General features: G+C 58.0%; 60 protein-coding genes, 1 tRNA gene and 1 CRISPR repeat array (2 of these 62 cut by a window edge). Of the genes, 15 read left to right on the forward strand and 46 right to left on the reverse strand.

Translation table 11 applies throughout. The features are described from left to right. From IG629_RS07050 to IG629_RS07125, 16 genes are all read right to left on the reverse strand, one after another. On the reverse strand, positions 1–459 hold the 5' end (the start) of the coding sequence (locus tag IG629_RS07050) for a coiled-coil domain-containing protein (protein WP_193171251.1). Its footprint begins 3,759 nt before the window's first position; the window shows 459 of its 4,218 coding nt (coding positions 1–459); the start codon lies at positions 457–459; the stop codon falls past the left edge of the window. 55 nt (positions 460–514) lie between these two features. Continuing rightward, positions 515–673, reverse strand: coding sequence for a hypothetical protein (locus IG629_RS07055; RefSeq protein WP_193171252.1), 159 nt, complete (start codon positions 671–673; stop codon positions 515–517). Between the two features lie 107 nt (positions 674–780). Further along, on the reverse strand, positions 781–1,140 hold the full coding sequence (locus IG629_RS07060; RefSeq protein WP_193171253.1) for a hypothetical protein: 360 nt from the start codon (positions 1,138–1,140) through the stop codon (positions 781–783). Between the two features lie 94 nt (positions 1,141–1,234). Then, entirely contained in the window at positions 1,235–1,714 is a 480-nt protein-coding gene (locus IG629_RS07065; protein ID WP_193171254.1) for a hypothetical protein, read from the reverse strand. Between the two features lie 91 nt (positions 1,715–1,805). Next, positions 1,806–2,054: a hypothetical protein gene (locus tag IG629_RS07070; RefSeq protein WP_193171255.1), complete on the reverse strand. Its 249-nt coding sequence runs from the start codon at positions 2,052–2,054 to the stop codon at positions 1,806–1,808. After that, positions 2,036–2,419 carry a DUF3168 domain-containing protein gene (locus tag IG629_RS07075; RefSeq protein WP_193171256.1) on the reverse strand — a complete coding sequence of 128 codons (384 nt, stop codon included), beginning with the start codon at positions 2,417–2,419 and terminating at the stop codon, positions 2,036–2,038. The genes IG629_RS07070 and IG629_RS07075 overlap by 19 nt, the downstream gene beginning before the upstream one ends. A 2-nt stretch (positions 2,420–2,421) precedes the next feature. Beyond that, a complete protein-coding gene (locus IG629_RS07080) occupies positions 2,422–2,913 on the reverse strand; it encodes a hypothetical protein (RefSeq protein ID WP_193171257.1) in 492 nt (163 codons plus the stop codon). Continuing rightward, entirely contained in the window at positions 2,913–3,248 is a 336-nt protein-coding gene (locus tag IG629_RS07085; RefSeq protein ID WP_193171258.1) for a phage head closure protein, read from the reverse strand. Before IG629_RS07085 ends, IG629_RS07080 begins: the two co-directional genes overlap by 1 nt. A 5-nt stretch (positions 3,249–3,253) precedes the next feature. Next, positions 3,254–3,844: a head-tail connector protein gene (locus IG629_RS07090; RefSeq protein WP_193171259.1), complete on the reverse strand. Its 591-nt coding sequence runs from the start codon at positions 3,842–3,844 to the stop codon at positions 3,254–3,256. After that, positions 3,844–4,170 (reverse strand): hypothetical protein, encoded by a 327-nt coding sequence (locus IG629_RS07095; protein WP_193171260.1) that lies wholly within the window; start codon positions 4,168–4,170, stop codon positions 3,844–3,846. Before IG629_RS07095 ends, IG629_RS07090 begins: the two co-directional genes overlap by 1 nt. A 74-nt stretch (positions 4,171–4,244) precedes the next feature. Further along, positions 4,245–4,715 (reverse strand): hypothetical protein, encoded by a 471-nt coding sequence (locus IG629_RS07100; RefSeq protein ID WP_193171261.1) that lies wholly within the window; start codon positions 4,713–4,715, stop codon positions 4,245–4,247. Positions 4,716–4,787: 72 nt separating this feature from the next. After that, on the reverse strand, positions 4,788–6,128 hold the full coding sequence (locus tag IG629_RS07105; protein ID WP_193171262.1) for a phage major capsid protein: 1,341 nt from the start codon (positions 6,126–6,128) through the stop codon (positions 4,788–4,790). Positions 6,129–6,219: 91 nt separating this feature from the next. Next, positions 6,220–6,900 (reverse strand): HK97 family phage prohead protease, encoded by a 681-nt coding sequence (locus IG629_RS07110; RefSeq protein WP_193171263.1) that lies wholly within the window; start codon positions 6,898–6,900, stop codon positions 6,220–6,222. Beyond that, positions 6,884–8,218: a phage portal protein gene (locus tag IG629_RS07115; RefSeq protein ID WP_193171264.1), complete on the reverse strand. Its 1,335-nt coding sequence runs from the start codon at positions 8,216–8,218 to the stop codon at positions 6,884–6,886. The genes IG629_RS07110 and IG629_RS07115 overlap by 17 nt, the downstream gene beginning before the upstream one ends. A gap of 8 nt (positions 8,219–8,226) precedes the next feature. Further along, positions 8,227–9,969: a terminase large subunit gene (locus IG629_RS07120; protein ID WP_193171265.1), complete on the reverse strand. Its 1,743-nt coding sequence runs from the start codon at positions 9,967–9,969 to the stop codon at positions 8,227–8,229. A 15-nt stretch (positions 9,970–9,984) separates the two neighbouring features. After that, positions 9,985–10,455 carry a hypothetical protein gene (locus IG629_RS07125; protein ID WP_193171266.1) on the reverse strand — a complete coding sequence of 157 codons (471 nt, stop codon included), beginning with the start codon at positions 10,453–10,455 and terminating at the stop codon, positions 9,985–9,987. A 1,113-nt stretch (positions 10,456–11,568) separates the two neighbouring features. On the opposite strand from IG629_RS07125, the gene IG629_RS07130 reads away from it, so the two are divergent. After that, the gene (locus IG629_RS07130) at positions 11,569–11,865 is read left to right on the forward strand and encodes a hypothetical protein (RefSeq protein ID WP_193171267.1); all 297 of its coding nucleotides are present in this window, start codon (positions 11,569–11,571) and stop codon (positions 11,863–11,865) included. Between the two features lie 838 nt (positions 11,866–12,703). Here IG629_RS07130 and IG629_RS07135 read toward each other — a convergent pair. After that, entirely contained in the window at positions 12,704–13,636 is a 933-nt protein-coding gene (locus IG629_RS07135) for an IS110 family RNA-guided transposase (protein ID WP_193171268.1), read from the reverse strand. Between the two features lie 270 nt (positions 13,637–13,906). Between IG629_RS07135 and IG629_RS07140 the strand changes: the two genes are divergently transcribed. The 3 genes from IG629_RS07140 (at position 13,907) to IG629_RS07150 (ending at position 17,949) form a co-directional block, all read left to right on the forward strand. Beyond that, the gene (locus tag IG629_RS07140; protein ID WP_193171269.1) at positions 13,907–14,086 is read left to right on the forward strand and encodes a hypothetical protein; all 180 of its coding nucleotides are present in this window, start codon (positions 13,907–13,909) and stop codon (positions 14,084–14,086) included. Between the two features lie 122 nt (positions 14,087–14,208). Then, positions 14,209–15,219 carry an endonuclease/exonuclease/phosphatase family protein gene (locus IG629_RS07145; RefSeq protein ID WP_193171270.1) on the forward strand — a complete coding sequence of 337 codons (1,011 nt, stop codon included), beginning with the start codon at positions 14,209–14,211 and terminating at the stop codon, positions 15,217–15,219. A 378-nt stretch (positions 15,220–15,597) separates the two neighbouring features. Then, on the forward strand, positions 15,598–17,949 hold the full coding sequence (locus IG629_RS07150; RefSeq protein ID WP_193171271.1) for an SIR2 family protein: 2,352 nt from the start codon (positions 15,598–15,600) through the stop codon (positions 17,947–17,949). Between the two features lie 242 nt (positions 17,950–18,191). After that, a CRISPR array of direct repeats spans positions 18,192–19,152; the repeat unit is 32 nt; unit sequence GTTTCTATCCACGCCCCCGCGAAGGGGGCGAC. Between the two features lie 224 nt (positions 19,153–19,376). On the opposite strand, the gene cas2 is transcribed toward IG629_RS07150, so the two are convergent. The 11 genes from cas2 to IG629_RS07205 form a co-directional block, all read right to left on the reverse strand. Next, positions 19,377–19,667, reverse strand: coding sequence for a CRISPR-associated endonuclease Cas2 (gene cas2, locus IG629_RS07155; RefSeq protein ID WP_193171272.1), 291 nt, complete (start codon positions 19,665–19,667; stop codon positions 19,377–19,379). A gap of 31 nt (positions 19,668–19,698) precedes the next feature. After that, positions 19,699–20,733: a type I-C CRISPR-associated endonuclease Cas1c gene (gene cas1c / locus IG629_RS07160; RefSeq protein WP_193171273.1), complete on the reverse strand. Its 1,035-nt coding sequence runs from the start codon at positions 20,731–20,733 to the stop codon at positions 19,699–19,701. A gap of 12 nt (positions 20,734–20,745) precedes the next feature. After that, complete coding sequence (gene cas4, locus IG629_RS07165; protein WP_193171274.1) at positions 20,746–21,405, reverse strand: CRISPR-associated protein Cas4; 660 nt, start codon at positions 21,403–21,405, stop codon at positions 20,746–20,748. Positions 21,406–21,425: 20 nt separating this feature from the next. After that, a complete protein-coding gene (gene cas7c / locus IG629_RS07170; protein ID WP_193171275.1) occupies positions 21,426–22,388 on the reverse strand; it encodes a type I-C CRISPR-associated protein Cas7/Csd2 in 963 nt (320 codons plus the stop codon). Next, complete coding sequence (gene cas8c, locus IG629_RS07175; protein ID WP_193171276.1) at positions 22,385–24,172, reverse strand: type I-C CRISPR-associated protein Cas8c/Csd1; 1,788 nt, start codon at positions 24,170–24,172, stop codon at positions 22,385–22,387. Before cas8c ends, cas7c begins: the two co-directional genes overlap by 4 nt. Continuing rightward, positions 24,169–24,837 carry a type I-C CRISPR-associated protein Cas5c gene (gene cas5c / locus IG629_RS07180; RefSeq protein WP_193171277.1) on the reverse strand — a complete coding sequence of 223 codons (669 nt, stop codon included), beginning with the start codon at positions 24,835–24,837 and terminating at the stop codon, positions 24,169–24,171. Before cas5c ends, cas8c begins: the two co-directional genes overlap by 4 nt. After that, positions 24,837–27,194, reverse strand: a complete 2,358-nt coding sequence (gene cas3 / locus IG629_RS07185; RefSeq protein WP_226886515.1) for a CRISPR-associated helicase Cas3' — start codon at positions 27,192–27,194, stop codon at positions 24,837–24,839. Before cas3 ends, cas5c begins: the two co-directional genes overlap by 1 nt. 1,679 nt (positions 27,195–28,873) lie before the next feature. Continuing rightward, positions 28,874–29,077, reverse strand: a complete 204-nt coding sequence (locus tag IG629_RS07190) for a hypothetical protein (protein WP_193171278.1) — start codon at positions 29,075–29,077, stop codon at positions 28,874–28,876. A gap of 327 nt (positions 29,078–29,404) precedes the next feature. After that, the gene (locus tag IG629_RS07195) at positions 29,405–30,142 is read right to left on the reverse strand and encodes a hypothetical protein (RefSeq protein WP_193171279.1); all 738 of its coding nucleotides are present in this window, start codon (positions 30,140–30,142) and stop codon (positions 29,405–29,407) included. Between the two features lie 71 nt (positions 30,143–30,213). Further along, positions 30,214–31,224 carry a DUF1376 domain-containing protein gene (locus IG629_RS07200; RefSeq protein ID WP_226886516.1) on the reverse strand — a complete coding sequence of 337 codons (1,011 nt, stop codon included), beginning with the start codon at positions 31,222–31,224 and terminating at the stop codon, positions 30,214–30,216. 1 nt (position 31,225) lies between these two features. Further along, positions 31,226–31,624, reverse strand: coding sequence for a hypothetical protein (locus IG629_RS07205; protein WP_193171280.1), 399 nt, complete (start codon positions 31,622–31,624; stop codon positions 31,226–31,228). 35 nt (positions 31,625–31,659) lie between these two features. Between IG629_RS07205 and IG629_RS07210 the strand changes: the two genes are divergently transcribed. Continuing rightward, positions 31,660–32,394 (forward strand): protein kinase family protein, encoded by a 735-nt coding sequence (locus IG629_RS07210; RefSeq protein ID WP_193171281.1) that lies wholly within the window; start codon positions 31,660–31,662, stop codon positions 32,392–32,394. 358 nt (positions 32,395–32,752) lie between these two features. Here the strand turns inward: IG629_RS07210 and IG629_RS07215 are convergent, their stop codons facing one another. Further along, positions 32,753–32,932 (reverse strand): hypothetical protein, encoded by a 180-nt coding sequence (locus IG629_RS07215; protein WP_193171282.1) that lies wholly within the window; start codon positions 32,930–32,932, stop codon positions 32,753–32,755. A 265-nt stretch (positions 32,933–33,197) separates the two neighbouring features. Between IG629_RS07215 and IG629_RS07220 the strand changes: the two genes are divergently transcribed. Continuing rightward, a complete protein-coding gene (locus IG629_RS07220; RefSeq protein ID WP_193171283.1) occupies positions 33,198–33,575 on the forward strand; it encodes a hypothetical protein in 378 nt (125 codons plus the stop codon). Between the two features lie 301 nt (positions 33,576–33,876). Here IG629_RS07220 and IG629_RS07225 read toward each other — a convergent pair whose 3' ends face one another. Together IG629_RS07225 and IG629_RS07230 are read right to left on the reverse strand one after the other, a co-directional pair. Then, a complete protein-coding gene (locus IG629_RS07225) occupies positions 33,877–34,137 on the reverse strand; it encodes a hypothetical protein (RefSeq protein WP_193171284.1) in 261 nt (86 codons plus the stop codon). A gap of 9 nt (positions 34,138–34,146) precedes the next feature. Then, positions 34,147–34,518: a hypothetical protein gene (locus tag IG629_RS07230; protein ID WP_193171285.1), complete on the reverse strand. Its 372-nt coding sequence runs from the start codon at positions 34,516–34,518 to the stop codon at positions 34,147–34,149. 298 nt (positions 34,519–34,816) lie between these two features. Between IG629_RS07230 and IG629_RS07235 the strand changes: the two genes are divergently transcribed. From IG629_RS07235 to IG629_RS07270, 8 genes are all read left to right on the forward strand, one after another. Beyond that, a complete protein-coding gene (locus IG629_RS07235; protein ID WP_193171286.1) occupies positions 34,817–35,098 on the forward strand; it encodes a helix-turn-helix transcriptional regulator in 282 nt (93 codons plus the stop codon). A gap of 47 nt (positions 35,099–35,145) precedes the next feature. Next, entirely contained in the window at positions 35,146–35,871 is a 726-nt protein-coding gene (locus IG629_RS07240; RefSeq protein WP_193171287.1) for a hypothetical protein, read from the forward strand. An 803-nt stretch (positions 35,872–36,674) separates the two neighbouring features. Continuing rightward, positions 36,675–36,857 (forward strand): hypothetical protein, encoded by a 183-nt coding sequence (locus IG629_RS07245; protein ID WP_193171288.1) that lies wholly within the window; start codon positions 36,675–36,677, stop codon positions 36,855–36,857. 180 nt (positions 36,858–37,037) lie between these two features. Further along, on the forward strand, positions 37,038–37,325 hold the full coding sequence (locus IG629_RS07250) for a hypothetical protein (protein ID WP_193171289.1): 288 nt from the start codon (positions 37,038–37,040) through the stop codon (positions 37,323–37,325). After that, on the forward strand, positions 37,318–37,545 hold the full coding sequence (locus tag IG629_RS07255; protein WP_193171290.1) for a ClpX C4-type zinc finger protein: 228 nt from the start codon (positions 37,318–37,320) through the stop codon (positions 37,543–37,545). The genes IG629_RS07250 and IG629_RS07255 overlap by 8 nt, the downstream gene beginning before the upstream one ends. After that, positions 37,542–38,045: a winged-helix domain-containing protein gene (locus IG629_RS07260; RefSeq protein ID WP_193171291.1), complete on the forward strand. Its 504-nt coding sequence runs from the start codon at positions 37,542–37,544 to the stop codon at positions 38,043–38,045. Before IG629_RS07255 ends, IG629_RS07260 begins: the two co-directional genes overlap by 4 nt. Then, positions 38,042–38,335, forward strand: coding sequence for a helix-turn-helix transcriptional regulator (locus IG629_RS07265; protein WP_193171292.1), 294 nt, complete (start codon positions 38,042–38,044; stop codon positions 38,333–38,335). The genes IG629_RS07260 and IG629_RS07265 overlap by 4 nt, the downstream gene beginning before the upstream one ends. Beyond that, positions 38,325–39,608, forward strand: coding sequence for a tyrosine-type recombinase/integrase (locus IG629_RS07270; protein WP_193171293.1), 1,284 nt, complete (start codon positions 38,325–38,327; stop codon positions 39,606–39,608). The genes IG629_RS07265 and IG629_RS07270 overlap by 11 nt, the downstream gene beginning before the upstream one ends. A 78-nt stretch (positions 39,609–39,686) precedes the next feature. Here the strand turns inward: IG629_RS07270 and IG629_RS07275 are convergent. The 11 genes from IG629_RS07275 to miaA form a co-directional block, all read right to left on the reverse strand. Further along, a tRNA-Lys gene (locus tag IG629_RS07275) sits at positions 39,687–39,762 on the reverse strand. Between the two features lie 59 nt (positions 39,763–39,821). Then, a complete protein-coding gene (locus tag IG629_RS07280) occupies positions 39,822–40,382 on the reverse strand; it encodes a hypothetical protein (protein WP_193171294.1) in 561 nt (186 codons plus the stop codon). A 175-nt stretch (positions 40,383–40,557) separates the two neighbouring features. Then, a complete protein-coding gene (gene rodA, locus IG629_RS07285) occupies positions 40,558–41,706 on the reverse strand; it encodes a rod shape-determining protein RodA (RefSeq protein WP_193171295.1) in 1,149 nt (382 codons plus the stop codon). A 14-nt stretch (positions 41,707–41,720) separates the two neighbouring features. Further along, complete coding sequence (gene mrdA / locus IG629_RS07290) at positions 41,721–43,727, reverse strand: penicillin-binding protein 2 (RefSeq protein WP_193171296.1); 2,007 nt, start codon at positions 43,725–43,727, stop codon at positions 41,721–41,723. Between the two features lie 7 nt (positions 43,728–43,734). Next, positions 43,735–44,244, reverse strand: coding sequence for a rod shape-determining protein MreD (mreD, locus tag IG629_RS07295; RefSeq protein WP_193171297.1), 510 nt, complete (start codon positions 44,242–44,244; stop codon positions 43,735–43,737). Next, a complete protein-coding gene (mreC, locus tag IG629_RS07300; RefSeq protein WP_193171298.1) occupies positions 44,241–45,182 on the reverse strand; it encodes a rod shape-determining protein MreC in 942 nt (313 codons plus the stop codon). The genes mreD and mreC overlap by 4 nt, the downstream gene beginning before the upstream one ends. 49 nt (positions 45,183–45,231) lie before the next feature. Beyond that, positions 45,232–46,275, reverse strand: coding sequence for a rod shape-determining protein (locus tag IG629_RS07305; protein WP_193171299.1), 1,044 nt, complete (start codon positions 46,273–46,275; stop codon positions 45,232–45,234). 301 nt (positions 46,276–46,576) lie between these two features. Further along, complete coding sequence (gene ilvC / locus IG629_RS07310; RefSeq protein WP_193171300.1) at positions 46,577–47,596, reverse strand: ketol-acid reductoisomerase; 1,020 nt, start codon at positions 47,594–47,596, stop codon at positions 46,577–46,579. Positions 47,597–47,733: 137 nt separating this feature from the next. Continuing rightward, positions 47,734–48,330 carry an acetolactate synthase small subunit gene (ilvN, locus tag IG629_RS07315; protein WP_319025032.1) on the reverse strand — a complete coding sequence of 199 codons (597 nt, stop codon included), beginning with the start codon at positions 48,328–48,330 and terminating at the stop codon, positions 47,734–47,736. A 114-nt stretch (positions 48,331–48,444) separates the two neighbouring features. Further along, positions 48,445–50,235, reverse strand: a complete 1,791-nt coding sequence (locus tag IG629_RS07320) for an acetolactate synthase 3 large subunit (protein WP_226886517.1) — start codon at positions 50,233–50,235, stop codon at positions 48,445–48,447. A gap of 163 nt (positions 50,236–50,398) precedes the next feature. Continuing rightward, positions 50,399–51,424 (reverse strand): tRNA (adenosine(37)-N6)-dimethylallyltransferase MiaA, encoded by a 1,026-nt coding sequence (gene miaA / locus IG629_RS07325; protein ID WP_193171301.1) that lies wholly within the window; start codon positions 51,422–51,424, stop codon positions 50,399–50,401. Here miaA and serB point away from each other — a divergent pair. Next, entirely contained in the window at positions 51,423–52,319 is an 897-nt protein-coding gene (gene serB, locus IG629_RS07330; protein WP_193171302.1) for a phosphoserine phosphatase SerB, read from the forward strand. The genes miaA and serB overlap by 2 nt on opposite strands. A gap of 104 nt (positions 52,320–52,423) precedes the next feature. Here serB and IG629_RS07335 read toward each other — a convergent pair whose 3' ends face one another. The 4 genes from IG629_RS07335 to hflK form a co-directional block, all read right to left on the reverse strand. Further along, a complete protein-coding gene (locus tag IG629_RS07335; RefSeq protein ID WP_193171303.1) occupies positions 52,424–53,923 on the reverse strand; it encodes a DegQ family serine endoprotease in 1,500 nt (499 codons plus the stop codon). A 277-nt stretch (positions 53,924–54,200) separates the two neighbouring features. Beyond that, positions 54,201–54,389, reverse strand: coding sequence for a DUF2065 domain-containing protein (locus IG629_RS07340; protein WP_193171304.1), 189 nt, complete (start codon positions 54,387–54,389; stop codon positions 54,201–54,203). 39 nt (positions 54,390–54,428) lie between these two features. Next, positions 54,429–55,304 carry a protease modulator HflC gene (gene hflC, locus IG629_RS07345; protein ID WP_193171305.1) on the reverse strand — a complete coding sequence of 292 codons (876 nt, stop codon included), beginning with the start codon at positions 55,302–55,304 and terminating at the stop codon, positions 54,429–54,431. Next, positions 55,301–56,192 carry the 3' portion of an FtsH protease activity modulator HflK gene (gene hflK, locus IG629_RS07350; protein WP_193171306.1) on the reverse strand. The gene runs 284 nt beyond the window's last position, so only the last 892 of its 1,176 coding nucleotides appear in the window; the start codon falls outside the window, past its right edge; its stop codon occupies positions 55,301–55,303. Before hflK ends, hflC begins: the two co-directional genes overlap by 4 nt.

Consider the following 56,192-nt stretch of genomic DNA (forward strand, 5'->3'; position numbering starts at 1 on the left):
GCTCGCCGCCCTCACGGCATTCATGTTGCGGATTTGGTCCGCAAACTGTGCCTTGGTTCTCGCCAATGCCGCGCCGTACTCGCCCTGGTTAAGCGCTCCGACCTTCAGAGCGCGGCTCAGCTCATCTAATTGCGCCTTATACTGCTGTTGCGCCGCGAAAAGCGGATTGTGCTTGGCTCGGAGCCGATCCATTTCGGCGCCGTAGGCCGCAATGTTCTGGGCTTGCCGTTGGGTGTTGGCCGCATGCTCGTTTCCGATCTTGTTTGCTCGATCGATGTTCTGCTGGAGAGATGAAAACGCGCGGCCCGTCTTGGCCAACTCGCGCTCTATCTGATCCACAGCCCGCTCCGTCGTGCGACTGAAACCAGAAACAGATTCGTCAGCGCGCTTTAACTCGCGGCGGAGATTTTCCGTCGATGCGTCGATCTGGATCAGCAGGTCTTCGAGCGATTGAGCCACACGGATACCTCAAATGAAAAAGCCCCGACCGGAAATGGTCAGGGCTTCATGGTTCTTAGCCACCGAGCACGGCCCGGAGACGGTTCGCGACGTTGTCGCGATTTTCCTTGGATAGACACTGCGGATCGAACTGCGGGGGCGGCTTATCTTTGCCGCCCTTGCTTTTCGACCCTAGAGGATTGGTCTTGATGATGAAGTCGCACTTGCCGTCCATGGCCAACTCGATGCGACACCAAGGCGTTCGCATCGCATCCCGGTCAGACCATCCGAGCCACCCCGTCGCGAACTTGTAGAGCCTTTCGGCGTATTCATCGAGCGTGACTAATGAACCTGCTTTTTCTCGTTTCCCGCTTTCGACGGTGACTTATCAGCAGGGGTCCGCGCTTTACCGGCATTCATCAGCAGAAGGCAGAAACGGACAGCATCCGCGCAAATCTGCTCCAGTTGCCCGGATTCAAAAATCTTATCCGGCAGATCTTTAGCCGCCGCACTGTCGAGTTCAGCACCAGCCGCAATAACATTACTCACTGCCAGAACATCCATGCCCTGCAGCCGCCGCAGCGCCCCAAGCGGACCTTCAAGTGTCTGACTGATGCCGATCAGCGCTCCGGTGCACGGAGTCAGCTCGAACTTCTCTTGGCCAATATCAATAATCACGATTTCCGGTTTCAGTCCGGTCATGTCAGGTCTCCAATTGTCAGGATGCCAGGGAGCGAAATGGAAAGCGGGCGACCGACCACCCTGACAAACGCCCGGCCGCCCATCCCGGCCAGGATCAGTCGCCCGTCGCCGCCGGAACCTTGAGGATTTCTGAATTGATAGCGACGACACAGCGGGCGGTAACGGCACTGTCCACATCGGACACACTCGTCCGAAAGGTCGTGACCAGGCCGCGGAAATAGTACGTCGTCGGAGTCGGTGCCGCCCCGGCTGTAGGCGCATCGTTCAGCGTGATTTTGAAGTTGTAGTTGTCGTCCGTATCCAGCGCCGCCAGCGCTGCAGTCTGACCTGCATCGTCTGGGTCCAGATAAAGCTCCAGCTCAAGCGTGCCGTTGTCATATGACCCTTTGATCTTCCGAACCCGGCGCTGCTTCAGCGCTTTGGTCTCGATAATCTGATACTCCTTGCCGAAATCGCCGATATTGGTGATTTCACCCATCTCCGCGAAGGTATCAGCCTCGAAACCGGCCTGATTGTCCGCCGCGAGCGTCGTGCCGATCTCGAATCCACTTCCCGCTGCCGTTTGTTGGGCCATCGGGTCTCTCCTTTATTGATATGGCCTTGCCCAAGGGCCTCCCGGGGCGCCGGCGCGATGCCGGAAATGAAAAGGACCGCTTATGCGGCCCTTATTCTTCGTCGGTTCCATTATCCGGTTCAGGATCCTTGAGGGTCGGCTCCCGTTTTCCGCCAGGCCTAGCCCGCCGCGCCGCAGGCACCGGCGTTTCCGCATCGCTTGCATCTTTCGCATGCCCGCGAGCGATCAGTGTTTTCGCAACCTCGGCCGGAGCCTGGAACCCCCCGCCGAGAGGAATCGCCTTGCCGCCGCACCTAAGCCCGGCAACAAGGGCCGTCAGTTTCAGTGTTCCGCTATGCATCGGATTGTCACCTGTCCTTGATATGTCCGGCCGTCCGGTTCCGAGACGGCGTTTTTACGAGTCACGCGGCAACTGACCGCCCGGCCCGTCGCCAATTGCGGCCGTGTTGCGTGAACCGCCGCGTCGATCTGACCTACCAGGTCAAGAACCTCGAACTGCCCCGCCGCACTCGACCAGACCGACAGGTAGAGGAAATACTCGTCCCGTCGCGTGCGGTGACTGTCAGCGTCTGACGCATCAAGCCTGTTCATCACCACGTAGGGCAGCGCAGCGCCTTCCGGGACCGCGTCATAGACATCACAGGCCAGCCCGGCCTTCAGCAGCCCATAGACCGCGTCCCAGACCGCCAGAGAAGGTTCTGCCATCGTCAGCCCTTTGTGATGCTCGCCAGCGCCGCGTCGATTGCGTCACGAACCAATGCAATTCCGAATGATCGGTTCATGTCCCAGGCCGGCGCCATGAACGGATAGGCCGGATGCGGCGCAATTCCCTTGCTCGGGGAGCCCTTTGTTCCAAACTCAATCCACGCGCCCTTGTGCGCCTGAAACAACAGATCCTGATTTGCTCCGGAGAGGTTCAGTTGCTTGCCTCGTGCCCGCGCACGCCCGACGCGCCGTTCAGCTTTCACCCCCTTCGCGCCTGGCCCCACAAGAGCGGACAACCCGTCACGCGAAAAGTTCGGCTCAATCGACGCAGCCAGGTCTCCATAGTTCTTGCGGACGATCGAAGCCGCATCGACCGCCGTTGCCGTCGCCACCGCGACCACCGCAGGCTTCACATATTTCTCTATCTCGTCGGGCATGCGCCTCAACTTGCGGCGGAGCTTGGTGACATTGCGCAGCCCGCTCCGGCGGGACATCAGTCCAACTCCCCGCGCTCTGCATCGATCGTCATGAACTGCTCCGTCCGGGCCGTCAGGCCGATGAATCGAATGTTGTAAATCTCGTCGTTCCAGCGTATCCGCATGTCTGCCGTCAAATCGGTGCGGCGGCGGACCGTGAAACGGTAAAGCGCCCGATCCTGAACCTGGTCCGCTTCGAAGCGCTCCTGGCCCGATGCCGGATGCACCTTGGCGGCGAGCCGACCCCATTCAGTCCATGACTCCGTGTAACCCGGCCCCGTGGCACGCGGCGTTTGCGCCTTCTGCTCAATGATAATCCGGGACGTCAGGTCTCCGGCCGCGATCCGCTGCATGGGCCCTATCCGACGCGAAAACTTGCGAGCAATGCACCAACACCGAGCGGAAGTTCATTGACCGGCTGGCCAACCGTCGCTTCGCGCTTCGAATACCACTCACCGACCATCAACTTAATCGCCTGCTTGATTGGCGCGGGAATATCCGCTGCGTCGCCATACCCGCATGTGAAAACAACCGTGACCGCCTGCAGGGTGCTCAATACTGAAGGCCATGACGCGCCATATGCCGGAACAACTTCCGCCGGCATCTCTCCATTCTCAATCACCCTGTAGTCAACCGGCGGCAACGTCTGTTCCGCGCCGGCCGTGTCGATATATCTGATCTCATCCACGCTTTGCAGCGGCGGCAGGGGAATTTCAATACAGGGCCCGAACCGATCGAGGCGCAGTTCCCATTTCTGGGTCAGCAGAGCACGGTTCAGGATCCCGCTGGCACCGTCCAGATATCCAACCGCCGAGTCCTGGAGTGCCGCAATGTCATTGGCGTCGTCCGGCGCAGTCGCCCCGCCGATCAGGTCCACGCGCAAATGCGCATAGAGGTCAGTCGCAGCAACGACATCACCCGACGGCTCTTCTGTCCGGACGAGAGCCATTATTTACCGGCCTTGCGCTGGGTCGGTTTACGGGCGGCCGGCTTGGAAGCACCCTCGTTCTGGGCTGCATCATCGTCGCCGGATTTCTCGGCTTCGCTGACTTTGGCGGCATCACCTTCACCACCTTCGGCGCCCTCGTTTGTGGCCGCACCATCGTCATCAGCCGCTTTCTGATCGGGCTTGTCCTGATCAGGCTTGTTCGCTTCAGCGCCGGCTGACTCGACCAGAACCGCATAACCCTTGTCGCAGATGGATTTGGCTTTTGCAGGAGAAAACCCCGCCGTCTCACCGGCCATGTAAGGCGTCATGGACCGGACGAATTTCACAAGAACGTTTTCCATGGAATAACAGGCGGGGCATATGCCCCGCCTCCTCTCTCAACTGTCAGGATCAGGAAAGCTCAGACCGGTGAAGAAGACACCGGGTTATCGGTCGCGCCCGCCAGGACATAGACCGCGGCAAGATCAGCCGTGTCCGTGTTGGCCGCCGACAGATCCGGAATGACCTGAACTCGGACGAACGGCCCACAGCCGCTCAGATCGTAGTCCAGCTCGAGCACGCCGGTTTCGGTCGAACCGCCGCCGCCGCCTGTTGCTTGCACCGCCGACGCCAGAGCCTCGCCGTAATCCGTTGCACCGGTTCCGGCGGCATCCGCAGCGCTCTGCACGTTCGCGGCCAGGGAAAGTGTATCCGCATCGCCCAACGTCGCCGTGTAGGGCACCAGCACTTTCAGGCTGTTGTAACCACGGCGGTCGATGAAAGCACCGTTCGCCTCGACATTGTCACCAGCACCGCCGGCAACGACCGCAAGCCCGGCAAGGCCGAAACGGCCAGCAATGAGCGCGCCCGCATTGTTCATGCTTGCATGCATTTCTGTTCTCCATATTCAGAAGATTTGAGGGGGAGCAACGGACCCGGTCGGTCCGTTGCGCAAGGGCAAGCCCTAGTAAGTGACGCCAGTCAGCACCGAAAAGGCCGTGGGGCGCTCAAGCTTGATGTCGCCCTCCATCTCCATGTGGATCATCATTTCGTTCCGCTGATTCAGCGAATGATGATTACCGCCGGACTGGTATGAGCCCTCAGTCGACAGCCGCACTTCCGCATCGCTGCCATTGGCGATGATCGCCGACGGGCCATTGCCGAACATGATTTCGGTTTCCGCGCCGCCGCCCAGGTTGGTCGGAATCTGGTTGGTCCGCTGGATCGGGTATCCGAGCAGCGTGTTCTTCGCGTCGATGCTCGGATAAATCTTGTTTCCGTTTGCATCCCGAAGGTCCGCCAGAAAACCGCGCGTGCGCGGGGCCATGACCCAGTGCCCATCCGTAATCATGATGTTCGCGACTTCGAGCATCGTGACCAGACTGCGAAGGTCGGCTTCGATTTCAGCCGGGGTTGCCCCCGTCATAACCTTGACGTGCGCTTCGATGATCTGGCGCCGAATACCGAGCGGGACATGCTCCGTTCCAGCACCACGCAGGAAACCGGCATCCTCGTTGACGGCTGTCTTTTCACGGAGACGCCGTACCACATATCCCTCAAGATTGCGGACCGCCGACTGACTGGAGTTCGCCGCGTTCAGGAGTTTCCGAGAAATGACCGCTTCGATCGGCAGGCGCTTCGGATCCAGACGGATATCGCCGAATTTGAACTGACCCGGCTCGACAGCATCATTCTCTCCGGTCCAACCGCCGTTCGGGGAATCCACCTCAGTCGGAAGGATAAGCGTGCCCGGTACGTTCAGAACCTGCGGGTTCATCCGGCGGACGACTGTCATATTCTCGAGGCCCGAAATGATCGTGCCCGCAAAATCCGGCATGACCACAGCGCCGCCGGTACTGTAGTCGGTCAGCTGCTGTCCCGCCTTCACCACAGCGGCGGCGGTTTCGCCATAACTGCGCTCGAGCCAGGCTTCCGGATCAAACCCGGCCCCGTGATGCTTCACCATCATGTCGGAAAGAAGTCGGCGGACCGGCGCGGCCTTGATTGCTTCGTTGTCGGCATCCGTCCGGATCTGCACGGGCGCCTTCGCAACGGTGCCTTCCGGAACTGCGCGAACGACGGCAGTTTCGGCGGATTTCCGCTCTGCGTCTTCCATCCGGGCGATTTTGCCTTTCAAGTCATCGACGGCTTTCTTTTGCTCATCGAAAGCTTCATTCGCGGCAACATGGTCTTCGTCCTTATCGGATTCGGCTTCAGCGGCCGCTTTAACCAGCGTCTCACCGAGACCCTTCAGTTTTTCTTCCGCATCAGCCAGAGCCTGGCGGAGTTCAAGAATGGTCGGCATTGGAAATCTCCTTTCAACGCCATTAAAAAAAGCCGCCTGAAAAGGCGGCTTGGTTGCCCTCCGCCATCCGGAGGGGACTCGATTGTCAGGATCAGAGAGCGGACTTCACCTTCGCCGCGGCCCGGCGCATGCGGGCTTGTGTCGCGGCCTTGATCGCAGCCGCGTCCGGCACCTGCTCATCCGCATCGGATTCGTCGTTCTCCGGCTCCGCCGGGGGGGCGGGCACTGGGGCAACCGGCGCCGTTTCCCGTTTTTCCGTCATCAGTGCGATATTCTTGAGCGCCAACGCCAACTGATCGACCGACGACAACTGGCCGCGCTCCACAATCAGCGCTTCGGAGTTGGCGGGAACAGAAACAACGCTGAATTCGATCATCTCGGATTTGTTGTAACGCTTGCCGCGCCAGGGTTCCTTGTCATCCATGTTCGACCATTCGAGCGGAATGATGCCGATCGAAACCGCGTTCAGAATTTCCGCCTTGATCAGCCCGTAGACCTCGTCGCTTTTGGGGGACACCCCTTCGTCCGGGAACTGCACCGTGGCCTCGATCGTGTCCCCCTTGATGCGGATATCAGTACAGCGCGCAATCGGTTCGGCGCGGCGATGCTGATTCAGGACAATCGGGTTCAGCCGGTAGGCCGCCAGATCGATACCTTTGACCTCGATGATATCGCCGTCACGATCCAGCGAAGACGTGGAGACCACAACCCGCACCTGCCGCTCACCAACGGCCTTGGCTATACCGCCAACATATTCACGACTGATCGACATTTTCCGCACCTTCCTCCGCGTTCCCCGCGGGCTCGTCGTCATCGTTTACAACCGGATCCTTGCCGCCTGCAGGCGTCGTCATGACGTGATTGCCTTCTGCATCAACAAAGGCCGTATTGAGCGGCCGGGCATAGACGTCGCCGCCTGGCGTCGGGTTGCGGCCCTCCTCGAGACGCCACTCATTCGGCGTCATCGAACCGCCCATGACCTGCATCCGATTACCTTCCTGTCGCGCCTTGAAATTGGCCCGCAGCAAACGGCTCACCTCAAATTCTACAAAGTGATCTTCTGGAAGATCGAAGGCTCGGCTGTATTCAGCCTCGAACGCCTCCAGAACCGGCATTAGACTCTGGTCATAGTAGGACCGCGTTGATTCCGAGGCGTTGTTGTTCGTCATCCGGTCCAGCATGCCAATCATGCTCAATGGAACACGGAACGCCCGGGCTATTTCCTCAATGCTGAACTTCCGTTGTTCCAGGAACTGCGCGTCGACACTGCTCATGCCAACAGCTTTCCACTCCATGCCCTCCTCGAGCACTGGCGTCTTGCCTGCGTTCTCCAGGCCCGACTGACGTTCCGCCCATGATTTCTCAAGGCGCCGCGCCGCTGGGTCGGATAGCTGTTTAGGATGCACCAGGACTCCAGACGGAGACGCACCGTTCGCCATCATGTAGCCGCTCAATTTCTCCCCGGCGATTGCGTTGCCAATGGTGGCGCGCATTTGGGCCAGCGGCGACAGCCCTACCATCCCGTCGAAGGTCAAGCCCTTGACGTGCATGACGTCATAGGCCGGAACCATCATCGGCTTGCTTCCGAGCATCGCCGTTTCCAGCGTGCCCGACCGCGCTATCGAATAGAACAAGCTCCCATCCGTTGCCTCGTAGAGCGTGACCGATCCGGGATGGACCGGCCAAAGTCCGGTCGGGCGGCCATATTGGTCCCGCAAAATCACCGAAATAGCATTGCCGCGAAACCCAAGCGCCGCTGCCTGGGCCATGTTGAATGACTGCATCGTCATATGCTGGTTCGGGCGCTTCAGTATCCCATACAGCGGATGATCCGTTGCAGGATCCCGGCCCCCGTCCTTCCGCCGGCGCCACAAATTCAACGGCAGTTTGCCGACATCTTCAGCGATCACCCGTACACAGGCATAGACCGCAGACACACACATAGCCGTGCTGTCTGTTACCCGCTCGCCCGATGGCGTTCTCCTGCCGCCCACCAATTCGAGGAATGGTTCTGTGGGGTTCTGGAGCGTTCCCAGACTGGATTTCTCGACCGGCCGAAACAGCGATCGCAGACGATCTGCAACAGACATCCGAACTCCTATATCGACCTAATTCCGCGATCCTCATAGACAGACACGCTGTCCTCGATTTCGCCCTGTATGACCGGAGCAATGGCATTCACAATCGCATCAATGCCGTCGATCTTATTTGGCGACATAGGCGACTCTTTCTTCGGAATGATCGAACCATTCACGTGGCGCGTGACCACTGCGTTTGATGCCATCCAGGTCATAATCGGGTTGCCGTCATGGATCAGACGGGACTTCGGTATTCTGGCCTTTACCCGCCGCTCCAGATCCTTTGCCGGATCCGTCACATTCGGCGCTGACTTGTGCAGGATCGACGCAATCGGGTTGTCAGGCGATGCCATCTCCCGGTTCAGACGAGACGCCATGGCCTGCGCCGCGGCGAACTGGTCAAACGTCACGTGCCGAACCGAAAAGGTTTCGATCCACTCCACGATTTGCTGCTCGATAACGTCATGGTCGACCCAGTCACCTGGCGTCAGGTTCAGGAAACCCTGATCACGCCACGCCCGATAAGGCGCGATCCCGGTCCCCTGCGAATTTTCGGCATCTTCCAGAACCGCTTCCGGCAGATAAAACACCGGCTTGATAAGCAGGCAGTCATCGGGCGTGATCGCGGAAAGAAGGATCGCCGTTATGTCATCCTTGTCGGCAAGGTCGCCGCCAATGAAACACTCGAGCCCTTCGAAGTCAGACCAGTCCAGATCCGTATCCGCGCATTTCTTCCAGGCGGTCATGTTCAACCAGGCCGATGCGGCGTTCAGCCACATGTTCAGCCGCTTGGTCTTGAACTCCCCTTCCGATGCCGGCGACGCCATAGCGTCCCGGGCGTAGTCGCGCATGGTCGAGAGTTTAGGCGTCACCCCGATCATGGGGTTCGCCTTGATCCACTTCGTCTCGTCGTAAGGATCATCGCCCTCATCGAGGGTGAAGATGATCCCGAAATAATGGTCCGCCTCGAGGATGCCCTCGAGCACTTTGGTCACATACTGGCGTTGCTCGTAACAGACACCCGCCGTGTTGTAGCCAGCCGTCGTAATGATCCAGAGCAGCGGTTGTTCCCGCGCTCCGAAAGCCGACTTGATAACATCGAAAAGCCCGCGATCCTTGTGTGCGTGCAGCTCGTCCAGGATTCCGACATGCGGGTTCCAGCCATCCTGCGTCGAACTCTTCGAGTTGATCGGCTGCACAATGCCGTCATTCGCACCGCAACTGATCGAATTGGCCCAGGCCTTGACCGCAAAGTGTTCCTGCAGCGCCGGCGTCCGCTCCACCATCTTCTTGGCCGGGCCGAAAACCTTCTTGGCCTGCGCGCCCGTGGTCGCCCCGATGATGATTTCCGGGCCGGGCTCGTCCTCACAGCACAGGCAGTACAGCGCAACGCCTGCAGTCAGCGTCGATTTGGCTCCCTTCCTCGCCATCTCGATATAGACACTCTTGAAGCGCCGCAGCCCGGTCTTCTTCTCCCGCCAGCCAAACACAACGCACAGGATGAAAACCTGTGCTGGCTCAAGCTGGATCGTTGCCGTCTCCCAGACACCCTGAATGTGCGGCAACTTTTCGATGAAATCGCAGACATCGACCGCGTGCCATTCATCGAACTCATACGGCCAGCGCTTTTTTTTCAGATCGTCCAGGTGTCGCTTCGCAGCCTGCCGAACGAATTTGCAGTGCTTCTTGCCGCTGCGATCGCGCGCCGCTTCATGCGCGAATGCGTTTGCAATCGCGACATAGTCCCGCTTCTCGTCAGCCATCAAATGAGTTGGTAACTATCGCTTACCGTTGCGCGCGAAGGGATTGGCGGATGACTGAGCACCCCCGCACTCGTCTCCCGCTGGCTTACCGCCAGAAACAACGCGCGACTTCAATCCAACAAGCCCGAACATTTCGCCAAGCGTCCGCCACTGCTGAATGTAAGAGGATGGTATGGGAACGCTTCCGTCCTCACCGTTTTCACCCCGAATGGACCAGGCCGCCTGTAAATGCGCGGTCATCACGCACCATTGGCCGAAACTCATGGCATCGCATGGTTTCAGTGTCCCCATTCTCTCAGCGGCCGGCGCGTAGTCTTTCCAGATGATCTCAGCGGAGGTTGGAATGCCGTCAGGAATTTGGACCTTCTCTCCGGTAGAGTCCGAATTCGCCACATCGAGCACGACAGCAATATCACGTGATGGCTGCGCAGTACCGCGCCGGCGTTTCTCGCTCGGAGGTGTGGTCTTGCGTCCGCGTTGTGCCATGACAACCAGTCTCCAGAAACTACGATCGAGCCAGAAATTTTAATTCGTTCAGAAATTTTAATTCCGCACCGAAATTTTAATTCAGTCGGAAATTTTAATTTGCACGCGCAAAAATTTGACCCCCACGCCGGTCCCCGAGACCATGCCCGGATGGATCAGACGCCCCCTACCCTTGGGGCTTTTGGGGCCAGTTTGGCACTAATTCACGCATTCACGCAGACCCTGAGCGCTCAATCCGCTGTTTCGCGCCGTCGTGGTGCGTTTTGCAGAGCGATTGAAGATTCGACGCATCGAAAAACAGGTTCTCGTCGCCCCGATGCGGTTTTACGTGATCGCAGATATTGGCTGCCGTCGTGCGGCCCTCATTCAAGCAGAACAGACACAGCGGCTCGCTGTTCAATTGTGCTGCGCGCATCCGCCTCCACCGAGCCGTCTTATACCAGGACCGCGCCTCGCTCCCGCGTCGGCGCTTATCGTAGCGCTTGCGGCGGTGCCTATCTGGTGCGGCAAGACGAAGAGAGCCTGGACGCTTCATTTCGCCTCACTGTCACAAGGATTTCACAACTCGCAGCTGACCAGATAGCCCAATCAGCACTCTTGCTATGACGGCCATCTTTCCCAAGACGCCACCGTGGAGAAAACAGCACTAAAAAACCCGCACGGGATAAACCGGCGGGCTTCAAACACGATTGTTCAACAATGACACATACTATGTATAGATTTGGCCCAAATGTATAGTACGAAATGCGGAGCCTTCCTATTTTCTTCGCTGACCAGGACTCACCCCCATTAATCAAACAGTTTCAGTTGGTCGCGTTCTTTCTGTTCCTTAAAAACTTCAGGTTCATGATGCCTTCGCCTCTTCGAGAGCTTGTCGGTCATTTCTTGTGGTACAGCAGACAAATCTGAAACATGGCTGTTGGTCTGCTCTCTCTTTACAAGATCAACGAGAAGACAAATGAGTCCCCCATCTGCTGCTTGCCAGAAATAGGGCATTGCGTGTCCGTCTCTTTTTCACCGGAGCGCCATTCTACGGGCTGGAAAGTCTCCTCAAATTCAAAAATCGCCCTCCGCTGTCCATTGCTTCAATGAGCTATCGAAGGGGAGTCTCAAATGGTGAAACCTATGGCCCAAATTGACTACATCCGTATGCCGAGCGAACCGCCGTCCAATCTAGTCGAAACTTTGCAAAGAGATGTTTTCTACAATGACGACGTCGAGATCGGACTAGGCCTTTCATTTCATTGCTACCGGCGGATCTACGAGCACCTGCGGTCACATGGAATGGTTTTAGAATATACAAAACCCGAAGAATTGATCGGCACCATTCCCAAGAACGGCAGCGCTGAACTAGCCGATATGGCTGAAACATCAAAGTCACGCAATAAGTTGGGATTGCCTATGAGCTAATTCCAGGCATCTAAAGCAGCGGCGCTCATGTTTTAATCGAATTAACATTTTCGCCGCTGCTTCAGTCGGCTGTCTAAAAATCGGCATTTCTTCCTTCGCCAGCGCGCTTCGTCTCGTGATGCTGGGAGAGCCTACTCAAGCGCAAGGCTGCGCTGTTTCGATGGCAATTTATTGCGACCATAGAATCAGCGCACTTCGCGATAGCATTAAGAATAATATGTGTTTTATTTCAGAAATTCATAATTCTTGCCTCACATCAGATCACAAAACCCGATGAGGTTTGGCGCTCAATTTTCATTTATTGATACATACGCCGCTACCTATCATTATACGACAATGGAGATAAGGCGAAAACCATTTGCCTCAGGCCAACAGGAGTTTTTCGCGAGAAAGGATACTACCCATGGTCAATTTTTTAAAAAACCGCCCCACGTTCTCAACGCTCACAGCAGCTGCATCAATTGTCTAGGGATGACTGTCTTTTACCGACAATCATAGAGGCCGTTAAGGCCACGCGAGGTCGACGATGACAGGCATTTCAATCGCCTAAAACAATGACGATTAGAGCGCCCCCGAAACACAGCCCAGCCATACCCGTTTACTTGTCCGAGCGCTTTGCTGTTTTGAGCATCCAGAATGCCTCTGGCTCTTATTGCAGAAAACGATGATCTTAAGTCGCTGCCTATGAAGCTAGCGCCATAAAATGAGCTAGAAGCTCCACAACTTTTCTAGCAGGCAAAATTAGGAAGCACCAAAGGCGGCGGGAGCACCTCATCCGAAATGCCTCAATAAAGGCGTCCTTACTTGTTTGCCCCGCCGCCACCTTTCAAAGGTGAGCTTATCTACCCGGATCCCACGCTTGGCCATCCCGCATCATTGAATTGAGAATAATCAATATTTTGCGCATAACTGCGACACGGGCAACTTTGGGTGGCTTCCCTTTTTCTCTCAACCGTTTGAAATACTCACGCATCTTCGAATTACGTGCGACGGCCGACATAGAGCATATGAAAAGCGCGTTCCTAACACGCTTGCGTCCACCCTTTATGCGTCGCCTCCCTACAGCCAAACCACTCTCCCATGGCATTGGCGCAAGTCCCACAAGCGAAGCAATCTGACCGCGGCCTAAAAGGCCAAGCTCGGGCAAGTCCGCGACCAGTACAGCCGAGACAACAGGTCCGATGCCTTTAAAAGTCATGAGCAACGCGCGCTTCTGGCTCCAATCGAGACGCTGTTCAATGGCATTGTCGATAAGAGTATCGATCCGCGCAATCTCCTTCCCTATCCATTCAAGATGCAGGTCGATCGAGAGTTCCGCCTCTTCCGAGCCGGCATGCGCCTTGCGGATTTTTTCATCGCGGTTCATCTCTGACATTTGCCGTCGGCGCCCCACTAAGTCATGCAGCTCGAGTTCCTGTTTGTTCGGGGCTTCCGTTGCGGTGGGCCTCATCGTTCCTGCGAATTCCGCAATCGTGATGGCATCCAGACGGTCGGTTTTACTCCGCCGACTCATCGCCCTGGCGAAGCTACGTATTCGCCAGGGATTGATTCCAGCCGAAGGTATCCCGGCAGCTGACATCGCTGCGACGACGCGCCGCCCCATTGGGCCCATCGGTTCATAGACAACAAGGGTCGGGTTAAGTTCGAGGAGCTTGGCAACCAGCTCCTCGATGCCATCGCTTGAATTAGCAAATCTTTGAAATTCGGATTCAGGCCAGACCGCCACGTCCAGATTATCACGCGAAATATCGATACCGACGAACTGTTCCATCCTAACTGCCAAGGCTAGGGAAATGAGGGGCACCACATGCTGATAGACGATCTCAAGGATCTCAACTTCGCTCGGGCTCCCTCACTGCGATCAGCCCTCAGAATTTTGTTAAAAGCGGGATCCGGGCTCAAAGCCCCCAAAAAATGTCGAACTCTTCATGAGAGCCGCATAATATTGCCATGCCCCCATAGCTTGTAAAATGATTTTGCACGAGTTCATGATACAAAATTAAACTGCGCATCATGGATCCGGATTTTTGGGGGAATATGAATGAATACGGATCAGGTTGATCGATTACTAGCAGCTATCCACGAGAGAATTACAGATGCGGCCAACGAGGAGAAAAAGCTCACTATCGCGAGAGGCTTCAGGCTTCGCGCGGAAGAAATAGGACGAGGCGAAGGCCTGAAAGAGGCCCTGGCGCTTATCAAAGAGCACCTTGGTAAATAGCCACCGGCTCGAATGCATACACCACCATCGCTATGAGTTACGCCGAGTACAGAGAACCCGATAGCCGATGAGATTTAATTGAGAGGCCGACCTACAGACGATCAACATAAAGGATATAGGCGATGTTGAGCCACCCATTTGTGCGTTTTGTTGTCATAGCCGCCGTTGGCGCCGCCAGTTACATTGCTAGTCCAGCATTGGCAGAGGACTGCTATAATGTGGCAAGTTGGAACCTGGAGCATTTTGGCTTCGGTAAATCGAGGGGTTTTCCTGAGAACACGGATGGTGGACCATCTTACGAGGCACGCACACCTGCCCAGCGAAACGCAATCGCTGACGCAATCCAAAACAAAATTCAGGCCCGTCTTCTCATCTTGAACGAGATCAACGGAGTCCGGAACAAACGAACCTCTAAAGAGCTCGACGAGCTAACAAAACGTCTCGGAACCGAGTGGAAATACTTTATCGGCTTAAAAGGTGGGCGCGGTGGCAGCCAGCGTGTGGCTTTGCTATGGAACACTCGGTACGTAAAACCATTGGCCCTCAAAGAAATCTACATCAAAGAGAGCAAAGTGGGTGGTGCCGACATATTCAATCGAGACCCATTGGCCGGGCGATTTGTCTTTCTCAAAAACGGCAACAGAATGAACGATCTCGTTGTCGTCGGTTTGCACCTCGCATCAGGTCAAAGGAAAACTAAGAATCACGACGCGGCGATGAAGAGACTCCGCGGCGAGCTTCGAGCCCTACGAGGTCGGGATCGCCTGCTGCCGAAGGATGAAGATGACATCATCCTGGCTGGAGACCTCAACGCAAATGCCTTCGACCAGTACCGAGAGAGATTTTTCAAAGACTTTAATCGAGGAAACTGGCGCGTTCTCGCAAAGAAAGGTGCTTACTCGGCTACTAGGCTCGCGGGTGTTCCACTAAACTATGGAAGCCCTATTGATTATATAATTGCTACAACGAAATCTGGACACGGCAACGGGCTGGTCGGCGAAGAGCTACCGTATAAACAAGCGAAAGTGTGGCGCAGTCTGATCCCAGACGGGAACTTCGACAAGTTTCGGAGAATATATAGCGATCATTTACCTGTGTCAGTTTGTGTACGAGTAGTCGCAGATAACGATTGAAAAGTGACAAGAAGCGCCCACCGTCTGGCTCTGAAGGGTGGGGAGCGGTCGTTGGCACCAGTCTCGACCAAGGCGGCATTGCGCCGAAAGTCGCCTCTCAAACTTGTGGCGCGTACTTCGAAAACGGCAGTGTGAAGGCGTAGCAAAGATATGCCGCCGACTTACATCCGCTTGGCTCGCATTGGACGGCGAGGAGCTGGAGAGGGCTGTGTGTCTGCTACACCAAAAGATTGTCGCAGGACAGTGCCGTCGCTACAACTTTCGGGACACTGAGTACCGGCGAGCATCGAACCGACACTTTTTAGGTAGCCCGCGCCGACCTTTGATTTTGCCTGCAAGAGTTATCTATGCGTCATACTATGTTGGGTGGAGGGTGATATGCCGATCGAAGTACTTGATCCTGCGAATTCAATCCTATTCTTGGGTTCTGGATTTTCGGCCAACGCAACGAGCATCGCTGGAAGCCCAGTTCCGGCCGGCCATCCCCTCTTAGCGCGACTGGCAGAAGCACTCGATGAAGATCCCAACGATTTGGATCTCAAATCGGCGGCAGATGAATTTCTGAGTAGGTCTGATTTAAGCCTCTACGAGCTCTTGTATGAAACATTTACGATATCGAAGGCACTGGATTACCAGCGCAACATCGTGTCGCTCCCATGGGCGCGGATATATACAACGAACTACGACGACATAGTGAATTTGGTCAAAGGACCGAATTTCCCCATCTTCACGTTCGACGAACCACGCCAGCGCAATTTGCCTCCAGCATTTGCTGTTCACCTCCACGGGTCAATTCGTAAAGCTCGCGAGGAAAATGCCGCCGATCAGTTGATCCTCAACAGCCGCTCCTATGATGCCATTGCGCATCAGTTTCCGAAATGGTTTGACGAATTCAAGCACGATCGACGAACGTTCGAAGCGTGTTACTTCATGGGTTTCAGCCTTAGTGATCACCACATCACCGGCTTGATGACCGCTGGCGAGGAGTCCGTTAAACGGACGTATTTCGTGACCCGCGAAGGTCCGAAGCCCAGTTTTGTTAGGCGTGCCTCAGATTATGGAGAGATCGTTCCGGTAGGGTTTGAAAAATTTGCCGAACTTTCCAAGACGCTCCCGAAGCCTGAGCGCCCGCAGAGTTTGAATGCGTTGCAGTCTTTCAAATATCTGCGTCCAGGCCTAGACTCTAAAACTCTAGCCGATCCGACACCGGTTGAAATCATCAACCTCGTCAGTTTTGGGACGTTCAGCCAAAGTCGCTTTTTTAACACGCGCAGCGATTCCAGTTACGTCGCACCTCGAAGCGAACTGATAGAAGACACCCTTGAATATCTCAAGGACGCGAGAACAGTTTTAGTCCACTCCAAGCTCGGTAACGGGAAAACTATTTTCGCTTCGATTCTTGCAGCGAAGGCCACAACAAAGGGCTATACCTGCCTGCTCTGGCGGCGTGCAGGACGGAATCTGGCGCAGGATCTCGAAGTTGTCGCTACGCATAATCGCGTTCTTGTGATTTTCGATGACTATGATGCGGCAATCGAAAACATCGAGCGCGTTGCCGCCGGCGCCCCGGCGGCAAGGTTTGTAGTCACCGTGAGAACCGGCCAGCAGGAGGTCCGGTATCACGAGATCGTCCAACGGCTGCCACAGGCGATCAAGCGCGTAAATCTCAACAGTTTCGGCGATAGCGATCGCGAGCAGCTCCTCAAAATACTTCGTCGGGCCGGAGCTCAGGTTGATGATCTCGAGGAAGTCGTTCGGTCAGCGCGAGAAATTCGCGACATCGTTACGCAGCTCTATAATCATTCGGAGATTAGAGAGAAAATACACGACGTAGTTGTCGCTATTCCCTCTAGCATTAAACAGATTTTAGTGTTCGCGGCACTGATTAAATGGACGGGCGTCGAAATGAGCGACGACTATCTCCAAGAACTCGCCGGACGTGATATTTATATCGAACTGCGAGGCGCGAGGGGTATCGCGAACGATATTCTGGACGTTCACGATGACCGGGTCGAAATGCGCTCAGCACTGCTATCTGAGTTTCTGATTCAGCGCATCTTCCCTCCCAACGATGTCTTGGACGGCTGCTACCAAATCTCAACTGCCTCAACGCGGAGGCGGACGGATCGAGCGCACCGCCGCTTGGCCGGAGAGTTGATGAAGTTCTCAACGTTGCAACGCTTCCTGAAGTTCCAGGCTGCATCAGATGAAGCGCTTGATCGGCACTTTGTTCGCCTGTCGAACGATACGGCGATCAACGACGAGCCGCTGTTCTGGCTTCAGTACGCACTCTTCATGAAATCATCGGGCGATTTGCCCAAGGCGCGGATGTTTCTCCGTGCCGGTTACGAGCGGGCGAGAAAACTCGACGGATTCAAGACTTTTCAACTCGATACCCAAGCGTTGAGCATCTACCTATTGCAGGAAATTGAAAGTCAGAGCGACCTCGTCGAAGGTTTCGAAGAGATTCTATCCTCCATCCATACTGTGACGGACATGATCGCGGATCAGAGCCATCGGCACTATGCGATTGAAGTGATTGGCGAAATCCCCGCTTTTGTGGAAATTCGCTCGAAGGCACTGACACAGCCTGAGAAGGTGGCGCTCGTTTTCCAGCTAAATCGCGCATCGCAGCTGCTTAGCGAAACTTCCATTGATGAGAAGGTATATTCCGGCTCGGAGATAATCCGCGAGAAACTTCAAGGCGCGGTAGTGGTGCTCACCCGCTGAGCGCTCGCGAGAGGAGTCCGAAGGCGGATCTTCACTCCTCTCCATAGCAACTAGGCGCATTATCACCTCAATTGGTCCCTCCGGGTCGCTGCCAGCCAATGGGCCATCTGGCTCTGCAAGGTGGGAAGCGGACGGTCATCGTTTTTCGAAGCTTCCGCTTGTGGGCACTGCTCAGACGTTTCTATCCACGCCCCGCGAAGGGGGCGACAAGACGGCGGCGGTTTTGGCGGTCTGTGGTGGCCGTTTCTATCCACGCCCCCGCGAAGGGGGCGACCTGTCTCGCGTGTCGGTGCCGCCGTCCACTAGGTAGTTTCTATCCACGCCCCCGCGAAGGGGGCGACGAGGCCATCGAGGGCTTGGATCTCGACGCGCTGGTTTCTATCCACGCCCCCGCGAAGGGGGCGACGAGGCCGCCGAGGGCATGCCACCGGCCGTAGTAGTTTCTATCCACGCCCCCGCGAAGGGGGCGACTTCCGGCAGGGTTATCAGGACCGCTTCATCTACCTGTTTCTATCCACGCCCCCGCGAAGGGGGCGACATCAGAGGCGTTGTTTGCGTGCCCTGCCTTATAGCGTTTCTATCCACGCCCCCGCGAAGGGGGCGACTCTTTGGCAGGTACGGGTTCGTGCTCGAATACCCGGTTTCTATCCACGCCCCCGCGAAGAGGGCGACATGCGTAGGGTCGGCCTGAATGCAGGTCATTACGGTTTCTATCCACGCCCCCGCGAAGGGGGCGACGATCCTTGCGCGTCGAAGTCGAGCCCCTCGTGCGCGTTTCTATCCACGCCCCCGCGAAGGGGGCGACGAAGTTCTCGCCTGGGTGTCCGTAGGATGCCTTGTTTCTATCCACGCCCCCGCGAAGGGGGCGACTGTTTCTTGAGATACGTTCTGGCTACTTGCCTTGGTTTCTATCCACGCCCCCGCGAAGGGGGCGACCGGACGTTGAGGCCTTCACAGCGCCGGAGTATCAGTTTCTATCCACGCCCCCGCGAAGGGGGCGACGTTCATGCGCCGGTCGAGCGCACCCGTGTAATCGGTGTTTCTATCCACGCCCCCGCGAAGGGGGCGACAGCTATCCGTACCTAGGTGAATGCCTTCGTTCATGTTTCTATCCACGCCCCCGCGAAGGGGGCGACACACCCAATAACACACCGACTGACGGCGGCGCAGTGTTTCTATCCACGCCCCCGCGAAGGGGGCGACCGCATGTCGTGTAACTTATTGTGCGACATGCGCAAAGTCGGTCATATCCGCGAACTCTTCACGGCGACACTGCCTATGCGGTCGTGGAGACGGCCCCGAGGGCGACCTTGGAAAAAAATCTCACAATTTCAAATAACTGAGGTTTGGTGCGAACCCGTCGGCATTCTGCGGCACGCTTGAGGTTCGCACCGATCTTCCCATGCGCCGCCAACAGAGTAGAGTGGTCAAACGATCAGCGTGCCGCCGAGATCGATTGTGGGCTTTGCGCCGACATGCTCGACCTTACGCTGCCAGTTGGCGCCGAGATAATAATAACGCAGGCTATCGAATTCAGGGTCGATTACGGCTTCAAGCCGAGCCTTCAACCTTGTCCACAGTGCCGGGTCGACCTCAATCTCGAATACGGAATATTGTACCCGCTGGCCATAATCGCGACACGCTTTCGCGACGGCGCGAAGACGCCTGGGGCCGTCCTCCTCCGAGGTACGCACATCGTAGGTCACCAGCACGAGCATCGCGAAAATCCCATTTTCAGAACAAGGACGCCTATTTCCAGAGCCAAGGGGGGTACGCATCCAGGTCACCACGCAGATGGCGCGCCAGCATCTGTGCTTGCAGATACGCCACCAAACCGAGCGGCGCCCGTTCCTCGAGAAACGGATGTAACCGTTCCTCCTTCTTGCGTTCCTGCCAGGCGGTCAGCACGGTCTTTCGAGCCTCATCCGACATCATCACTGCACCACCATCGCGGATCTCGAAATCCCCGGCCCGCAGTTGCCGCCGATTGAGCAGCGACAGGGCAAGCCGATCGGCCATCACCGGGCGCATTTCCTCCATCAGGTCCAGGGCCAGCGAGGGCCGCCCCGGGCGTTCGCGATGCAGGAACCCGACCGCCGGGTCAAGCCCGACGCTCTCGCAGGCCGATCGGCAATCATGGGTCAGCAGGGTATAGAGAAACGACAACAGGGCATTGACCGGATCGAGCGGCGGGCGCCGCGACCGGCCGGTCCAGCAAAGCTCCGGATCCGGCGAGCGGATCAGATGATCAAAAACCGAAAAATAGAGACCGGCCGCCTCCCCTTCCGAGCCCCGCAACATGTCGGTCGTATCGTCGGACAGTTTCACCCGGCGGATGATCCGCGCCAGCCGTTCGGTCACCTTGACGATCGACAGACTGTCGTTTGGCGCATATTCGTCGCCGTAATCCCGTAGCGAGCGCATCAGCACCGAGCGCTGGTTCATCACCTTGCCGATGACAATGGACCGGACGATCTCGATAGGCGCGTCCGATGCTTTGTACTGAGCCCGGCGCAGCAGCACGTTGCCGGTCACCGGCCCCTCGATACGCGACTGAAAGCGGCCTTGACGGTCGAGCAGAACCAGCGTGATGCCCGCGGCCGAAGTCGCCGCCATCAAGGCAGGTGAGACGTAGATGCCGCCGAACACGACAATCGAGGCCAGCATGTGGAACGGCACACGTGCCCGCTCCTCACCGTCAACGTCGGCCACCAGGTTCTCGCCGTCCTTGCGCAACGCAGCACCCTCGGTGGTAATGTAGACGGTGTTGAGCAATTTCTTCACGACGCGCGCCTCCTAGGACGGAAGCTTGTCGACCATGCGGTCCCGCCAAGCCTTCGCCGGTTTGGCCACGATATCCGGACGGCAGAGTTCCTCGAGCGAACAGGCCCGACAACGCTCGCGCTTCAAGGTCGGCGGCGGCGTCCGGCCGAGGTCGAGAATCTCCGCGAACGCCGCGATCGTCTCCTCGGTTAGCCCGCGCAAATCGTCATCGACCGGAACGACGACCCGCCGTTTCGTTCCGGCGTAGAACAACGCTCCCTCCGGCACCGGTATGCCGGTCATCTCCTCGAGACAGAAGGCCTGGGCGCAGAGCTGCACCTCGTCGGCCCGGTGCCGCTTCGGCTTGCCCCGCTTGTACTCGATCGGATAGGGCACCTCGCGACCGTCCGCGTCCGGATGGAACTCAACGACATCGGCGATGCCGGAAATGTTGAGCCGCCGGCACGACAGCGGCAAAGCCATGACCCGACGCAGGCCGGCGGCCTTGCGGCTACCGCCCTTGTCCGCCACGGCATGCAGAACCTGCCCCTCCGCTGTGAACCGGTTTTCCGCCCAAAGCCGCTCCAGATGGATGAGCGCCGCCTGACGCAGGCAGTAAACCGCATGTTGCAGGGCGGAGAGGGGAATGGGCTCGCCCGCTCCCTTCTGCGTCCCCGCAGCGGCCGATACCATCTTCCACACCCCTCCGGAGCCTACAACCCGCCGGGATAGTGGACTTCGACGCCGATGTCCTTCAGCCCGCTCTCGTCGACCTCGACCACATAATCGGAAAATTTCCGAGCCGGCGGCTCGTTGCCGATCCCCTTGTCATCTATCGCGCGGAATGCGCCATCGACATTGCGGCCGATCTTGACGCGGTCGAAAAGCACATGGGCCGGCGCATTGCCGAGCGCATTCTCATGCTTGAAGACGATCAGCTTGCGGGTCGCCATTTCCCCGCGCGCCGCCGAGCGGTCATGCTCGAACATGTTGCACAGCGCTTCCCAAAGGAGGTCGAGATCCGCCTGAGAGAAGCCCGTCCGCTCCGAGAACTTTGACGAAATGAAACCGTGCGCGACATAAAGCCCATAGGGCACGATATGCTTGCGGCCCATGGTGCGGTTATCGGTGCGGCCGTCGCCGTCCTCACCTTCGGCCTTCTGCTTCTTTTCCGCCTCGTTGGTAGCAGCCATCCTGGTGATCGTGATTTCCAGCGGCATGATCGGCTCGACCGAGGTCGCAAAGGTGATCTGCACCGGCCCCCTGACCTGACCGCAATTGACGCCGGTCGACATGACGGCGCCGAAGGTCCGTACGTCGAAGAAGTTCAGGCACATGAAATCGCGGAGCTTGATCGCCTCTGCATCGTCCTTCGGGTTAAGCTTGGCGTCCTTGTCCACCTTCGGATCGTCGGGTCGCAGCGCGCGATAGGCCTTGCGGTGCTGATCGTTGAGGATCGCACCGTCCTGCACGTAGATATGGAAGCCCTCCTCGCCGGCTCGGGCCAGCTCGACGTAATTCCGGATCTTGCGCTTGAGGCTGACATCGGAGACCTGCCCTTTGTTGGTCTCCGGATCGAGCCGCGGCAGATTCCCGGCGTCGGGATCACCGTTCGGATTGCCGTTGGTCACCTCGAAGATCAGGGCGAAGTCGTAGCGATTGGCAAGGGGGCTCATTCAGCAATCTCCCGGTTGTCGGCGGTTTCGGCCGTTTTCTTGAAGAATTCGTTGCGCTGGTGGTAATAGCCGAGGCCGAACAGGGCCTGATCTTCGGAAGGTAGCGAAGCCGGAAACGGATCCTGATCCGGCGCCATCCGGTCCATGATCTCGCCGATCTGCTTTTCCAGATTGACCTTGAAACCGCGCGATTGCTTGCCGAGCTTGGACAGGTGATTGGCCGAGCCGCTCTCGAGCATCGCGAACACCTTCCGCGGCTGGGCCGAGGCGGAGCCGTAGAACTTGTCCTTGATCGTGGAGTTGACCTTGGAGCCTAGGGCCGCCCTCTGCACCTGCTCATAAGTCGCGAACAGACGGCCGAGCAGGTACCCTTTGTTTGTATTGTCCGGGTCGAGAGCCACGGGAGCCTCCCTTTTGAAGTTTCGAATGAGCACTGCTTTCAGGATGCCGATCCGCAGCGCGTTTACTTCGCCGTCGGCGCGGATGCGTGTGAGGACGCTCGACAACAACGTCAGTGGATACCGGCTGCCCGACAGAATAGAGCGCATCCATTCCCCGGCGAGATTGGGCGGCACGTTCTCGCGTTTGCCTTGGACCGCCAGTTCGGACAGGTACCGCCATAAAGGCGGGTATGCGTGGAGCGGCGGCGGCTCGATGCGCATCTCTTCGACGAACCGCTGATAGTTCCGGGTCAGTACGCCAAAGCGACCCTCGAAATAAAACCGGACCGACAGCCTTGCGGCATTGGGCGCCAAGCCAAGAATGTGGAAACGCACATCCGCGTCCAATTCCGGCTCGACCTCCTTTAGGGGTTCCCCCTTGCGGATACGCTCCAACTGGATGCCGATCGACTTTGTCGCCTCCGCTGAGGCTTCTGTTGAATCAGACGTTTTATTGTCCGTTTCATTGTCGATTTTCGGATCCAGATAAGCTGCGGCCAGGCTTTCGGCGAGTTCCGCCGCTGCAGTGCTTGGCGCGTGCGCCCAGAATACGGTCGACGTATCGCCAATCTGCACCCGGTGACCGCTGTCAGGCTCCAGAAAGCGGTTGAGTGCGGAGGTATAGGCAAAGACCGCCGCATCGGAGACGGGCGCATTAGCGCCCTGTACATGGCCGTAGGAGCTGAAAGCGTCGAGGTTGAAGGAAACCAGCGCGGCACCGGAGGATTGCGCGCCCCACACCCCCTTGATCGAGTGATGCAGCCTCGCCACCGGTGCAAGATTGCCGCTCACCAGGCAAATCTGCGCGGCTCCGGCGCCCTCGGCTGACACCTTCTCCCATAGGACCTTGGCCGCCGGCCGATCATGTAGCCGGGTATTCTGCAACCGATCGCTTTCCAGGGCGAACACAACATTCTGGTCTTTCATGGCCCCCGGCCAACCGGGCGGCGTGAAGTGCTCGGGCCTCCAGCTTTCCAGAAACCGGCGCAGCGCCAGCAATCCCGGATCCGTCGTCTCCTTCAGCATGTCGACATGGTGTGTCACGAAGGCTGCGTGCTCGGCGGCCGTGCGCTTGCCATCTCCGGCCGTCACGCCCAACACATAGGCGGTCTTGTCCCAGAACGTGTTGGCGGCAATGTTCGATGCGCGCTTGACCGGCTGCGGCACCAACATCCTCCGGGGGCGCAGCTTGCTGCCTTTCCCGTCCCGCAAATCCACCACATGGGCGACCGAACCGTCTTCGTACAGCGAGATCAAAAAGCCGACTTGCTGCGGAGAGAATCCGATCGGCGGCGCATCGGGCATCCGTTCGTAAGCCTTCACCAGGGACGCGAGAATGCTCATCGACGGATTTCCGGCGAATTTGGCCGAGGCACTTTGAGCACGCCACTCTCAAGAGCGGCCCGGAAAAACAGCGAGGGCCGATCCTTCGCGTGATGATCGATATCCCACAGCATGAAGCCCAGATCGCGGCTTTCGTCGATCGATGCCGGCAAGTCCGCATCGGGCGCAATCAGCTCGAAGTGGGCGGCGAACTCGCGGGTGCCGAGGCAGGGCTGATGAAAGCACTGACCGCGCCCGGCCCGCCGGTTGAAGGTATCGAGATGCTTTCCCTCATTGTCGTCCTCACCCGCCTTCTCCGTCAGCATGAAATTCGCTTCGATCACATAGGCGGGCTTGACCAGAACGGTCGAGGCGCGTTGCTGGCGATCCTCGTCGACTCGCAACTGGAGCCGCCCGAGGTCGCCGCGCTTCATGGCGCTCTTGATCTTGCCCGACAGGGCCTTGCTTCCGACCTCGTTGCGGCGGACCGACTGGAACCGGATCGGCTCCAGCACATGGATCGCATCCACAACCCAACGGATCGCCGGCTTCCAATGTATCGCCTCGAGAATGCCGCGCGCCGCCGACGGGGTCATTACGTCGTATGACACCCGCTCGACCTTCATCTCCGGTCGCGTGAAGCAGGCGTAATCACCCCAAACTTTTAAGCGAACTCCGTAGGCCATCAGATTATCATGCTCTCGATCGACAGGTAGTCAGCATCTTCCCAAATCAAACCAACCTCTTCCCGATACAAACTCTTGGAGTGCAACACCGCAAACTGATCCCCTCTCAAATCTGGCCGGATGAACGAGACATGGCCGTTCCGGACCATAAGGTCCCGTGCATTTAAAGGCATTTGAACGATATAACTTTGCAACTTTTGTGCGATATTTCTAGAGGTTTTGCCGCCAAACTCTAGTTCGCCTACATATTTTTGCGGCGCCTCTTCGTTGGCGACGATCACGGGCACCATATCGCTTTCAACCATGCAAAAATCATCGGCTGCAGACCGGAACGCGAAATCGGTAAAGCCTCGCCGATCGAGTATGAACCTCTGCAAGATGCCCTTGCTGTCCAGTTGCTCGCCCAACCGCCAGTAAACCTCGGCGAAATAGTCCTTGATGGCGGCAAGCGACAGCAGATCCTCGTGCCGGGTCAGCATGCGCTGCATGTCGGCGACAAGGCTTCGGATCTCGGCCGGCGAGGAATAGTCGGGCGTCGAGAAAACCGACACGATGCTCTCCTCGACAAGGCGCTTGCCCTCGCGATTGCAGCGGCCCGCCGCCTGGATGATCGCGTCGAGCCCCGCCTCGGCTCGCAGGACCCGAGGAAAATCGACATCGACCCCCGCTTCGATCAGGCTGGTGGCGATCAGCCGACACGGCTTTTCGGTCTCCAGCCGGTCCCGCACGTCGGCAAGTATCCGGCGCCGGTGAGCGGCATACTGCCGGGTAGACAGATGCACCACGCCCGGCAACCCCGCCTCCTCCGCCTCGCGGAAAAGCTCTAACGCATGCTTGCGGCTGTTGACGATCACCAGCACACGCGAGGCAACCTCGAGTTCTGTGAGCAGCGCCGCGTTGCTCATCGGTCCGGCACGAACGATCCGCGTACGCCTGAGCTTGTCGTTCAGCCTGTTCGGATCCGGCGCCAGTTCGCGCCCTTCCAGCGGCAGCCCGCCCTCAAGCTTGCGTTGGTCGAGCGCGGGCTGGGTCGCGGTGCACAGCACGATCGTGCAGCCGAAGTTCAGCGCCAGTTCGTCAAGCATGCGCATGCAGGGTTTTAGCAGAGGCCGCGGGATCATCTGCGCCTCGTCCAGAATGATAACGCTGTTCGCGATGTTGTGGACCTTGCGTGCCCGAGAGGTCCGGGCGGCGAATAGGCTCTCGAACAGTTGCACATTGGTGGTGACGACGACTGGGGCCGCCCAATCCTCCATTGCCAGTTTCAGCTTATCTCGGCTCTCGTGGTACGCCTTGGGATCGAACCGCTCCTCGTCGATTGCCGAGTGGTGCTCCAGCACATTATCGTCACCCAAGATGCTACGGAAAATGTCGGCCGTTTGATCGACGATCGAGGTAAACGGAATGGCATAGATGATCCTGGTGTGGCCATAAGTCCGCGCGTGATCTAGCGCGAACGCCAACGACGCTAGCGTTTTGCCGCCGCCGGTAGGGACGGTCAGGGTGAACAGCCCCGGCTCCCTCTGAGCACCTGCCCTAACATGTGTGAGAATATCCGCACGCAGTCGGTTGAGCGCGGTCGCATTGCTGCTCCGGCTCTGCATATCGGTCTCGAACGATTGCAGGAATTTCGGCAGCAGTTCCTGTAGCGAAGGCCACATTCGATCGACCTGCCTACCCTCTAAGGCTGCGTAAAATGCCTCGGTATCTTTGAAATCGGCATCCACCAGGCAGGAAAAAATCATCCGCGTCACGACCGAAAGACGGAACGCAACCGCCTCCAGGTCCGGTCCTTTCGTAAGATTCGGCACCAACCTGGTCGCATCTATCGCGAGCTCTGATTTCCAGACAGGGTCGAGATCCGCGCCGAAACTCTCGACGCGGCGGTTGAGGCAGGCCGCCGTCTCGTTCAGGCGGTCCGGAAGGCCCGCATGGTGACCGGCGATACAGTAGGCGACCAGTTCCGCAACCCCCTTGTCGCGCCCGTTAGCCAAATCCCCCAACAGGATTGCAGCCCCGGCCGTAGAGTGATCGACCCTGATATCCGCGCCGGTCAGCCGCTTTTGGAACTCAGGTGTATATTTGCCGAGATCATGTAGCAGCCCGGCGAGACGGGCCGCTTCTTCTAATCCAAGCGGTGCTCCCATGCTTGCAGCTATTTCGGCAACTTGGGCCAAATGATCCTTTAAAATCTGCCAGTCACTCTTGTCGCCAGACGTGCCTGAGTGTGCATAAAACATTGGGTCATCCGAATTCATTGACCTGAGTTCCGAGTTTCCTCCGGCTATTGGTAGGGTCCGGGCATCAATTGATGGCTTGTTGTTGATGTGATGGCAATCTCCGAAGGCGTTCTGCATCGGCTTGCCCAGCGCTGGGGCACCATGTTGGTCAGTTCCGTGCCGTTGTGACTGACGATGGTCAGTTGAGGGGCTTCACGCTGTCAGATCAGTCCGTCAATCTCCCGTGCGACCCCTTGGCCTGATCTGCTCTTCACTGAACCGGTTGCGCTTTATGTAATTCGTCTCCACTCGGGTGACGGTCTCTATTCAAAATGGAGGAGTTTGCGAGGCTCAGGTTACAAGCTCGAGCGACCGCTTTGGGTCGAGTGTTGCCAGGATGAGGGGAGCCAAGCGTTCCGGAGAGACAGTCACCATTACACTGAATGGGCAACCGCATGGCGCCCATCGATCGCATCCAGCATCGGACCCTTGTTGTCCTAGCAGTAGCGTCCTAGTACTCGGACTGATAGATCTCCTCCCGCCACATGCTTTGGCTTCTCTGCGTTTTATCGCTCTCCAGCCGTGCGTCAGGGCGCTGACACCGCTGCTTATTAACTGCTGTCGTCCAGAGGCAGGTTCTGCATAGTTGGTTCCTAGGCTATGCGTCCGGACGTGAGCATCCGGATAGATAAGAAATCAATTGTCTCCGAATGATTACGACGCGTTTAGCCTTCGGGGCGTCCCTTTTGTAGAAAAATATTGTTGAATTTAAGCTGGTTATTATTCTTAGATTGTCAATTTTTTCCCCGTCACCAGAAAAATCAAGTAAATATACAGTGAATTCACAAGTTAATTCTCGGAAATTATCTACATTATATACATTTTTGGTCGAAGTTGCTATAATGTATGCATTTAATTGCGATCTATAGTGTAAAAAATTAATAGAAAAGTGCAAAAAAAATAGAACCGTCAAAATAAGAATATTGGTGATTATATAATAGAAGTATTTTTCGGGGAGAATTTTGTCAGTACAGTTTAATTTTATCGCAAAAAGCACGAAATTCACCGTTAAAAAAATACTACAATAATGTAAAACATTGGCGAGCGCTCAATATTAGTAAAATTACTTTGTAAATATTCCAATCTTAGATTAAATATATTGACGGCTGAAATAAAAAAGTCCGTTGGCTCGGTGTAGTTAAATATACTCACGCCGAACTCCTTTAAGATTGAGTACTGATACGACATTCCCAATAGCGAGGGCGTCACTGCTGCTGTCAGTATCGCGATAACCGGACCAAATTTTATATATTCAACCATAACCATTCCCCTTCGCATTGCAGGAATCCATTTTTTTAAGGCGAGAATTTATCGCCTAATTTACGATGTCGTATAATGATAGGTAAACTTGTGTGTATCAATAATTGAAAATCAATATCTGTGTTCATTCATCCTGGAAGGATACCAGCGAATGAGATCGCTAAATCATTAGTATATATACGAATTATCCATACTTTTCGAGAATCCATGTGCATCTTAAGGTTGTGCCAAGTATTAACATGGCGTGCATTAACAGATTGAGCGCATTCCACCATCCCTCATGGCGGCGGCGGTCATAATGGAAAGCCAGGTAGTTTGATGGTCGAGTGACGTTGCGACGGACAAATATGTTTTCAATTAATAATTGCTATCGGCAGTTTTAGCTGACAGGAATCAATTCATAGAACACCCCAGTCATACGAAAGGCTGGGGTGTTCTAGCCATGCCAACATCTTCGGCGTGACCGTCTTGGACAGGCTGCTTGATGAAGCGCAATATCAATCGTCGTACTGCGTAAACTCTAGCACCGTTCCGTGTGATCGGAGATGTTCGAAGATCTGCCTGTAGCAGTGGAATGATAGGCCGAGACCGATCTCGACATCGTCTCTATAGAAGACCTCTTTTTGCAGGGTTTCGACTAGGGCCGATGGCGGATCACTCGGCATGTGGATGCAGTCAAGCTGGGCGACAGGTTTTTCCATGTGAGGCTCCCCTTATATTGCTCCTTATGCCAACGGGAAGCAGAGGGGGTGTTTTAGCGAAACACATTATCAAATTAGTCGTATTTGGTGCGATGCAGCGCTATCGCACGCACTTGACTATAGGCTGCGGTCAACACGTCAAATGCTTGCTAAAATCGCAGGCCCTACTTCTGCCTGGTGTCAAAGCGCGATCCCACCAATGGGCCAGAACATTTTGTTTCTCCGATGACCCGTATTTTGGTTATCTGATCGAGTCCCGCTCAGTCTAAACGACCGCTTTGGGTTGAAAGCCACCATTGGGCTTTCGCGAACCCGTAGGCCCCGACTCTAAGATGCTGAACCCCGCTCCTCGTTTAGCGCGATCGCCAAAAGGTCTGCCGCTTCCATCGCGAGCACCTTCCCGTAGCCCCTATAACTGTAGTTCAAAGCCCGTGCAATCGCCGCCGATGACATCCCGGAACAGAACATCAACAGGGCTTTTCTGTGACGCTCGTTGCGGAGCCTTCCAGTCCAACCAAGCGTTATTTCCATCATGGCAATGTCGGTGATGTCAGGCGTCCAGCGTGGCCGCGCCTCCGCCCACCCATAAGATTCAGTGGCCTCGCGGACGATCGGCAGAGCCTGCGCCTGCGCGCCTGCTGGATAGATATGGCTGGATGGCAGCGCTTGTATCACCACAAGACCATGCGCAAGCCAGTTCAAAACATCTCCGCGGGTCCAGACGTTCGGTAAGGCAAGAGCCTCCACCGTCTCCGGAATGAAGCGCTCCGGCTGCACGCTCGCCTGATAGGCCTCTCCTCGGCGCCCAACAGTCGCGCTGCGGACCGGGACTGCGATCCGGCGGCTCACAACCTTTCCACCTTCAGCCTCCACCGGCAGTTCACGAAATTCAACTGCACACGAACTGCCGTCATCGAAGCGGGGCCAGGTCACGGCAGTATCCCGTTCCGGCAGCGGGACATTCCTCGCAAGATCGGCGGCGACGTAGGTTGTGCCGGCGAATTCCGCGTCAGACGTCGGCCGCCCGATAATCACGCCCTGGACAGCCTGCGCGGTCTGTTGCATCGCCCTCTTCCCGCCCCGGCGCGTCCGCCGCCGGCGTGTGTTCGATGATTTTGCCATTTCCCCCTCCCCGGTCAGTGTGATGCGGCTTTGAATCCGAATTCTCGGAGAATGTGCGGCGGCACTTCACACCCGGCCTCACCGGGCCGCGGGCCCCATTGCCAGATACCGTTTCGCTCCCCGGGCCGCTGGCCCTTCATCCGGGCCCGCCATTGCTTGTCTTCGTCGCGGCCGATGTAGTCCGTCGGGTCGCAGATACCCCGTCGCGCCGATGATCGCGCCCTGCGATCAGGGCTTCCCCTGCACCAATTCCGCCACCGGGCAGACCAGTCATCGCTTTTCGCCTTGGCGCCGATTGCCCCACGAACTTCGTCCCGGAAACGCTCTAGGGTTTTGTCGACATCCAACCCCAACTCCACCGCGAAAGCCTTGCAGGCCTCATCGGGTTCCCACTCATCCGGCAACGGCAAACCGCGTTTTCGTTTCCCCCGAGGGGGGGATAAAGGGGGAGATTCAGGTAAGGTCTGTTTAGGTAAGGTAGAGGCGTTACATGGCGTTACAGGGGCGTTACTGTAACGCGTTACATCGGCGTTACAGGATTGATCCGCCTTCCCCGCCTCTCCTGCAGCGCGTGCCGCCGCCTTCTCCTCTTCGAGTTTGGCCCGGTGCCGGCGAACACGCTCCTTTACTCCCGCTTTCTTGCTTGCCTTCTTACTCAGACACTCCACCGCCTCGAGCGCCTTCTCAGCGATCACAGGATGATACAGCCGCCCGTCGGGCCCGCGCTCGAAGCCGTACAGCGCCATGTCGCGCACCGCCTGCCAGGCATCCACCGCGCGGCCATAACCCGCCAGCCTTGCCAGCTCCCGGTCATCGTCAGGCAGCGAGGCCGCCGGCGCCTGATGCCACGCAGCCGCCCATAGCAGCACCGCTGCCATAAACTCATCGCCCGATGCCTTCGCTGCCATACCGCTGTCCCGCAGCCTGATCACATCCAACGGCATCCACCCAAGGTCGCGCAGGTCTATATCCGCCAATGCGGCATAAAGGTCTTCGTTTTCACCGGTCATCACTTTGTCCGTCATGTCAGTGCCTCATGGTCAGGGTTTTTTGGGTCTCAAACTCTCTGCGCTGCGCCTCTTCCCATATCCGCGCCGCTTCGGCGCGCGGCGCCAGGCTCTGGAGCGCATATAGAATGGCCATCTGATGCTCTTCCGCTAAATGCGACGTCATGTATTTCCGCTGTTCCGACGCACCGTCCCGGACACCGGCCCAGTAGCCCAGCAATCCGATTGCAGTAACGTCCAGCGGGTGCTTGTCCGGGATGCCTCCCGGGAACAACGCCTCCACCGCCGCGGTCAGCTCTTCATCCTTGAAACGCGCCATGTTTCGGTTCGTCTTCCGGTCTTCGGCGAAGTCTTCACCCGGCGCAGGCGTCCAATGCGCCCGCAGATCCGAAATCAGGCGAGGTCCGTAGATCGCCATCAGGCCGCCCTCGCCACATCGACGGGTTGATTTCGGTGCCGTCGCTGTTCAACTATCGGGGCATGAAAAAAGAAACGATTGAGCAGATCGGCTTTCTGGGCCTCACCGTTGTGGGGTTGACCATTTCGATCATGGTTTTCGTACCCGGCGCCTATGGCCCGATCTCGGAGTTCTTTGGGAAATTCGGCGGGTTTCTTGGAGCTGCTGCCGGCGTGATAAGCGCCTATTTTATCGCCGTCTGGCAGATCGGTCGGCACCGCCACGACCATCGGACAGTTGTGGCGCATTCGGTTGGACTGCCGCTTGCTGACCTCTTCTACGAACTGCGCAAGGACATTGAAGAGATCACGCTTATCTTCATGAAAACAGCCGACAAATTCAGGGTCGCCGGATATATCCAGGAATGGCAAACGAATAAAGAAAAGACCGTCCCCCCATTCGATGGGAGTGAGCTCCGTGGATGGTGCCACGCACGTCTCCGCCTCTACCGTGAAAGGGAGGAGTTTTGGAGCGGCCGAAATAATATTTCCGAGCTTGAATACGAGGATTACTTCAGACTTTACCTGATCTACAAGAAACTGGATTTCATCATCTCCCAGCATCAAGAAAACCCGACTAATCCAGTAGGGAGCGTTCCTAAAATGTTCGCTCTCACCCTCCAAAATTTCATCGACATCGAAGAAAATACGATCGCCGTTTTGGACTCGCTGCGTTGTAAATATGCATTGGACCTTCCTCACGTATCGAGACGCCCTCCTCCACACGGATAGAACAGCAGCGCTCATGACCCCACCGCCAGATCCATTCGGTCCTGAACCGGCTTGCGGTACTCGAAAAAGTCCGTCTGCACGCAGTCTTGCGCCGCCGCTTCTAGGCGATAGCAGGCAAGGTCGAAATACTCCCGATACACCTCCATACAGACGAAGGATTGGCTGGAGTCTCATCATGGTGTTTGCCTCCCATCAGGATTCGTGAGACCGCCTCGGAAACACCCGGGGCTCGCACGCCCTTGAACTCCGTGACGGATTGCGACCGTTTACGGAGCGAGAGGAGACGTCAGGGAAAGCGGGACCGGCGTGGGAGGTTTTGGGGATCTACTGAGGGACCGCCGGCCCCGGCACTTGGGCCTCAACCGGGCCTCTCTCGGAAATGGAATGCAGCGGCGAAACCACCGACATTCGGCGGAACGAAACGCCAGACGGCGAAGCACGCCAGCGCTGCAAGGCCAAAGCCGAACAACAGCGAGATTTCGGCGATGGCGAAAGTCAGGGCCAAGCAGGCCATGCAGAGCGTTGCAGCATCAAGCATGGGGAAAAGCCATCCTGGAAAGGACGGCCCGGCGGGACTCGTTGGGGAAAACTCCGCCGGGCCTGAATTGAACAGGGAGGCTTTACGCTCGTGGAGCGCAGGACCAGAACCAACCGGCCCTCTCGTCATGCTGAGAGCCTGAACTTGATGCGCTAGCCGTTCGCCGCACGAAATTGAGTTGAAGTGGCGATCCATCTGCACCGCTTCATTCCAGACCAAAGAGCTATCTGCTACCTTCGCGTGTAGCGAAGTGAAGGAGGAACTGATGGAAAAGCCCGTAACACCTGAAGATGACGGCACGGCCTTCGACGTGATGCTAGAAATGATCAAATTAAATAGAGAGTTCACCGCAGACGTGGCTGATCTACTTAGGGAGGAAATCGAAACTGAGCGTAAGGGCTCCATCAAAACGCTCACCGGTGTCTTCATACATATACGTCTACTGGAGCGCGTCATCGCAGACATTGCCATGTTAAATCCGGACTCCAATTGCGGCCGCATGATCAGCAACCCCGCGCGGACAACAGACATCCTGTTCAACGGAATGCCGACATATTTGGATCGTGAGTTCGGAGAGGATTGGTTGAAGACGACACTGCGCCGGGCAAAGGGCGCCGTGGATGCGCGGAAAGAAACGGCATGATTGGCCTGACGGACCTTCTCTCGCTTCTGGGTAGATAGGACGAGTGGAAGCGAATGCGAGCGGCCCCGGCACGCATCGACGCACTGTAGGCAAGATCCAATGAAGCCTTTTCCAGCACGCTTGATCCGACGCGCTGCAAATACTGCGGCGGCGGCCCCGTGACAAACAGGGTGCCCAAATGGAAGACGACAAACTTTCGGACGATGCAATCGGTATATCGCAAATGTCCGGACTGCGACGCTGACGATCCGCGAGAGGAGATCGAGGTTCAAGGTGTGAATATCGACGGCAGTTAAAACTGTCATTTCCCGTCCGCCTCCATGTGATCGGCGGCTTCGGTCAAAAGCTTACCGATATGCCTCGCGGCGCCTGGAGGTAGACCGAAACCACCCCCCTTCTCTCCACCAACCGAAAGCCGTATGGCACCATCCTCCGGCTCGACAGCAATCATGGTCTGTTTTGGCGGAGCGACAGCGTACAGGGCACCACCAACGCCAAGGCCCCATTCACCGCAAAGCAGCGTCTTGCGTGTATCTTTCCCGAGAATGCGATCTGGGTTCACCACCGCCTCCTACCGACCCACGCCACGATGCAGCACGCTGCGTCGTGGGTATGGCGCGTTGAGGGCAATGCCGGGCGTCTGCGGGCGCGACGGGGCTGCATTGACATTCATCCCGGCGCTCACCACCTCCGGTTTCATGGACGACGAAGACGAACCTCCATCTATCAGCGCGGCGACCACCAGCTTGGCCGGATCGCCGCCGCCCTCCACCACATCAAACAGTTTGCGCCGCGCTTCAGGGGCGTTTCCCACCGCCGCGCCGCGCACAATGTTGAAATGCTTCCGAGCCGCGCGATACACGCCCCAAAGAAGCTCAAGCTCGTCGCGCGGTACGATCACCGCGTTCGGCAAGGTAAAGACGTTGTTGGGTTTTTCAGTCATGGCAAAACCTCCGGGAGCGGGCGAAGCGTGTTTTTTTCCGGATCGAACTCATATCCAAGATCCTCCATATCCCTCGACACGCGCCAATGGAGTGCGTCTGGAATCCTTCCATCCTTCTTCCAACCAGACACCGCAGGCGGCGTCCGGTTGTATTTGCGGGCGGCTCGGCATGTGCCGCCAAGGATTTTGACGATGCGTGAAACTGTATCCATGCCCAAACAATATTCAGGCATTCTGAATTTTGCAAGTTCATTTCAGGTTAAATGACATCAGCTATGAAATTCAGTAACTTTTAATTATGTACGAGAGATCAAAAGAAGCTGTCGCCAAGCGCCTTAAAGCGCTGATGGACGCATATGAGATTCGCACCCAAAAAGAGTTGTGCGATATGATCGAAGAGAGTCCTTCAAAAGTGAATCAGTATTTAAGGGCCGTCCATTATCCACGCATTGAGACGGCTTCAAAGATTTGCGACAAGTTCAACGTGACACTGGACTGGATATTTCACGGCAAGACAGGCGGACTATCTGTAGGACTATCGAAGTCTTTAGATGAACACTCGGACGAGACCACCGCCTAATTAGTTTTAGATTGCGCCAGTCCGGCAATTAGAAATAAGCCAGCCACATGGTTAAGCACGAGTTTATTGGCATCCACGGGCAGGCCCTACGGCAGCAAATCGAATGCCTCTTGGGGGCAAACGGATACGATGTGCTCTATTCCGACGACATGGAACGTTATGTTGCCGAAATGGACCGACTTGAGGCATTCGTGCATCCACGGTTTCGGGCAGCACACAACGACCAGTCAGAGTCACGCTTCATCGCAATCATGAAAGACGACAGATTTTGCGGCATGATCGCCTGGACGGTGATTGAGACGCACAGCTATGAGCGTCTGTTGCGCGACGGCACCGCATTCGTGCGAGATCCCTGGGCGCACGACTGGAAGCCAATGAACGTCCGACTGCCCGAGAAAATCGCCGGCCGAATACACTTCCGGGGCGGACTCCGGGTCGTCGATCAAGGAAACAGATTCTCGTGGTTTCTGACCAGCCTGCATGAGGCGTTCTTCCACGACGACCGAGCGGATTATTTAACCGCCCACGCCACACCGGAAATCGTCGCTTCTGGACTCCCGGCATGGCTTTACGGATATCATCACCGATTTGAGATGCCGCGCCACCGACTTTCGTGGGAGGGCCGATGGAATAACCTATCCATCCTGTGGTCGACCCCGCCCGAAATCGCCCACAATGTCGAGATAAAGACCATGTTCTTGAGGCGCCGTGAGGATGACGATCTTCTCAAATCCGTCGGCGTCTTTAAGCGGCTTCATGTAGCGGAGGTATGATCTAGCCTCACCCCCATCCGGCCGCCGCTCAATCAGACTAAAACGGGGGGCGCCGGATCGAGCAACCGAGACATAATCTTCCACCAGCACATCAACAAACAGGGGATCCTGGTTCTCCCTAACCTTAATTCCCGTCAAGTCTTCGCCGCCCTGAAACTGCGTCGAGTTATCCCATATCTGAGCGAACCAGTTCTCCGGTTGGCCATCCGCCACAAATAAGTGGGTAGCGCAATTTGGGGCCAACCTATTCAAAATTTTGACCGTGTCCGTCAGCGTCTCACTGTTGATTCTTGAATCTAGATAGCGGACGGCAGGCCCAAGCTGCCTTGGCTCGACGGCCGGCACAAAGTGAGGATCCAGAAGTACCTGGCAAAGGTAGGCCTGCGCCCTAGTTCGCCTGTCTACTCCGAGAACAGCCCTCCTGGCCAATTCCGGATCAGCGGCAAGCAATTTGCGCCCGAGCTCGCCTCCCTCGTTCTCGGAAAACAGAGCATCGTCGCACGCCGCCGCGTTTTTTATTGAGGGACGAGCGTTGCGATCTAGGACCTGCCGCGCGCTCGCCTCGGAAATCCCAGCCATGACAGCGAGCTGACGCCCTGACAACCCTCGCCTATCAACTTCAGCGCGAATTGAGTGCACCATTTCGTTATAGATGGCGTCTATCCTCAGATGCCGGTTGCTCTTTCCGAATCGCACTATTCACCCTTGACGCAATCAAATATTCACGCAAAATGCACAATATGCGGGAAAAACTAAACACTTCAATAAAAAATGCGTGTTTTATTACGCACAGGGAGATGGTTTTGACCGGCGACCTACCTGAAAATTCCAAGCAACCAAGAGGCGATCTAGCTAACGGCATCCGCCAGATCATCCAGGAAATCGACAACGAGCCACACATCACCCTTCTCGTTGATCAACACCACATCCTCCAGAAGTACCGCGCACGCCTTTCTGCCCTTTTGCCTGAATATGACAACAAATAAAAATTCAGTTTGTCTGAATTTTTACTTTGACAATTTCAGAATGGCTGAATATTTTTGCATCGTGACGTGAGATTGCGTCACCGCCGCATCACCGAAGAAAGCGGCGACCGTAACCCACCCTAAGCAGGCAGCACCCCCTTCTACCCCCGGGGTTTGCTGTCTGCCCCGGAGGGACACGAGATGCAAAGCACCGCCACACAACGCGCGGCTAAGAAGCGCTGCGCCACCGCGAAGGCCGTCCCGCTGATGGTCCGCATGGGAGATGCCTTCAATATCGCGAAACCGCCGATCGACCCCGCGCGGCGGAAGTATTTCGAAACCGGGTTCCTAAACGCGGTGAATGAAATCTATGGCGTCGGGAAAAAGTCTCTGGGCGATCTGGCGGGCGACAACGGTAAGGCCCATGACGCGGGCTGGCTGGCCGCCAAAACCATCTATGAAGAACTGAAGGGGGGCGGCAATGGCTGACAAAGCGAAACCGACCCGGCCTAGCGTCTGTCGGCAACCCCACCGCACCTGCTCGTTCTGCGGCGCCAAGGCGAACGATGTCCGCTACATGGTGACGGGCGCCTCTCCCACCGTCTCAATCTGTAACGACTGCGTGGCGTTCGCCTATGTCGAGATCACGCACACCATCACCCGCGACACCAACACCGCCGCGCAGGTACTGCAGGGAGGCGGATCATGAACCGGTTCGACACCCTGATATTGCAAGAGCTCGACACAGCCTGCGAGCTATCCACCGCCGAGATCAAAAACAGGATCAACAAGGCCCTGGGAAATGGCGTGTTCTGCACGGACCGCGTCCGCTATCACCTCAAGAGCCTCGAAGGTCGGGGCTATACCCGCCGCTCGACCGGTGCCGGCGCTTGTCCGCGCATATCCTGGTCCCTGGCGGATGCCGGTAAGGCGTTTCTGGTTCACGGCGAACCAAAGAAGCGGCCGCCGGTGCGCCGATACGAGGTCATGCGGAAAATGGATGTTGGCAGGTTCTCCAACACCTACTTCGCGAGATCCCGTGGCAGTGCCATCTATAAGGCTTGGCTGGATTGGCGGGAAATCGCCCCGGACAGCACTTTCATCGAGTTTCGCAAACGCTGCAGTGCCCAACTCTCCCTCGGCAGCTATGCCTACATGAAACAGTTCTATGGCCTCCAGATCGACGCGGGGAGGCCGGATAAATCATGACCCGCAGCACCGCACGTCAGAATCACAGTCCCACTGTCAGACTGTTGGTCGCGCCCATCGTTCGTGAGCAGCTTTCGGCCAAAGAAGCTGCGGCAATGTGCGGTGAATCCGAGGGCACATTCCGCAAGCTGGTTGCCGAGGGCTACTATCCGAAGCCCGTGCCACGGCCCAGGCGCAGCCAGCGCTGGAACCGGCAGGCCCTGCAAAACCGTCTTGATGAAATCCGGGGCGTGCGAAATGCTGCCGACGCGAACGTCAACATGGATGCGGAGTTCGGCATTGGCAGCTAAAGCCACCCTTCCCAGGTATGTGAGGCCGTCCAAGCGCAAGGACGGAACCACCGCCTATTTCTGGGATCTGCCCACATGGGCCAGAAAGAGCAAAGCAGACGCGGATGACCCTTTGCCCTGCCCGCTGTCCAATGAGGCGCTTGGCACCGACCTTCTGCACGCGATCACCAGAGGCGAGGATCTGAACAAAGACTTTGATGATTGGCGGAACCTCTGGCGGCAGGCCCAGGACATGACCGCCAGCGAACTCCAGCAAGCGAGCCTCATCGGCCCCGTATACGGCACCCTCGATTGGGTAGTCGTTCAATTCCAGAAGGATCCTAAATACACATCCACGCGCCCCAAAACTCGGCGGGGATACGATCAGGGTCTTCAACTGGTCTGCGACTATCGGACCCGCACCGGCCGGCGCCTTGGCGATCTGCCAGCGGCAAAACTAGAGGAACAGCACGTCGACCTGCTTTATCAGGACTTACAGTGGGTTGAGGAAAAAGACGGTGACGGCAACATCGTCCGCCGCCGGCGCCTCCCCACCGCCAACGCAGCCATGCGAGCGATGCGCCGTCTCTACAACATCGCCGGCCGGCGGAAGTGGGGCGGGATACAGCCGGGCCACAACCCGTTCGCAAAAATGGGAATGGAGTCCGTCCGTTCGGTGACCGAAGTCCCAAGCCGGGCGCAATATGAGAAAATTCGGGGCAGGGCGGATGAGATGGGATTCCCGTCGATCGCGTTGGCCTGCATGCTCGCTTTCGAACTCTGCCAGCGCGAAGGAGATGTAATCGGGACGCTCGCGTGGACGCATTACAAGGACGGCCAGATACATATCCGCCAATCCAAGACGGGCGAACCGCTCTGGGTGCCCCTATGGGATGACGAGGGCGAGCTGTTCCCGGGCCTTGCCGAGCGCCTGGACGCCACCCCGCGTCGGGGCACGCTGATCGTAATGCGGGACCAGCGGGACCGTCGGGCTTCGCGCGCTGCCGGTCAGCCGGTTTATCTGCCCTACAAAGAGGACTGGTTCCGCCACCTCTTCCGGAAGATTGCACGCGCGGCAGGCGTTCCCGACGCTATCCAGTTCCGGGCTTTCCGCCACGGCGGGCTGACCGAGATGGACGACGCTGGCGCCACCAGTCGCGAGCTTATGAGCACGAGTGGCCACACCAACGTGAAAACCCTCGAAATTTACACTCGGCGCAGCGGTCGACAAGCCGCGAGCGCCGCCAGAAAACGCCGCGCGTTGAGAACAGAACGCGGCCGTTTGTCGGAATGAGACTATGAGAGCTTGTCGGAATGCCCTGATCAGTTTACCGTGCGAAGCCGGAAAACTCTTTATTATCAAGGCGGAAAGTGGTGGGCGCACAAGGACTCGAACCTTGGACCCGCTGATTAAGAGTCAGCTGCTCTACCAACTGAGCTATGCGCCCGCCCGTCGAAGGAGCGGATTGATACTAAAGGCGTGATCCGATTGCAAGCGGGTTTTGGACTATTCGCCGGAGGGTGGCGATCGGCGCCAGGTTTGACCAGATCCCGGGCCGAGCAACTGCTCTCGCAACTCCTGCAGGGGATCCTTCTCTGTGCTTCCATTTCGCAGAGTCGGATCGTCCGGCAATGCCTGCCAGTTCCAGTTCCCTTCCCCATCGTCAGGCAACGGCGCCTGAGCCGTTGGACGGGGCGTTTTCGGGTCACGCAACTGGGTCTTTTTCTTGCCTGCGGGCACCGGAGTGCCCTCAGACTTTCCCAGCACCCAATCCAGACCAAGCATATCACGCTCTTCCTCGGCTTCAGCCGGCGCAGGCCGGCCACGGGTCGCTTTGGAAAGCTTGGCTTCGATCCGGACTGTTTCCGCCTGTTCCACGGCACCGCTGCCGATACTGCGCCGTTCTTCCGGCGGCAGGGAATCGAAACTGTCCCGGGCCCGGTGGTATTCTTCCCGGTCGCCGGTTTCGGCTGCTGCATCGAGATTACGTGTAAGGTCGCTATCGCCCTGGTTCTCTCGCGTAGAGTCGGCGAGGATTTTCAGGCTCTTGCGTTCAATATGGTCCAAAGGTCACCAACCAGTCTGGCCCTGCCCCGAAACCAGCGGGCAGATTCACACAATAAAGCGCTCGTTGGTGCGATTTTAACAGAAATACGCCTTAAAAGTCCATTAACGCGCTTTTCTAATTACGGAAAACTAAACTTTAAGGCAAACCAACGGCCGCCCCATCCAGGCAATAAACTCAGTCTTCGTCTTCAAATCCCTGCCGGCCGATCTCAATATCACGGTGAACGTAACAATTGATGATCAGGCCAAAGCCAATCATTGCAGTCAGCATGGCTGTCCCGCCGTAAGAGATCAGCGGCAACGGCACGCCGACAACCGGGATCAGTCCCATCACCATGGCAATGTTGATGAACATGTAGAGGAACAATGTCGTCGTTGTTCCGAGCGCCAGCAGGCGACCGAACTGACTGGAACAGCGGAGCGCGATGGCAAAACCGTATCCGAGAGCCAGGACATAGAGCAGTAGCAGGAACAGCGCCCCTGCCAGGCCGAGCTCTTCAGCCAGCATGGTGAAGATGAAGTCGGTCTGCTTTTCCGGCAGGAAGTTCAGATGGCTTTGGGAGCCTTGCAGGAACCCCTTGCCGAAAAGCCCTCCCGAGCCAAGCGCGATCTTGGATTGCAGGATGTGATACCCGGCGCCCAGCGGATCGTTCTCCGGGTTGAGGAAGGTGAGAATCCGGTTCTTCTGGTAATTGTGCAGGAACTGCCAGCCGATCGGGATCGCCGACAGGCCAAGCACCAGAACGGTGACGAATTTCCAGATCCGCACACCGGCAAGGAAGAAGATTGCCCCGCCACCGAGGATGATCATGCCGGCCGTGCCCAGATCCGGCTGACGCAGCACCAGGATTGCCGGAGCGAAGACCAGAACCAGAGGCACGAACAAGCTGCGGATACGGCCGACTTCCTCGAATGTCTGGCGATGGAAATACCGCGCCAGGGCGAGCACCAGCGCCAGTTTCATCAGCTCGGACGGTTGCAGGCGGAAAACGCCAAGGTCGATCCAGCGCTGTGCGCCCATGCCGATCTCGCCCGCAATCTCGACAACCCCCAGCAGCCCGAGAGACAGGAAATAAAAGGCGTAGGCCCAGCGCATCAGGAAGCGCAGGTCGACCAGCGCGATACCCAGCGTGATCACAAGGCCAACGCCGAACCGGATGGCCTGACGCATGGCCCAAGGCGTCCAGCTGCCGTTGGCTGCCGAATAGAGCATGGCGAAACCGACAGAGGCTATCAGCGTCAGGAGCAGGATAAGCCCCCAGTTGATCTGCTGCAGCTTGATGCCGAGCGTCAATTCCGGAGGATTGAGTGAGTTTGATTGCATGCCGGTCGCCATGATTAACCCTGGTCCGTATCAGGTTGGCCTTGTGGCAGGATCTCGACCGGCTCGGCCTCAGATGCCTCAAACCCGTCTGCGGTCATCGCACGGGCAAGAATATCCCTGGCAATCGGCACGGCATATTTACTGCCGCCACCATGCTCCAGCACCACCGCGACCGCATAGCGCGGCGCATCCGCCGGCGCATAGCCGACAAACAATCCATGGTCCCGCTCGCGCCAGGGCAAATCCTCGTTCTGGATCACACCGGTCGCCCGTTCCGCCTTGGTAATCCGCCGGACCTGCGCGGTCCCGGTCTTGCCACCGACCTGGAAACCCGACTCCGGAATCTTGGCGCTGCGCGCCGAGCCATGCGCGCCGTTGACCACCCGCCGCATGCCTTCGAGCACATAAGCGAGATTACCGCGCGAGACATTCATTTTCGGGACCGGTGCATCGCTTGCCTGACGCTGGATCAGGGACGGCTTCACCGCATAGCCCCCGTTGACCAGACGTGCCGTCATGACCGCAAGCTGCAGCGGCGTCACCAGTACGAAGCCCTGACCGATGCCGGTGATCAGGGTTTCCCCCTTCTGCCAACGCTCGCCACGCACAGCGAGTTTCCACTCCCGGGTCGGGATCAGGCCGTTGCGCTCGCCCGGCAGCTCGATCTCCAGCGTCTCGCCAAGGCCGAAGCGACGTGCCATTTCAGAGATCCGGTCGATACCGACCCGCTTCGCCGCCTCGTAGAAATAGACGTCGCAACTCTGCTCGAGGGCATCCATGACGTCCATCTTGCCGTGGCCCCAGCGCTTCCAGCAGTGGAAGCGGGCATTGCCGAGGTCCGTGTGACCGTTGCAGTAGACTTCCGTCTCCGGCCCGATCACACCCGCTTCCAGCGCGGCAAGCGCCACGATCATCTTGAAGGTCGAGCCCGGCGGGTAGGTCCCCGCGATTGCCTTGTTGGTCAGCGGATGGCGCGGATTGGAAAGCAGGTTCTCCCAATCCCGGGCACTCAGCCCCTTATTGAAGTTATTCGGATCGAATCCCGGCGTCGAGGCGATGGTCAGGATCTCGCCGGTATGCACGTCCATGACGATCGCGGCGCCGCTTTCGCCCTGCACGATGTTGCCGCCCTTGTCGAGAAACACCGTCCCGTCGTCATTTTCCAGATAGCGCTTCGGGACACCGGACCGTGCGAGGGCCTCCTGCACCCGGATATCCGCGACGGGAACCCGTTCCGAGCTTCCGCGTTCGAGCCGTTCATGAGCGAAGGTCTGCAGGTTCATGTCCAGAGTGAGATGGACGTTCTTGCCCGGTTGTCCCTCGTCGCCTGGAAGTTTCCGGATAATCCGGCCGAGCGCGTTGACCTCGACCTGACGGCGCCCAGCAGAGCCGCGCATTTCCTTATCGTAGAGCTTTTCAATGCCGCTCTTGCCGATCCGGAAGTCCGGCAGCTCGAGCACCGGATCTCCGGTCAGTTCCGTATCCGAAACCGCGGCCACATAGCCGGTGATATTTACCGCCCTGGAGCCATAGGGATAAACCCGGGAGCGCCCTTCCTCGATCCGGATGCCGGGCAGATATGGCGCATTCACTGCAACCCGGCTGATATCCTCCCTAGTCAGGTTTTCCACCACAGTTACCGGCACGAAACTGCGCTTCCGGGAGATCTCTTTCAGCACCCGCTTCACATCCCAGTCGTCCACATGCACGACCTGACGCAACGCATTGATGGTACCGCGCACATCGCTGGTCTGTTCCGGTACGAGATCGACCCGGAAATTGTCCTCGTTTGAGGCGACCAGAATCCCGTGCCGGTCCAGGATCAGTCCGCGGGTCGGCGGCAGCAGCTCGAGATTGAACTGGTTCTCCTCGGAGAGCGTCCGGTACCGGTCCGCTTCCACCACCTGCAGATAGTAAAGCCGCGCGCCAAGCGCACCGACCAGACCGAGCTGGCCTGCGCCGAGTAGAAGCGAGCGCCGGGTGAAGGCCCTCTTGGTATCCTGATCCTTTGGGTTCTTCATTCGCATATTATCGCACCAGATAACGGTGAACGCGAACGAAGAGCCAAGCCATGGCCGGGAAAAGCGCCACCGTCAGACCAAAGCGGGCCAGAACCGTATCCGGGACGATCCAGGCCAGCGAAAATACCGACATGAGCGTCCAGTCGAGCAAAAACGCGCCGAAAGAAATGATGACGAACCCGCCCCATGCAATGAAGAAGGGTTTGGTCAGGAATGTCTGACGCTGGGTTGTGGCCACACCATAGACCGCAAGAAAGATGATGGCGGTCAGGCCGAGCGGAAAACCATGCACCAGATCCTCAGCCAGCCCGGTCAGGAAAACCACCGAAGGCGGCGTGAGATCCGGCCGGTAGACGGCCCAGTAGAAGACGGCCATCAGCGTAAAGGCAGGCGAGACCTGCGCGTATCCCGGAATGCCGAGCGGCACCGCGCTCACAAGGACCAGCAGCAACATCGTCGCAGCAGGCATCAGATGGCGCGCCCAAAGATCCATTCTTTGGACGAAACTCGTCTTCATCTATCAGTCTTCCCGCGGGTCACACCGAGCCGCTCAACCAGGGTCGGTTCCGGGTCCGGCGCCAGCACGGTAAAGGGCGGCGGGTCCATCGGACCGGGGATCACGCCCTGCATCAGGTAATCGACGATGCGGACGAACTCGAGATGGGTCCAGTCGACCACCGGCTTGACGCGGATACCCGATTCCGAGACGGAGGAAACTGTGCCGACCGGCAATCCAGCCGGCAGCATCCCGCCATGTCCGGAGCTGATCACCAGATCTCCCGGAGAAACCCGATTGTTCTGCGGCAGATAAAGAATACGCGGATGGTTCGTGTTGTCACCGACCAGAATGCCAGGCTCCCGCGCCGCACCAATCAGCACCGGAATCTGGGCGTTCAGATCCGTCACCAGAAGCACACGCGAGTGCAGTTCACCGACTTCGACAACGGTTCCGGCAAGCCCGTCTTCCGAGACCACGCCCTGACCGCGCCGGACTCCGCTGCGGCGTCCCGCGTTCAACAAGGCGCTACGGACGAACGGGCCACCGGCTTCGGCGATCACACGGGCGGAAATGTAGCTGACCGGCGGCGGCCCGACATGACGTGTCAGACGCTTCAGCGCCTTGTTCTCGGATTCCAGAAGGTGAGCGACATGCTGCCACTGTTTCAGGCGGCTGTTCTCTTCACGCAGCAGCACGTTCTCCGCATGCAGGTCCCGCAGGGAGAGCGCGGTCTCCACGCCTTTGGAGACGGCTGCGGCCGGGTGCGAGAGGGCATCGAGAATAGGCGCGACAGCGTCAACCGCAGCGATCTGCAATCGCTTGACCACAACGATGTCGGCCTTGCCAAGCAGCATCAGACCGAAAGCGGCCAGAACAAGGGCAGTGAAGGCAAAGCGCTGCCAAAGGGTTCGCACAGGCTGGGCGACGCGGGAAAATGATGCCGGTCTACGCCCCATTCCTTGCCTGCTCCTTCCTACGCAAACGCCATTACCGCAGTCTCACCGATCAGTAGGCACCGATGAGAACGTTGCGGAGAACCTTCATTTCCTCGAGGCAGCGCCCGGTGCCGAGCGCAACGCAGGAAAGCGGGTCGTCGGCGATGGAGACCGGCAGGCCGGTCGAGTGCCGCAGCACGTAGTCGAGATTGCCGAGCAGCGCACCGCCACCTGTAAGCACGATGCCCTTGTCGACGATGTCGGCAGCAAGTTCCGGCGGGGTCTGCTCTAGGGCGACCTTGACCGCCTCGATGATCTGACTGACCGGCTCGGCCAGGCTTTCGGCGACCTGGCTCTGGTCGATCACCAGTTCCTTCGGCACACCGTTCATCAGATCGCGCCCCTTGATCTCAAGGGTCTTGCCGACGCCGTCTTCCGGCGGGAAGGCAGAGCCGATTTCTTTCTTGATCCGTTCCGCGCTGCCCTCACCGACCAGCAGGTTATGGTTCCGGCGGATATAGGCGATGATGGCTTCGTCCATCTTGTCGCCGCCGACGCGGACCGAGCGGGAATAAACGATGCCGCCGAGAGACAGAACGGCAACCTCGGTGGTGCCGCCGCCGATATCGACGACCATGGAACCGGTCGGCTCCGTCACCGGCAGGTTGGCGCCGATCGCGGCGGCCATCGGCTCCTCGATGAGGAACACCCTGCGGGCGCCGGCACTCTCGGCACTTTCCTGAATCGCCCGGCGCTCAACCGCGGTCGAGCCGGACGGCACGCAAACGATGACCTGCGGGCTGGCGAAGCTGCGCCGGTTATGCACCTTGCGGATGAAGTGCTTGATCATTTCCTCGGCGACTTCGAAGTCCGCGATTACGCCATCGCGCAGCGGCCGGATCGCCTGAATGTTGCCTGGTGTTCGGCCAAGCATCTGTTTCGCTTCGTCACCGACGGCGAGAACCTGTTTCTTGCCGCGCACAGTGGCGATAGCAACAACCGACGGCTCATTGAGAACAATGCCCCTGCCTTTCACGTAGACCAGCGTATTCGCGGTCCCAAGGTCGATCGCCATATCGGCGGAGAGCATGCCAAGTAGGTTTGCAAAAAACATTTACGTTCAGCCCGGTCGCGCGCTTCAGAATCGGTTCACATACAGTGCCGCCGCCGGAATAGACCAAAGTTCGGATCGGCCTTGCAACGGAAAACGGTCACCCGTCGCATTTACCCCACGCAGTCCACCCGAATTCGGTGACGCCACCGGGGAATCATATCAAAGAATCAGCTTACTATGTAATTTAATTGTCGCGGCGGTTTAGCAAAAATTTTCTAATGCGCGAAAGTGGCGGCGCGGCGGCGACAGAATCGCCGCCGCGCTACCTTCAGGTTAGTTCTGCCGGATTAGCTCTGGCAGCTTAGTTCTTCGCCTTGTCGACGAGAGCGTTCTGGGAGATCCACGGCATCATGGCGCGGAGCTTCTCGCCGACCACCTCGATATCGTGCTCGGCGGCACGACGGCGCATGGTCTTGAAGCCAGCCTGCTTGACCTGGTTTTCCAGCATCCAGCGGCGTGCGAAATCGCCGGACTGGATGTCTTCGAGAACATTCTTCATCTCCGCCTTCACCGCATCGGTGATGATGCGCGGGCCGGTGACGTATTCGCCATACTCGGCCGTGTTGGAGATCGAGTAGTTCATGTTGGCGATGCCGCCTTCGAAGATCAGATCGACGATCAGCTTCACTTCGTGCAGGCACTCGAAATAGGCCATTTCCGGAGCATAACCGGCTTCGACCAGAGTTTCATAACCGGCCTTGATCATCTCGCAGAGACCGCCGCAGAGGACAGCCTGCTCACCGAACAGATCGGTTTCGCACTCTTCCTTGAAGCTGGTCTCGATGGTGCCGGCCCGGCCACCGCCAATGGCGGAGGAATAGGACAGCGCGATCTCGAGCGCATTGCCGGAGCCGTTCTGATGCACCGCGACCAGGCACGGCACGCCGCCGCCACGCACATATTCGGAGCGCACGGTGTGGCCCGGGCCCTTCGGTGCGATCATGAAGACATCGAGGTCCGGACGGGGATCGATGAAGCTGAAGTGGATGTTGAAGCCGTGCGCGAATGCGATGGCCGTGCCTTCGCGCATGTTGTCCTTCAGATCCTGATCATAGATGTCGGACTGGCCCTCATCCGGGGTCAGCATCATCACGACGTCGGCCCAGGCAGCGGCTTCGGCGGCGGTCATGCATTTCAGACCGGCGGCTTCGACCTTGGCACGACTGGACGAATCTTCACGCAGCGCGACGACGATGTCCTTCACGCCACTGTCTTTCAGGTTATTGGCGTGGGCATGGCCCTGGCTGCCGTAACCGACAATCGCAACCTTCTTGTTCTTGATCAGATTGACGTCGGCATCCCGATCGTAATAGACGCGCATTTCTAGGCCCTCTCGTTTCCGTTCCTGTAACTCAATACTTCAGTGGAGCTCTCTGTCTCCCACCCGGCGAAAGCCGCCGGGCAGAATTGATCGGGCAACGGGTCGGGCTCCGATAACTCCCGCTGCCTTAGGCCCGTTCAGGCCTTTTTCTGCGCCTTCTTCCCCGCCGGCTGTTTGGCCTTCTTGCGGTTGACCTCCAGCGTGCTGAAGACAGGCATATCCAGATTGCTGCCCCGGGCGATCGCGACGACGCCGGTGCGGGATACCTCGATGGCGCCAAGCGCGCTCATAAGCTCGACAAAAGCCGAGATCTTGGACGGGCTGCCGGTCAGCTCGAAAACGAAGCTTTCCAGCGTGCTGTCGATGGCCCGGGCGCGAAACATGTCCGCGATCCGGAGAGCCTCGATGCGGTGCTCGCCGACATTGCGGATCTTGATCAGCGCCAGTTCGCGCTCAAGATGCGGTCCCTCAAGCGTTAAATCGTGCACGGAATGGACCGGCACCAGACGGCCAAGCTGCGCCTTGATCTGGGCAATAATCTGCGGTGTTCCGGTGGTCACGATGGTGATCCGCGACAGATGGGCAGCCGTGTCTACCGACGATACCGTCAGGCTTTCGATATTATAACCGCGGCCGGAGAACAGGCCGATGACACGGGCGAGAACGCCCGGCTCGTCATCCACCAGCACGGCAAGAGTATGGGTCGCTTCTGCGATTTCAGTGGCTGCGTTCACGATACGCTCCGAATTCTGGGCGGCCGACCGGCCGCCGATACCTTATAGAGTGAATGGGCGGATGGCGCCCGCGCCTTTTCAGGCAAGCGGGCGACGCACCTTCAGGCGGGATTTCTAGACCAGCACCATCCCGTTTTCCGACGTCTCCAGCTCCGCCTTGTCGTCCGGCCCGAGCAGCATCTCGTAATGCGCCGCACCGGACGGGATCATCGGGAAGCAGTTCTCGTCCTTCTTGACCATGATATCGGCCAGCACGAAACGGTCCGTCTCAAGCATCTCCATGATCACGTCGTCGAGCTGATCGACCGTCTCGGCCCTGAGCCCGACGCCGCCGAAAGCCTCCGCGACCTTGATGAAGTCAGGCAGGCTCTCCGAATAGCTCTCGGAATAACGGCCGCCATGGTTCAGTTCCTGCCACTGCCGGACCATTCCCATCCACTGGTTGTTCACGATGAAGGACTTCACCGGCAGCCGATACTGGGCGAGCGTCGACAGCTCCTGAATGTTCATCAGGTAGGAAGCCTCACCGGCGACATCGATCACCGTCGCTTCCGGATGCGCGATCTGCACGCCCATTGCGGCCGGCAGGCCGTAGCCCATGGTGCCGAGACCTCCGGACGTCATCCAGCGGTTCGGCTCCTCGAAGCCGAAATACTGGGCCGCCCACATCTGGTGCTGGCCAACTTCGGTTGTGATGTAAGTGTCGCGATCACGGGTCAACTCGTACAGCCGCTTGATCGCGTGCTGCGGCTTGATGACCGACGTATCTTCGGTGAAGGCTAGGCATTTGCGCTCACGCCATGTCTCGATCTGCGCCCACCACTTCTCCAGCGGCTTGGCATTGGCCTTGTAGCCCTTGGCTTTCCAGACCTTGAGCATCTGCTCAAGAATGGTAGCGGCATCGCCGATGATCGGCAGGTCCACAACAACGTTCTTGTTGATCGAGCTCGGGTCGACATCGACATGCACCTTGGTCGAATTCGGCGAGAAGTCGGAAATCCGCCCCGTCACCCGGTCATCGAAACGCGCGCCGATATTCATCATCACGTCGCAATTATACATCGCGAGGTTGGCTTCGTAGGTGCCGTGCATACCCAGCATGCCGAGGAACTGACGATCTTGTGACGGATAGGCGCCAAGCCCCATCAGCGTCAGGGTCGTCGGTGCCTGGGTCAGACGCACCAGCTCCGCATAGAGCTTTGAGGCCTTCGGGCCGGCATTGATCAGGCCGCCGCCGCCATAGAAAATCGGCCGCTTCGCCTTCGCGAGCAGATCGACCGCACGCTCGATGGCGCTCTCGTCGCCCTTTACCTGCGGCTTGTAGCTCGGATGCGCGTTCCCGTTCGGGGCATAATAAGGACCTTCTGCGAACAGAATATCTTTCGGCAGATCGACCACGACAGGGCCCGGACGGCCGGTCTTGGCGACATAGACCGCCTCATGAATGGTGTCGGCCAGCCGGGTGACGTCTTTCACCAGGTAATTATGCTTGGTGCACGGCCGGGTGATACCCGTCGTGTCCGCTTCCTGGAAAGCGTCATTGCCGATCAGATGCGTCGGCACCTGCCCGGTCAGGCAAACAATCGGAATGGAGTCCATCAGTGCATCGGTCAGACCGGTCACTGCATTGGTCGCGCCCGGGCCGGACGTCACCAGAACGCAGCCGACCTTACCGGTCGAACGGGCATAACCTTCCGCCGCATGCACGGCCGCCTGTTCATGGCGCACAAGGATGTGACGGATACGGTTGGACTTGAAGATCTCGTCATAGATCGGCAATACCGCCCCGCCGGGATAGCCGAATACTACTTCTACGCCCTGATCCTGCAACGCTTTGAGAATGATCGCCGCCCCATTCATCTGGGCGTCGGGTTTTCGGGTATTCGGCGTGCGCGGGGTAGCCATTTTACCGTTCCTCTCTCAAATCTCATTCGCAGTTGCGGCATAAGCCGCCCCCGCCGACAGGCGGGATTGATCGGATAAAATCCTGTCAAATCAATAAGGTCGACAGAAACTCAGACAAATATCGCGACACCGAAGGCGTCGCGACGGGCCGGAACCTAGACCGTCAGCTATGACCGGTCAACAGAAACTGACGAACATTATTAAAGATTTTTCCGTCCGATCTTTCCGAATATTGCTCGTGCAGGGTAAAATTTGCATGAACCTGATTGCGAAACCAGGTCATCTGCCGTTTCGCGTAGCGCCTCGTATCCCGTTGGGCAATCCGGACACATTCCTCACGCGACATTTTTTCATCAATAAATTCAATGAGTTGCGGAACGCCCAATGCCTTCCTCGCCGGCAAAGCAGGATCAAGATCGAGCGCCATCAGAGCCTCCACCTCCGCCAACGCGCCGCGCTCCAGCATTTTTTCGAAGCGTCCATCGCAACTGCGATAAAGAGACGCGCGTTCCGGCAAAAGTGTGATGGTGAAGAAGTCGATGCCTTCCGGTGGCTCCGCCGGCCGTTCCTGCCATACGGAAAGCGGCTGTCCCGTATCCTGAAGCACTTCCCAGGCCCGGATCAGCCGCTGGCTGTCCCCGTCATGCAGGCGTGCCGCGAGTACGGGGTCTCCCTCCGCCAGTCTTTGCCGGAGTGCCGCACCGCCGATCTCTGCATGCAGCGCCCGCGCAGCAGCCCGCGCTTCGGGTGAGACCTCCGGCATTTCGGACAAGCCGTGCGTCAGGGCACGCAGATAGAGACCTGTACCGCCGCAAAGGATCGGCACCCTGCCCGCCTGCGCGGCCTCATGTATTTCGGCAAGCGCATGTTCACGCCATAGTGCCGCTGAGCAGACTTCCGCCGCGCTGAGGAAACCATAGAGCCTGTGCGGCGCCCGCTTCAGGTCCGCCGGATCGGGCCTGGCCGTGATGATGTCCAGCTCACGGTAGACCTGCATCGAGTCCGCATTAATCACGGTCCCGCCAAATTCTTCGGCAAGATCCACGGCAAGCGCCGACTTGCCGCTCGCGGTCGGCCCGCCGATGACGATGGCCCGGATCGGACAGGCTCCGGTGGCGCCGATGCCGCCTTCTGTATCTGAAACTTCGCTGGACATGCCCATGGCGATTACGCGATAAGCCGGGCCCATGCAATATGTCCTCACTCTGACGTCAAATCCGGCCATCCCCGCAATCGACAGCACCGTCGTCGCCACAGCGGAGACGGCCTTGCGCGATGGCGGCCTGACCGTCGGTACAATCGATTGGCTCGATCCCGACGCAGCCGCAGATCTTCCCTTCGACGGCACCATGCCAGCCGACCTCGCAGCAACGCTGCATGAGGCCCTTTCCGGGGTTGCGGTGGACGTGAACCTCCAGAGCGCTTCGGGCCGGCGGAAGAAGCTGCTCATTGCCGATATGGATTCCACGGTCATTACCTCAGAATCCCTCGACGATCTCGCGACCTATGCCGGGATCGGCGACAAGATCGCACCGATCACCTTTCGCGCCATGCGGGGGGAGCTCGATTTTGAGGAAGCACTGAAGGAACGGGTGGCGATGCTGGCGGGGCATCCCTCCAGCCTGCTGGATCGCCTGTTGTCCGAAGTTGAAATCACTCCGGGGGCGCAGGCCCTTGTTACCACCATGCGGCGCGACGGGGCCTATACGGCCCTCGTCTCCGGCGGCTTCACATCGCTGACCGGTCCCGTGCGCGAACGGCTCGGCTTCCACACCGACCGCGCCAACACTCTGAATGTCGCCGACGGCAGTTTTACCGGAACTGTCGGCGAGCCGATCCTGGGACGGGATGCAAAACTCGTCGCCCTCAACGGTTTCTGCGACGAGCTCGGAATAGCATCGACAGATGCGGTTACAGTCGGCGACGGAGCGAACGATCTCGCGATGCTGCAGGCCGCCGGCATGGGGGTCGCTTTCCGCGGCAAACCGGCTGTCCGCGAGGCGGCCAGCTTCCGGATCGATCACGGCGATCTCAGTGCGCTGCTTCACCTGCAGGGCTATAAGCGGTCCGAATTCGCCGGCTGATCTAACCCGCACCGAAATGACCAGCACCAAAAACAACGGCGCCGGTCTTTCGACCGGCGCCGCGCGTCGCACCCGCTAGGGCTGCCTGGGGGGGCGGGGGAGAATTAGCCCTCGGTAATGCGGAGTGCGACAAACCTCATTTCACCACCGCGATTGACGGTAAGCAGGACCGACTTCTTGCCGGCATCCTTGGCCGTCGCGATGCCCTTCTGAACGCTGGACGGCGACATCACCGGCGTCTGCTGCACCTCGACGATCACATCGCCTGGCCGCAAATCGCGGGCTGCGGGGCCATTCGGATCGACATCCGTAACCACAACACCCTTGGCATCGTCTCCAAGGGAGTACTTACCCCGCATGTCGTCGCTGATTGCGGACAATTCAAGGCCCAATGACTCCACCCGGTCCGGTTTTGCCGGCTGCGGTTGCGGACCACCACTGGTAAGCAGAGCTTTTTTCTCGGCTTCCTCAAGTTCACCGATATTCGCGGTGACCCTTACCACCTTGCCTCCGCGCCAGAGGTCCACCGGCACATCCTTGCCAATCGGCGTCTGGGCGACGATTTTCGGCAATTCGCGCATCGAGCCGACATCACGGCTGTTGAACTTCAGGATCACATCACCGGCACGGATACCCGCCGACTTGGCCGGGCCCTTGTCGTTGACATGGGCGACGAGAGCGCCGCGTGCGCCATCGAGCGACAGGCTTTCCGCAACTTCGTCCGTCACTTCCTGGATCCGCACTCCGAGCCAGCCGCGACGGGTCCGGCCGAATTCACGCAGCTGATCGACCACAGGGTCAGCCAAAGCAGAGGAAACCGCGAAACCAATTCCGACAGAACCGCCCGACTGAGAGAAGATCACGGTGTTCACACCGATCACCTCGCCCTCGAGATTGAACAGCGGACCGCCGGAATTGCCCTTGTTGATGGCCGCGTCGGTCTGGATGAAATCATCATATGGGCCCTGCCCGATATCGCGCCCACGGGCGGAAACGATACCGGCCGTCACCGTGCCGCCAAGGCCGAACGGGTTACCGATCGCGACAACCCAGTCGCCAACGCGCATCTTGTCCGAATTGCCGAATTTTACCACCGGCAGATCGACGTCACGCGGGTCGAACTTCAGCAAGGCAATGTCGGTTTTCGGGTCGGTGCCGACAAGCGTTGCTTCGAACTCCGTATCGTCCTGCATACGGATCAGGATCTCGTCCGCGTCACGGATGACATGGTTGTTCGTCACCACATATCCGGACTTGTCGACAATGAAACCGGAACCGAGGGACTGTGCCCGACGGGAGCGCGGCTCTCCGTTCGGACGCATGCGATCCTCGAATTCCTTGAAGAATTCTTCGAAAGGTGTGCCAGGCGGCAACGCACGATCGTCACTCGACGCCGTAATTGTCTGGGTCGTGGAGATATTGACCACCGCCGGAAGCAGCTTCTCGGCAAGATCGGCGAAGGTCTCCGGCGCGGCTCTGGCGATCGCGGGAGATACCGGCATAAATACCGGCACGGCCACAGCAACCGCCATGAAACCGGCTACCAAACCAGCTCTCAGGCTCCGGCTGACCGAATGAGAGATTTCTGTGGGGACGCCTGTCATAGTTTCAACGCTCCTTGGCAAAGCTTGTATCCAATTTGGGGTCGGGACCCTTATCCCGGCCCGGAAGCGGCGGGCCTTCAGCCCGTCGACAGAAGTGAGTCTTTTCGCCCCAATTAGTACGCCATCAAGGTAGGGACGATCGAACGGCTTTCAACGTTGCCCCTCGATAAAGTCAGATATAGCGACCGGGTGTGGCGGCAATGTGGTGCGGATCGAGCAACTGTGTCCGAATTGCGGCAATTGCCGGTTCCAGCCCCTTCAGAGGACCATAACCACCTCACGCGGCGCGTAAAACCCAAGCCAGAGCAAATCCCAGAACCATGGCGATAAGACCGGCGCGCCGAAGCACACCCTCATCGAGTTCAAGCGCCATCCGCATCATTGCCTTCATTCGACCCGGCATCAGCGCGTAAAGACAGCCCTCGATAAAGAAAACGAGGGCAAGCGCCGTAAGGAATTCCGTCACGGCACTGCCCTCGCTTTTTTCCGAGCCGCGTCGGCCCCGCTATTGCGGAGCCGGCGCACCTTCGATGTTCTTGAAGTATTTGAAGAAGTCGCTGTCCGGAGACAACACCATAGTGGTATCGCCGCCTGTCATCGCTTTCCGGTAGGCTTGCATAGACCGGTAGAAGGCAAAGAATTCCGGATCCTGGCCGAAGGCCTCCGCGTAAATCCGGATCGCTTCGCCATCGCCCTGACCGCGCAGTATCTCGGACTGCTTCTTCGCCTCGGCGACGATCACGACACGCTGTTTGTCAGCGTCAGCGCGAATTTTCTGCGCTTCTTCCTGACCCTGCGCCCGGAACTCCTTGGACTCTCGTTCACGCTCGGACTTCATCCGATTGTAAATGTTGAGGCTGGTTTCTTCCGGATAATCCGCGCGGCGGATCCGGACCTCGACCAATTCCATACCGAGCGGCCGGGCATCGTCATTAGCCTGCTGACGAATGCTGGCCATGATCGCGATCCGCTGATCGGAAAGAATGCTGAGCAGCGTTTCGTTACCAAGCACACGGCGGAGTGAAGAATTGATAATCGGGCTCAGGCGCGAACGCGCGCCCATCTCATCCTTCACTGTCTGGAAGAACAGCAACGGGTCGACGATCTTGAAGCGAGCGTATGAATCGACATCGAGACGCTTCTGGTCAGACAGAATGACCTGCTGCTTCGGCGGGTCGAGATCCAGCACGCGCTTGTCGTAATAGACCACGTTCTGCCAAGGCAACTTGACCTTCAGGCCCGGATCCTTGACCGCTTCAATCGGAGCACCGAACTGCAGAACGATAGCCTGCTGAACCTGCGGAACGACGAAAAGCGACGTGAAGGCGACGAACCCGGCTACCAGAACCAGGACGCCTAAAACTGCGAGGCTCTTATTCATTGCGTGCCTCCCGAGGTCGAGCGGTTCTGTTGCATCTGCTTCTGTACTTCAGGCAAAGGCAGGTAAGGCACAACGCCGCTGCCGCCATCCGCGCTATCGATGATGATCTTGTTCACGTTCCCGAGCACTTCTTCCAGTGTCTCCAGATAGATACGCTTCTGGGTCACTTCCTTGGCTGCCGAATAGGCTGTGTAGACCGACTTGAAACGATCCGCATCACCAGTTGCCCGGTTGATCACCTCCTGCCGATACGCATCCGCTTCCTCGACGATCTGGGCCGCTTCACCACGGGCACGCGGCACAACGTCGTTACGGAAAGTCTCGGCTTCGTTCTTCAACCGGTCCTTATCCTGACGGGCACGCTGCACTTCATTGAAGGCATCGATAACCTGCTTCGGCGGATCAACTGCAAGCAGCTGAACCTGACGGACAGAGACGCCCGCACCATATTCGTTCAACAGACTCTGCAAATCTTCCTGGACAGTGCTTTCGATCAGCTGCCGGCCCTCGGTCAAGGCAACCTGGATGGGCCGCTTGCCGATAGCATCGCGCATCGCCGATTCAGCCGCCATCTTCACCGTTTCCGCAGGCTCCTGAAGATTGAACAGGAAATCGCCGGCTTCCGCGATCCGCCAGAACACGACGAAATCAATATCGACGATATTCTCATCACCGGTGATCATCTGGCTTTCTTCGGGAACGTCCCGCTGCACAGAGCTGCGGCTCGAGCCGTCGCCTGAGCTTCGATAGCCGACTTCAATCCGGTTTTCACGGGTCACATCCGGCTTCATAACGGAGCCGATCGGCGAAGGATAATTCCAGTGCAGACCCGGCTCTGTCGGTACACCGGTATAACGGCCGAAAACGAGCTCAATGCCCTGCTCGTTC

Origin of the sequence: Nisaea nitritireducens, from assembly GCF_014904795.1 — a bacterium.
GTDB classification, from domain to species: domain Bacteria; phylum Pseudomonadota; class Alphaproteobacteria; order Thalassobaculales; family Thalassobaculaceae; genus Nisaea; species Nisaea nitritireducens.

Excerpts from the sequence above, each read along its gene's own strand:
- IG629_RS07055 (WP_193171252.1), bottom strand. The coding sequence starts at position 673 with ATGGACGGCAAGTGCGACTTCATCATCAAGACCAATCCTCTAGGGTCG.
- IG629_RS07060 (WP_193171253.1), bottom strand. The coding sequence starts at position 1,140 with ATGACCGGACTGAAACCGGAAATCGTGATTATTGATATTGGCCAAGAG.
- IG629_RS07065 (WP_193171254.1), bottom strand. The coding sequence starts at position 1,714 with ATGGCCCAACAAACGGCAGCGGGAAGTGGATTCGAGATCGGCACGACG.
- IG629_RS07070 (WP_193171255.1), bottom strand. The coding sequence starts at position 2,054 with ATGCATAGCGGAACACTGAAACTGACGGCCCTTGTTGCCGGGCTTAGG.
- IG629_RS07075 (WP_193171256.1), bottom strand. The coding sequence starts at position 2,419 with ATGGCAGAACCTTCTCTGGCGGTCTGGGACGCGGTCTATGGGCTGCTG.
- IG629_RS07080 (WP_193171257.1), bottom strand. The coding sequence starts at position 2,913 with ATGTCCCGCCGGAGCGGGCTGCGCAATGTCACCAAGCTCCGCCGCAAG.
- IG629_RS07085 (WP_193171258.1), bottom strand. The coding sequence starts at position 3,248 with ATGCAGCGGATCGCGGCCGGAGACCTGACGTCCCGGATTATCATTGAG.
- IG629_RS07090 (WP_193171259.1), bottom strand. The coding sequence starts at position 3,844 with ATGGCTCTCGTCCGGACAGAAGAGCCGTCGGGTGATGTCGTTGCTGCG.
- IG629_RS07100 (WP_193171261.1), bottom strand. The coding sequence starts at position 4,715 with ATGCATGCAAGCATGAACAATGCGGGCGCGCTCATTGCTGGCCGTTTC.
- IG629_RS07105 (WP_193171262.1), bottom strand. The coding sequence starts at position 6,128 with ATGCCGACCATTCTTGAACTCCGCCAGGCTCTGGCTGATGCGGAAGAA.
- IG629_RS07110 (WP_193171263.1), bottom strand. The coding sequence starts at position 6,900 with ATGTCGATCAGTCGTGAATATGTTGGCGGTATAGCCAAGGCCGTTGGT.
- IG629_RS07115 (WP_193171264.1), bottom strand. The coding sequence starts at position 8,218 with ATGTCTGTTGCAGATCGTCTGCGATCGCTGTTTCGGCCGGTCGAGAAA.
- IG629_RS07120 (WP_193171265.1), bottom strand. The coding sequence starts at position 9,969 with ATGGCTGACGAGAAGCGGGACTATGTCGCGATTGCAAACGCATTCGCG.
- IG629_RS07125 (WP_193171266.1), bottom strand. The coding sequence starts at position 10,455 with ATGGCACAACGCGGACGCAAGACCACACCTCCGAGCGAGAAACGCCGG.
- IG629_RS07130 (WP_193171267.1), top strand. The coding sequence starts at position 11,569 with ATGGTGAAACCTATGGCCCAAATTGACTACATCCGTATGCCGAGCGAA.
- IG629_RS07135 (WP_193171268.1), bottom strand. The coding sequence starts at position 13,636 with ATGGAACAGTTCGTCGGTATCGATATTTCGCGTGATAATCTGGACGTG.
- IG629_RS07140 (WP_193171269.1), top strand. The coding sequence starts at position 13,907 with ATGAATACGGATCAGGTTGATCGATTACTAGCAGCTATCCACGAGAGA.
- IG629_RS07145 (WP_193171270.1), top strand. The coding sequence starts at position 14,209 with ATGTTGAGCCACCCATTTGTGCGTTTTGTTGTCATAGCCGCCGTTGGC.
- IG629_RS07150 (WP_193171271.1), top strand. The coding sequence starts at position 15,598 with ATGCCGATCGAAGTACTTGATCCTGCGAATTCAATCCTATTCTTGGGT.
- cas2 (WP_193171272.1), bottom strand. The coding sequence starts at position 19,667 with ATGCTCGTGCTGGTGACCTACGATGTGCGTACCTCGGAGGAGGACGGC.
- cas4 (WP_193171274.1), bottom strand. The coding sequence starts at position 21,405 with ATGGTATCGGCCGCTGCGGGGACGCAGAAGGGAGCGGGCGAGCCCATT.
- cas7c (WP_193171275.1), bottom strand. The coding sequence starts at position 22,388 with ATGAGCCCCCTTGCCAATCGCTACGACTTCGCCCTGATCTTCGAGGTG.
- cas8c (WP_193171276.1), bottom strand. The coding sequence starts at position 24,172 with ATGAGCATTCTCGCGTCCCTGGTGAAGGCTTACGAACGGATGCCCGAT.
- cas5c (WP_193171277.1), bottom strand. The coding sequence starts at position 24,837 with ATGGCCTACGGAGTTCGCTTAAAAGTTTGGGGTGATTACGCCTGCTTC.
- cas3 (WP_226886515.1), bottom strand. The coding sequence starts at position 27,194 with ATGCAGAACGCCTTCGGAGATTGCCATCACATCAACAACAAGCCATCA.
- IG629_RS07190 (WP_193171278.1), bottom strand. The coding sequence starts at position 29,077 with ATGGAAAAACCTGTCGCCCAGCTTGACTGCATCCACATGCCGAGTGAT.
- IG629_RS07195 (WP_193171279.1), bottom strand. The coding sequence starts at position 30,142 with ATGCAACAGACCGCGCAGGCTGTCCAGGGCGTGATTATCGGGCGGCCG.
- IG629_RS07200 (WP_226886516.1), bottom strand. The coding sequence starts at position 31,224 with ATGACGGACAAAGTGATGACCGGTGAAAACGAAGACCTTTATGCCGCA.
- IG629_RS07205 (WP_193171280.1), bottom strand. The coding sequence starts at position 31,624 with ATGGCGATCTACGGACCTCGCCTGATTTCGGATCTGCGGGCGCATTGG.
- IG629_RS07215 (WP_193171282.1), bottom strand. The coding sequence starts at position 32,932 with ATGCTTGATGCTGCAACGCTCTGCATGGCCTGCTTGGCCCTGACTTTC.
- IG629_RS07220 (WP_193171283.1), top strand. The coding sequence starts at position 33,198 with ATGGAAAAGCCCGTAACACCTGAAGATGACGGCACGGCCTTCGACGTG.
- IG629_RS07230 (WP_193171285.1), bottom strand. The coding sequence starts at position 34,518 with ATGACTGAAAAACCCAACAACGTCTTTACCTTGCCGAACGCGGTGATC.
- IG629_RS07235 (WP_193171286.1), top strand. The coding sequence starts at position 34,817 with ATGTACGAGAGATCAAAAGAAGCTGTCGCCAAGCGCCTTAAAGCGCTG.
- IG629_RS07240 (WP_193171287.1), top strand. The coding sequence starts at position 35,146 with ATGGTTAAGCACGAGTTTATTGGCATCCACGGGCAGGCCCTACGGCAG.
- IG629_RS07250 (WP_193171289.1), top strand. The coding sequence starts at position 37,038 with ATGCAAAGCACCGCCACACAACGCGCGGCTAAGAAGCGCTGCGCCACC.
- IG629_RS07255 (WP_193171290.1), top strand. The coding sequence starts at position 37,318 with ATGGCTGACAAAGCGAAACCGACCCGGCCTAGCGTCTGTCGGCAACCC.
- IG629_RS07260 (WP_193171291.1), top strand. The coding sequence starts at position 37,542 with ATGAACCGGTTCGACACCCTGATATTGCAAGAGCTCGACACAGCCTGC.
- IG629_RS07265 (WP_193171292.1), top strand. The coding sequence starts at position 38,042 with ATGACCCGCAGCACCGCACGTCAGAATCACAGTCCCACTGTCAGACTG.
- rodA (WP_193171295.1), bottom strand. The coding sequence starts at position 41,706 with ATGCAATCAAACTCACTCAATCCTCCGGAATTGACGCTCGGCATCAAG.
- mrdA (WP_193171296.1), bottom strand. The coding sequence starts at position 43,727 with ATGAAGAACCCAAAGGATCAGGATACCAAGAGGGCCTTCACCCGGCGC.
- mreD (WP_193171297.1), bottom strand. The coding sequence starts at position 44,244 with ATGAAGACGAGTTTCGTCCAAAGAATGGATCTTTGGGCGCGCCATCTG.
- mreC (WP_193171298.1), bottom strand. The coding sequence starts at position 45,182 with ATGGGGCGTAGACCGGCATCATTTTCCCGCGTCGCCCAGCCTGTGCGA.
- IG629_RS07305 (WP_193171299.1), bottom strand. The coding sequence starts at position 46,275 with ATGTTTTTTGCAAACCTACTTGGCATGCTCTCCGCCGATATGGCGATC.
- ilvC (WP_193171300.1), bottom strand. The coding sequence starts at position 47,596 with ATGCGCGTCTATTACGATCGGGATGCCGACGTCAATCTGATCAAGAAC.
- IG629_RS07320 (WP_226886517.1), bottom strand. The coding sequence starts at position 50,235 with ATGGCTACCCCGCGCACGCCGAATACCCGAAAACCCGACGCCCAGATG.
- serB (WP_193171302.1), top strand. The coding sequence starts at position 51,423 with ATGCAATATGTCCTCACTCTGACGTCAAATCCGGCCATCCCCGCAATC.
- miaA (WP_193171301.1), bottom strand. The coding sequence starts at position 51,424 with ATGGGCCCGGCTTATCGCGTAATCGCCATGGGCATGTCCAGCGAAGTT.
- IG629_RS07335 (WP_193171303.1), bottom strand. The coding sequence starts at position 53,923 with ATGACAGGCGTCCCCACAGAAATCTCTCATTCGGTCAGCCGGAGCCTG.
- hflC (WP_193171305.1), bottom strand. The coding sequence starts at position 55,304 with ATGAATAAGAGCCTCGCAGTTTTAGGCGTCCTGGTTCTGGTAGCCGGG.